This window comes from Roseomonas chloroacetimidivorans (assembly GCF_049629625.1).
GTDB classification, from domain to species: Bacteria; Pseudomonadota; Alphaproteobacteria; order Acetobacterales; family Acetobacteraceae; genus Roseomonas; species Roseomonas chloroacetimidivorans.
Map to the genome: position 1 here is coordinate 1 of NZ_JBNBZS010000051.1, position 42,354 is coordinate 42,354.

Annotated in this window: 42 protein-coding genes and 1 pseudogene; 14 read left to right on the forward strand and 29 right to left on the reverse strand. The window is 67.7% G+C overall.

Going from position 1 to position 42,354, the window contains the following annotated elements; translation table 11 throughout:
* Window positions 1-445 (reverse strand): IS4/Tn5 family transposase DNA-binding protein (locus ACO1BU_RS26040; protein WP_424138887.1); only part of this gene is annotated, 445 nt, incomplete at its 3' end.
* A 152-nt stretch (window positions 446-597) separates the two neighbouring features.
* Between ACO1BU_RS26040 and ACO1BU_RS26045 the strand changes: the two are divergent.
* Window positions 598-960 (forward strand): annotated as a pseudogene (locus ACO1BU_RS26045) (transposase); the annotation flags it as partial.
* Between the two features lie 236 nt (window positions 961-1,196).
* Here the strand turns inward: ACO1BU_RS26045 and ACO1BU_RS26050 are convergent.
* From ACO1BU_RS26050 to ACO1BU_RS26155, 22 genes are all read right to left on the reverse strand, one after another.
* Complete coding sequence (locus tag ACO1BU_RS26050; protein ID WP_424138888.1) at window positions 1,197-1,937, reverse strand: GntR family transcriptional regulator; 741 nt, start codon at window positions 1,935-1,937, stop codon at window positions 1,197-1,199.
* Window positions 1,938-2,001: 64 nt separating this feature from the next.
* Window positions 2,002-2,466 carry a hypothetical protein gene (locus ACO1BU_RS26055; protein ID WP_424138889.1) on the reverse strand — a complete coding sequence of 155 codons (465 nt, stop codon included), beginning with the start codon at window positions 2,464-2,466 and terminating at the stop codon, window positions 2,002-2,004.
* Between the two features lie 14 nt (window positions 2,467-2,480).
* Window positions 2,481-4,784, reverse strand: coding sequence for a type IV secretory system conjugative DNA transfer family protein (locus ACO1BU_RS26060; RefSeq protein ID WP_424138890.1), 2,304 nt, complete (start codon window positions 4,782-4,784; stop codon window positions 2,481-2,483).
* A gap of 3 nt (window positions 4,785-4,787) precedes the next feature.
* Window positions 4,788-5,279 carry a hypothetical protein gene (locus tag ACO1BU_RS26065; protein ID WP_424138891.1) on the reverse strand — a complete coding sequence of 164 codons (492 nt, stop codon included), beginning with the start codon at window positions 5,277-5,279 and terminating at the stop codon, window positions 4,788-4,790.
* Window positions 5,280-5,349: 70 nt separating this feature from the next.
* On the reverse strand, window positions 5,350-6,534 hold the full coding sequence (locus ACO1BU_RS26070; RefSeq protein WP_424138892.1) for a secretion/conjugation apparatus DotM-related subunit: 1,185 nt from the start codon (window positions 6,532-6,534) through the stop codon (window positions 5,350-5,352).
* 2 nt (window positions 6,535-6,536) lie between these two features.
* Window positions 6,537-7,073 (reverse strand): lytic transglycosylase domain-containing protein, encoded by a 537-nt coding sequence (locus ACO1BU_RS26075; RefSeq protein ID WP_424138893.1) that lies wholly within the window; start codon window positions 7,071-7,073, stop codon window positions 6,537-6,539.
* Window positions 7,070-7,507 carry a hypothetical protein gene (locus tag ACO1BU_RS26080; RefSeq protein WP_424138894.1) on the reverse strand — a complete coding sequence of 146 codons (438 nt, stop codon included), beginning with the start codon at window positions 7,505-7,507 and terminating at the stop codon, window positions 7,070-7,072. Before ACO1BU_RS26080 ends, ACO1BU_RS26075 begins: the two co-directional genes overlap by 4 nt.
* Window positions 7,504-7,752 carry an IcmT/TraK family protein gene (gene icmT / locus ACO1BU_RS26085; protein WP_424138895.1) on the reverse strand — a complete coding sequence of 83 codons (249 nt, stop codon included), beginning with the start codon at window positions 7,750-7,752 and terminating at the stop codon, window positions 7,504-7,506. The genes ACO1BU_RS26080 and icmT overlap by 4 nt, the downstream gene beginning before the upstream one ends.
* Window positions 7,752-8,846, reverse strand: a complete 1,095-nt coding sequence (locus ACO1BU_RS26090; protein WP_424138896.1) for a type IV pilus twitching motility protein PilT — start codon at window positions 8,844-8,846, stop codon at window positions 7,752-7,754. Before ACO1BU_RS26090 ends, icmT begins: the two co-directional genes overlap by 1 nt.
* Before the next feature lie 79 nt (window positions 8,847-8,925).
* The gene (locus ACO1BU_RS26095; protein WP_424138897.1) at window positions 8,926-9,879 is read right to left on the reverse strand and encodes a type IV secretory system conjugative DNA transfer family protein; all 954 of its coding nucleotides are present in this window, start codon (window positions 9,877-9,879) and stop codon (window positions 8,926-8,928) included.
* On the reverse strand, window positions 9,872-10,528 hold the full coding sequence (locus ACO1BU_RS26100) for a DotD/TraH family lipoprotein (RefSeq protein ID WP_424138898.1): 657 nt from the start codon (window positions 10,526-10,528) through the stop codon (window positions 9,872-9,874). Before ACO1BU_RS26100 ends, ACO1BU_RS26095 begins: the two co-directional genes overlap by 8 nt.
* Window positions 10,529-10,621: 93 nt before the next feature.
* Window positions 10,622-11,260, reverse strand: coding sequence for a GDSL-type esterase/lipase family protein (locus ACO1BU_RS26105; RefSeq protein ID WP_424138899.1), 639 nt, complete (start codon window positions 11,258-11,260; stop codon window positions 10,622-10,624).
* 20 nt (window positions 11,261-11,280) lie between these two features.
* On the reverse strand, window positions 11,281-14,358 hold the full coding sequence (locus ACO1BU_RS26110; RefSeq protein WP_424138900.1) for an ATP-binding protein: 3,078 nt from the start codon (window positions 14,356-14,358) through the stop codon (window positions 11,281-11,283).
* Window positions 14,359-14,369: 11 nt separating this feature from the next.
* On the reverse strand, window positions 14,370-14,996 hold the full coding sequence (locus ACO1BU_RS26115) for a hypothetical protein (RefSeq protein ID WP_424138901.1): 627 nt from the start codon (window positions 14,994-14,996) through the stop codon (window positions 14,370-14,372).
* A gap of 6 nt (window positions 14,997-15,002) precedes the next feature.
* Window positions 15,003-15,446 (reverse strand): hypothetical protein, encoded by a 444-nt coding sequence (locus ACO1BU_RS26120; RefSeq protein ID WP_424138902.1) that lies wholly within the window; start codon window positions 15,444-15,446, stop codon window positions 15,003-15,005.
* A 154-nt stretch (window positions 15,447-15,600) separates the two neighbouring features.
* Entirely contained in the window at window positions 15,601-16,134 is a 534-nt protein-coding gene (locus ACO1BU_RS26125; RefSeq protein ID WP_424138903.1) for a hypothetical protein, read from the reverse strand.
* Window positions 16,135-16,143: 9 nt separating this feature from the next.
* Complete coding sequence (locus ACO1BU_RS26130; protein ID WP_424138904.1) at window positions 16,144-17,448, reverse strand: hypothetical protein; 1,305 nt, start codon at window positions 17,446-17,448, stop codon at window positions 16,144-16,146.
* Between the two features lie 68 nt (window positions 17,449-17,516).
* Entirely contained in the window at window positions 17,517-18,806 is a 1,290-nt protein-coding gene (locus tag ACO1BU_RS26135) for a DotG/IcmE/VirB10 family type IV secretion system protein (protein WP_424138905.1), read from the reverse strand.
* Complete coding sequence (locus ACO1BU_RS26140) at window positions 18,806-19,795, reverse strand: DotH/IcmK family type IV secretion protein (protein ID WP_424138906.1); 990 nt, start codon at window positions 19,793-19,795, stop codon at window positions 18,806-18,808. The genes ACO1BU_RS26135 and ACO1BU_RS26140 overlap by 1 nt, the downstream gene beginning before the upstream one ends.
* Window positions 19,796-19,809: 14 nt before the next feature.
* Window positions 19,810-20,439, reverse strand: coding sequence for a DotI/IcmL/TraM family protein (locus ACO1BU_RS26145; protein WP_424138907.1), 630 nt, complete (start codon window positions 20,437-20,439; stop codon window positions 19,810-19,812).
* 57 nt (window positions 20,440-20,496) lie between these two features.
* The gene (locus ACO1BU_RS26150; protein ID WP_424138908.1) at window positions 20,497-21,378 is read right to left on the reverse strand and encodes a hypothetical protein; all 882 of its coding nucleotides are present in this window, start codon (window positions 21,376-21,378) and stop codon (window positions 20,497-20,499) included.
* Window positions 21,379-21,520: 142 nt separating this feature from the next.
* The gene (locus tag ACO1BU_RS26155; protein ID WP_424138909.1) at window positions 21,521-22,096 is read right to left on the reverse strand and encodes a helix-turn-helix domain-containing protein; all 576 of its coding nucleotides are present in this window, start codon (window positions 22,094-22,096) and stop codon (window positions 21,521-21,523) included.
* Window positions 22,097-22,740: 644 nt separating this feature from the next.
* Here ACO1BU_RS26155 and ACO1BU_RS26160 point away from each other — a divergent pair.
* From ACO1BU_RS26160 to ACO1BU_RS26190, 7 genes are all read left to right on the forward strand, one after another.
* Window positions 22,741-23,208: a type IVB secretion system protein IcmW gene (locus tag ACO1BU_RS26160; protein ID WP_424138910.1), complete on the forward strand. Its 468-nt coding sequence runs from the start codon at window positions 22,741-22,743 to the stop codon at window positions 23,206-23,208.
* Window positions 23,208-23,750: a hypothetical protein gene (locus ACO1BU_RS26165; protein WP_424138911.1), complete on the forward strand. Its 543-nt coding sequence runs from the start codon at window positions 23,208-23,210 to the stop codon at window positions 23,748-23,750. The genes ACO1BU_RS26160 and ACO1BU_RS26165 overlap by 1 nt, the downstream gene beginning before the upstream one ends.
* Window position 23,751: 1 nt before the next feature.
* On the forward strand, window positions 23,752-24,921 hold the full coding sequence (locus tag ACO1BU_RS26170) for a hypothetical protein (RefSeq protein WP_424138912.1): 1,170 nt from the start codon (window positions 23,752-23,754) through the stop codon (window positions 24,919-24,921).
* A 25-nt stretch (window positions 24,922-24,946) separates the two neighbouring features.
* Complete coding sequence (locus ACO1BU_RS26175; protein WP_424138913.1) at window positions 24,947-26,362, forward strand: hypothetical protein; 1,416 nt, start codon at window positions 24,947-24,949, stop codon at window positions 26,360-26,362.
* Window positions 26,363-26,515: 153 nt separating this feature from the next.
* Window positions 26,516-28,771, forward strand: a complete 2,256-nt coding sequence (locus tag ACO1BU_RS26180) for a DotA/TraY family protein (protein WP_424138914.1) — start codon at window positions 26,516-26,518, stop codon at window positions 28,769-28,771.
* Window positions 28,772-29,071, forward strand: coding sequence for a hypothetical protein (locus ACO1BU_RS26185; RefSeq protein ID WP_424138915.1), 300 nt, complete (start codon window positions 28,772-28,774; stop codon window positions 29,069-29,071). It abuts the gene before it with no gap.
* Window positions 29,072-29,133: 62 nt separating this feature from the next.
* On the forward strand, window positions 29,134-29,445 hold the full coding sequence (locus tag ACO1BU_RS26190; protein WP_424138916.1) for a hypothetical protein: 312 nt from the start codon (window positions 29,134-29,136) through the stop codon (window positions 29,443-29,445).
* Window positions 29,446-29,448: 3 nt separating this feature from the next.
* On the opposite strand, the gene ACO1BU_RS26195 is transcribed toward ACO1BU_RS26190, so the two are convergent.
* The 4 genes from ACO1BU_RS26195 to ACO1BU_RS26210 form a co-directional block, all read right to left on the reverse strand.
* Window positions 29,449-30,012: a hypothetical protein gene (locus ACO1BU_RS26195; RefSeq protein WP_424138917.1), complete on the reverse strand. Its 564-nt coding sequence runs from the start codon at window positions 30,010-30,012 to the stop codon at window positions 29,449-29,451.
* 3 nt (window positions 30,013-30,015) lie between these two features.
* Complete coding sequence (locus ACO1BU_RS26200) at window positions 30,016-31,164, reverse strand: hypothetical protein (RefSeq protein ID WP_424138918.1); 1,149 nt, start codon at window positions 31,162-31,164, stop codon at window positions 30,016-30,018.
* Between the two features lie 60 nt (window positions 31,165-31,224).
* Window positions 31,225-31,953, reverse strand: coding sequence for a hypothetical protein (locus ACO1BU_RS26205; protein WP_424138919.1), 729 nt, complete (start codon window positions 31,951-31,953; stop codon window positions 31,225-31,227).
* A 171-nt stretch (window positions 31,954-32,124) separates the two neighbouring features.
* On the reverse strand, window positions 32,125-32,463 hold the full coding sequence (locus ACO1BU_RS26210; protein ID WP_424138920.1) for a hypothetical protein: 339 nt from the start codon (window positions 32,461-32,463) through the stop codon (window positions 32,125-32,127).
* Between the two features lie 674 nt (window positions 32,464-33,137).
* Here ACO1BU_RS26210 and ACO1BU_RS26215 point away from each other — a divergent pair.
* The 6 genes from ACO1BU_RS26215 (at window position 33,138) to ACO1BU_RS26240 (ending at window position 39,418) form a co-directional block, all read left to right on the forward strand.
* Window positions 33,138-33,542, forward strand: a complete 405-nt coding sequence (locus tag ACO1BU_RS26215; protein WP_424138921.1) for a hypothetical protein — start codon at window positions 33,138-33,140, stop codon at window positions 33,540-33,542.
* 169 nt (window positions 33,543-33,711) lie between these two features.
* Complete coding sequence (locus ACO1BU_RS26220) at window positions 33,712-34,203, forward strand: hypothetical protein (RefSeq protein ID WP_424138922.1); 492 nt, start codon at window positions 33,712-33,714, stop codon at window positions 34,201-34,203.
* A gap of 319 nt (window positions 34,204-34,522) precedes the next feature.
* Window positions 34,523-36,004 (forward strand): replication initiation protein RepC, encoded by a 1,482-nt coding sequence (gene repC / locus ACO1BU_RS26225; RefSeq protein WP_424138923.1) that lies wholly within the window; start codon window positions 34,523-34,525, stop codon window positions 36,002-36,004.
* Between the two features lie 129 nt (window positions 36,005-36,133).
* On the forward strand, window positions 36,134-36,505 hold the full coding sequence (locus tag ACO1BU_RS26230; RefSeq protein ID WP_424138924.1) for a hypothetical protein: 372 nt from the start codon (window positions 36,134-36,136) through the stop codon (window positions 36,503-36,505).
* An 84-nt stretch (window positions 36,506-36,589) separates the two neighbouring features.
* Window positions 36,590-36,775, forward strand: coding sequence for a hypothetical protein (locus ACO1BU_RS26235; RefSeq protein WP_424138925.1), 186 nt, complete (start codon window positions 36,590-36,592; stop codon window positions 36,773-36,775).
* A 342-nt stretch (window positions 36,776-37,117) separates the two neighbouring features.
* The gene (locus ACO1BU_RS26240; protein WP_424138926.1) at window positions 37,118-39,418 is read left to right on the forward strand and encodes a putative bifunctional diguanylate cyclase/phosphodiesterase; all 2,301 of its coding nucleotides are present in this window, start codon (window positions 37,118-37,120) and stop codon (window positions 39,416-39,418) included.
* A 97-nt stretch (window positions 39,419-39,515) separates the two neighbouring features.
* Here ACO1BU_RS26240 and recD2 read toward each other — a convergent pair whose 3' ends face one another.
* Entirely contained in the window at window positions 39,516-41,690 is a 2,175-nt protein-coding gene (recD2, locus tag ACO1BU_RS26245) for an SF1B family DNA helicase RecD2 (RefSeq protein ID WP_424138927.1), read from the reverse strand.
* Between the two features lie 374 nt (window positions 41,691-42,064).
* A partial coding sequence (locus tag ACO1BU_RS26250; protein WP_424138928.1) for a DUF308 domain-containing protein occupies window positions 42,065-42,354 on the reverse strand: 290 nt, incomplete at its 5' end.

Consider the following 42,354-nt stretch of genomic DNA (forward strand, 5'->3'; position numbering starts at 1 on the left):
CGGGCGTGACGACGAGGCTGGAGTGCATCAGCAGGCCGCACTGGGTATGCATCCGCAGCTTGCCGTTCCGGTCGCGGCCCGTGGGGGCGCGGCCGATCGCGCCGAACGTGTCCGGCTTGGCCCATTTGTAGCTGAACTCGGTCGTGTCCTGGACGACGAGAAGCGGCCCCTTGGCCGCCGCACAGCGGGCGGCTGTGGCCGCGAAATGGCCCGAGAGGATCGCATCCTCGCCGAAGCGCTCGTTCGAGAAGAAGCGGTAGGCCGCCTTCGTGCCCGCCCAGTCCTGGCAGGCAAGCGGCAGAGGCTGGCCGATGGCGCCGCCGAGCTGCTGCAGGAGCCGCCTCAATCGGTCCACAAGGCGCCGGTCGCCCATGCCATCACGCGGGAGCTCGTGCTCGATCCAGGATGAGCCCTCAGGTCCGGCCGAGCCCGAAACACGTGACATGACCCAAACCTCGCCACGACAGACGCGCTGCACGACAAGGAATCATGACCGCTCCTCTCAACGCAAGACACACCAAGAGATGTGGGTAATTGAAAGTGAGGGCTGACGCTTACGGTTGTCGAGACCTACAACCCGAACCTCGGACCGCCACGATGACCGATGACAAGATTGCCCTTCGCGAGCTGCTGGAGAAAGGCTCGGACGCGACCTTCCTGCGCGAAATGATTGGCTTTGCCGCCCAGCGGCTGATGGAGCTGGAGGTGGGCGAGGTAACAGGAGCCGCCCACGGGGAGCGCTCCCCGGACCGGCTGGTGCAGCGGAACGGGTATCGCGAGCGGGACTGGCAGACCCGGGCGGGCACCGTCGAGCTCCGGATCCCCAAGCTCCGGCGGGGGAGCTACTTCCCGGCCTTCCTCGAACCCCGGCGGACGGCGGAGAAGGCGCTGACGGCGGTGATCCAGGAGGCCTACGTCCACGGCATTTCCACGCGCTCGGTCGATGACCTGGTCCGGGCTCGCTTGAGAGCCCTTCGGCAACCAACGCCCAGAACCGGCGCCGATGCTCTTGCCGCGCCACAGGAGGCCTGCCCGGCGACCTCAGCTTGTCCCGCAAAGCCCGATCCGAACGCCGACGACCTGCCATCGCAACACCCCCCCGCCACGGTGTTGCGACGACCACGTGAATCCGCCGTGCCAACGTTTTCACACAGCCTCCACCCTGTGCGGCTATCGACCGGGGCGGTCGGTATTAGCTACGACCGCCACTTGGCCCGCAGTGATGCGAGCCTTCGCGCCTCCCGAGCGCCGTCGAGCGCGGCCTTGAAGTCCTGCTGGGCAAGCCAACCGATATGCGCGGTCAGGCGTCGCTCCGCTTCGTCCAGATCGTCGGCCTCGATCGCCGCGAGGATGCTCTCGTGATCGCCCTGACCCGCATCAAAGTCGGTCTGTTCGCGCACGGCAGTACACATCACCAGCTGACGTTGCGAGAGCTGGATCAGGTTGCTCAGCAGGAGATTATGGTCAGCCTCCCGCCACAAGGCCTCGTGGAACAGCAGATCCGCGACGATCGTCCGAGTGGCGTCCCTGGCGGCCGAAGCGGCCCCGCCTTCCTTCACCGCGGCACGCAGAGCGCTCCAGCGATCGGGACCGCCCTTCCGAGCCATGGCGTGTCGGAGAGCAGCGATCTCCATCATGCGCCGCAGCTCGACCAGTTCCTCCACATCGCGCTGCGTCGGCACGATCAGCCGCAAGCCCTTGTCCGGAGAATGCAGGAGCCCGCGATGTTCCAGCCCCCGCAGGGCCTCCCGCACCGGGACACGGCTGAAGCCAAGGTCGTCGGCGATGTGGGCCTCCACCATCCGGTCGCCCGGCAGGAAGACGCCACGCGCGATGGCGTGGAGGATAGCTTCACAGGCCTGGTGAACAAGGCTCTGGCCTTCACCGCCCCGGAGCCGCTGGACCGGTGCAGTCACCCCCTCCTTGTAACTGGGCACGACTTATCGGTCCTTCTGCCAGGCTGAACCCGCCCAGCCAGGGCGGCGAGAATAGGCCGGCTCATCAGTCAGCCGCAACGAACCTGCGGCTGTGGCCCTGCCCAGCGCCCTGGTCCACCCGCGCGAAGACATGCGGTGCGATGCAACGCACCAGGCCGCCCTCGATCATGGCCCTGAGCTGGGGTGTGACCTTGCCCTGGCAACGGTCGAGGTGGGCGGCGATGTCGCGGACGTGTCGCGGCTCCGTCAGGAAGCGGAAGATCTCATCCCGGATCGGGTGGGGGCGGACCAGCGCCTCGGCTGGCGCCGGGCCGCGCAGGGTGCCCGCCTTGGCGTAGACACCATAGGCGATCCGCTCCACCAGCCCGAGGCGGAGCATCGCCCGCATGTGGCCGGTGATGGTGGCGGTCCGCCGGCTGGTATGGGCCGCGATCTCATAGGCGTGGCGGGGCTCGGTCAGGTAGGCCAGGATCTGGTCACGGACCGGCTGGGCGCGGGTCGGAGTTACGGTCTTGGTGGCGCTGTCCATGTTCGTCTCCATGGTCAGGCCGCGATCCGCTCGATGATCTGGTCGATGCGGACGCGCAGCTCGGCTGCGGTCATGGCTGGGTGGGGGCCGGGCGGGACGGCGCTTTGCGCCTCCTGCCCGGCGCCGATCGCGACGAGGCTGTTGCGGCGTGCGGCGGCGCCGGTTGCGCCGCCATGGCGCTCGATCTCGGTCAGCAGGGGAATCGCCTCCGGATCCACGTCTCCTCCCGGAAGCCCCTGTCCCGTGTCGCCGTCGCCCGGTCCTTCGGCGGCCTCGCCCAGCATCTGGCGGAAGTCGCCCTCCGGCGGCTCGGCACGGGTGCCGTCCGGCCGGGGATCGGGCGGAACGGCCTCCACGGCCGCGATCGCCGCTGCGACCCGGCCCGGAACGTCGGGGGCGTCCGAGGCCTTGAAGCCGTCGACCACCGCCCGGAGGACCGGCGGCAGTTCGGCCGACCTGCCGCGGGCCAGTTCGCCGGTCTCGATCAGCTCGGAGAGCGCGGCGATGCCATCCCGGCGGCTCCGCACCGTCTCAACCGCCGGGGCCGCGAGCATCAGGGGCACGTTGAGGCGGATCGGCCCGTTGCTGTCCACCTTGGCGTGGAACAACTTGGCGTAGATGCGCCGTCCTCCGAACAGGACGATCGCCTCGCCCTCAAGCAGGCGCTGCAGGTCGTTCCACTCGACGCGGCCGACCTGGCGCATCTCGGCGTGCTGCGCCTCGCGGTACACGCCGTCGCTGCCCCCCTGGAAGGAGGTGGCCTGCGTCACGTAGGTCTGGCCGGCGGTTTTCTCGATCCACTCGCGGGTGCGCTGCGCGTCCTGCTGGCGCATGGCGATGGTCAGGTTGGCGTTGCCGAGCAGCGAGGCCGTCTTCTCGCCTAGCCGTGCCCAGATGCCGGACAGCTCCTGGAAGCCGAGCCAGAACATGATGTTCAGCCCGCGCCCCATGGCCAGCATGCGATCCATGCCGTTGGTCGCGTAGTAGGCCAGCTCGTCGAAAGCGACGTGGAACGGCCCTTCGCCCATGCCGGGCCTGAGAGAGAAGATCTCACTCGAATCGCCCGAGAGCTTGGCGCCGAGCAGCTGCGCCAGCATGCCGCGCAGCGAGGCCACGACGATCTTGCCGAGAGCGGCCAGGGTGTCGTCGGAGTTCTCCAGCGCCGGCAGGTTCACGACCAGGATGCGGCGGTTGAGCACCACGTCGCGCATGTCGATGTCACCGCTCAGCACCTTGAAGATGTGCCCGAGCGACACCGCGAGCTGGGTAAAGGTCGCGGTGAAGTAGAACAGCGCGAAGCCGTGCTGCTTGCTCGGCTCGTCGCCCTTCTGCTCGTTATAGGGAACGGAGGTGTCGTAGCCCGGCAGTTCGCCGAGATAGGCGCTCGCCGGGTAGATGATGTCCTCCGGCAAGTCGGGCGCGGGGATCTCGATCACCTCGCCTGTCTCGGCGTTGCGCGAGCAGAAGATGCGCTGCGTCGCCAACATCCAGATACCGCGCAGCTCCAGCGCGAAGCGGATGGTCTCGATGTTGATCGGCACGCCCTTGTGGTCGCGCATCCAGACAAGGACCGGGGCCATGGTGCCAATCAGCGCAATGGCACGGGCGCGGAACACCCCGTTGCTGTCATTGGCCTGCTGCTCGCCGAGCTGGCTCGCCAGCAGCTCGCGGATCGCGTCGGCGTTGCCGGTCGCGAACGGGTTAAAGGTGTTGCTCTCCTTGATCCCGCTCGCGGTCAGAAAGTTGAGCGCGAGCACGTCGTCCTCGCGGCCGAAGGAGCGGGCCAGGGCGTAGATCTCGCCGTAGAGCTTGTTGTCGGCCTTGCCGTCCACCAGCACGAAGCCGCTGCCGTGGGTGAGTGAATTGCTGAGCAGGCTGAGGATGGCCGTGGTCTTGCCCGCACCCGTGGTGCCGGGGATGGTGCCGTGCTGGCGGCCGTCCTCGTTGGCGATCCAGAGTTCCTGGCCGGTGCCTTGGTCCCAGCCGAGGAAGATGGAGCCGGCGGCCATCCGGGCGCGGCGGGTGCCGGGGTCCGGGGAGTTGTAGTCGAGGACGCCGGCGCTGCGGGGCAGCCGAATCGGCAGGGTGGCGCGCCGGGTCAGCACCCAGGCCGCGTAGAGCAGCGAGGCCGGCAGGGTCAGATCGAGGCAGGCCGGGTAGAAGAACGTCGCTCCCGCCATGCCGGCCAGTACCAGGGCCGAGGCCGAGCTGCGCAGCCCCTCCGCGAGGCGGGTCGTGAAGGGCCGGACATCGCGCAGCCCCTGGGTGCCGGATCGTTCGAACCGCTCCTGCGGCCCGAGGATCTCACGCTGGATCATGGTTCAGTTCTCGAGCCCGAAGGCGTTGCGGCTCGGGGTGGCAGCGGCAGCGGGAGTGCTGGGCGCGCTCGGAGCGGCGGCCGGCGGAGCGACCGCCGGCTGGGGTGCGGCGCCCTGCGGCGGGATGATCCGGGGCGGCAGGGCCAACTCGCGCTGGATCGCCGGCAGCCCGCCAGCAGTGCTCGGCATCACCGCCTCGACCGGCGGCGTGAACCCGGCCAGGGCCGGCGGGCGCAGGTTGGACACGTCATCCCGCGCCGGGCGATGGCCGAGCTGGTAGCCGCCACCGAAAGCCGCGACCAGGGCCATGCCCGCGAGGAGGCCGGTCCAGCGACTGAGGGGCTGGCCCTTCTCCCCGGAAGCCCTCGCTTCACTGCCGACATGAAGGTGAAGGTGCAGCGTGCCCGCTCCGGGCAGCGGCGTCGTGGTATCGGGCTGGTCGGGAGCCGGGGCGGCGCTGCCGCCGACGACCAGGCTGAGATGGGACGGGTTCATGGTGCCTCCTGCGTGTGCCCCTTCAGGGTGAAGCGGCACCGTGCGAACGGGCGCAGGCGTTTTCGCCAGATCAAAGGCTGAGCGCGTCGGCTCGCTGCGCCTCTTCATGCTGCCGGTGCGCCGTGCGAACGGCAGCAAGAGCCTGATCCAGCATCGGCATGGCGACCGGCTGGCGGGCGGCGCGCTCCGCCGCCCAATGGTCGCGCGCACCAAGGGCCTCGATGCGCGGGTTCGGGTGCGTGTTCTGGCCCGGTCCGTCGCCCGGGAAGCCGAGCGAATGCAGCGCGTACCAGAGCGGCCGGTCCACCAGCTTGAGGCCGTTGAAGGAGGCGGGCGGGAGGACGCCCGAGCGCCGCCGGGCCTCGTTCAGCACCGACATGAGCGCCGTCGTGGTGTAGGCGTGCCCGTCGGCGATCCGGAGCGCCGGCTTGCGCACCGTGGCGTCCCGCAACACCCGATCGGCCTCGCCGACGAGGGCAGCCGGAAGGGTGAGCGGCTTGGCGGGCCCGGCTGCCCCATCCTTCGGGTCGCGCGGCAGCACCTCGGCCATGTCGCCCAGCAGATCGAAGGCTTCTTCCCGGTGCTGGACGAGGTGCAGGGCAAAGGCGGCGAACAGCACCCGGACATGCGGGGCGGCCTTGTCCAGCCCTTGCCATGCCGGGCCGAGCTGGCGCGTCAGCGCCCGCCTGGCTTTCAGTTCGTCCAGTGTGCCATCCCGACGCGCCGCGTAGCGGGCGATCCACTCATCGGCCCGGAGCGCCGGATCGGCCGGCAGCGGGTCGCCTTTGCCGATTCTGGTCAGGTGCAACATGCGCCCGAGCATCGCCCCGGCCGACCGGAAGAACCTTGCCTGCTCCTGCCGCAGGCCGGCGAGGTCGAACTGCCGACAATAGCGCGAGGGCGCGGCCCGGAGGTAGCAGAGCACGGCCAGCGCCAGCATCAGCAAGGCCGCCGGGACGCGGAAGAACCGCCCGACATAGGCCAGGAGCTGCAGCAGCTGCCAGATATCCACCCGCTCGGGGTGGGCGGCCAGCATGCGCGCGTCCTGCTCGGCGTACTCGCCCGTGAAGTGCGCGATGAACTGCATCTTCCAGTGCTGCAGCTGGAACACGCCCCAGGTGATCTCGGCGTGGTAGTTGGTCCAGAGTTCGTAGGCGCCGAAGCCGAGCCCGATCAGGATGATCGCGAGGCTGATGGCCAGATAGTCATCATTCGACGCCCAGGCAGCGCGTTGCTGGCCGGAGGAGTGGACCACCGTCAGCCTCCTTCTGCGATGAACTGCCGCGGCGCAGTGCTTCGCGCCGCCGCACCCTGCAGGCGTAGAGCTTGCCTGAGCACAAGGCGCAGGTAGGTCGTTTTGTGTTGGGTGGAGTGCGAGTGGTACAGGCCGACGCCCTCCCAGAAGTCGCCATGCGCCTCGTCGATCGCGGTGCGCAGGATCCAGGCGCCTGCCTCGACATTGGCGCAGAAGTTGTTGAGCAGCGCGTCTCGTGTCGCGGCCTGGCTCGCCCGCCAGTGCCGGGCGACGGCCGGAATCCAGATCTGGTTGATCTGCATCGGGCCGATATCCACAGTGTCGTTGGTGTTCTGGCTGACCCGGCCCAGGCGCCCGCCCTCGACGTTGAGCAGGACGACCAGCACCCCCGGTGGCAGGCGGTGGGCCGCCGCGGCGGCACTGAGGCAGCTCGTGACCATGCTGACGCTGGCATCGGACGGCGGGCTTGGATTTTGGTCACGCGCGAGGGCGGGGCTCGCGGACAGGGCGAGGGTCAGCAGGCTGGCGGCGAGTCTCACGGCGCGGCTCCCGCCGAAGGGCGGCTCCCGGCCGCAGCAGTGCGACGAAAGCGTTGGCTCGCAGCCTGCCACACCGCATCGAGATCATTGACCAGCAGCATGTCGGGCCGGGCGACCTGGGCGGTCGCTTCCATCACCGAGAGCATCACCGCCGAGAACGGGCCGTTGCCGATGCCGCGCACCCGGTAGCCGAGCAGCGCCTTGGGGTCCTGCGCGACGTCCAGCGCGAACCCTTTCCCGGTCGCCTCCCGCCACACCGCCTCACCAGCAGCGAGGAACACCGGCAGCAGCCCGTCCGGGCTACCGCCCGTCTCGGGCGAGAGGGTGAGGGCCTGCCCTGTGGCGCGGTCCTGCAGCACCACGAGCTTGCCGTCCTGCCGGATCAGGTTCTCCATCGTGCGGCTGACCACCGCGAGGTCGACGGGGCCGGTCATGCCAGCCTCCGGCGCTGCCAGGCCGGCACGGCCGGCCGAACCTTGCCGACCAGCCAGCGGCGCACCACCCGGAACACGGCGGGCAGGGTCAGGCCGAACCAGCTGATGACCGTGAAGAACAGTGTGCCGGCGATCGCGATGTAGGCCGTGGTCCAGGACCAGTAGACCACGTAGACCAGCATCGGAATGCAGGCGCGGGCATCGAGGATCGCGACCCGCACGGGGAGGGAGGTGTAGCGCCACATCAGCCCTTGGTCCTCTTCATCTCGCGCGCCGCGGTCGCCTCGGTGATCCGGCCCTCGGCCAAGGCCTTCCTGATCGCGACCTCGTAGGACTGACCCCGCTCCTGCACCGCGCGCTTGGTCAGGTCCGGCCAGTCCGTCGCGTCGGTCCGCATCAGCTGCGCGCGCAGCTCCTCGTCGCAGACGAGGATCTCACGCAGCGCGGTGCGCTTGCCATCGGTCGAGAAGGCCAGGCGCTGATTGACGATGAGCCGGAGCGACTGCGCCGCCGAGCTCAGCAGGTTCTCCCGCTCCTCGTTTCCGCAGAGCGCCGCGATGCGCTGGATGGTGAGCGGCACCGTGTCGGCGTGGATGGTGGTGGTCAGCGTCGCGCCGAGCATGGCGGCATTCAGCGCGGCGCTCATGGTCGCGGTGTCGCGGCACTCACCGACGATGATGTCGGTCGGCTCGCGCCGGGTCGTGCCGCGGATGAACGCCTCGAAGCTCGGCAGATCGCGCGGGATCTCGCACTGGTCGATGGTCGAGGACGGTCCCTTGAGCCGGTCGAGCAGGAACTCGACCGGGGCCGCCGCCTCGAGGATGTTGTAGTTGCCTTCCGGGTCCATCAGCTTGGCGACGGTGATGCCGCCGATCAGCGTGGACTTGCCCGAGCCGGTCGCGCCGCTGACGATCACCATGCCGCTGGCCGGACGGCAGCTGTCGAGGATCATCCGCTCGACCAGCTGGTCCTCGAGCGGCGGCGGCAGGTCGGGGATGGGGCGCAGCACGATGTTGGCGCCCGATCCCCGACTGACCTGTGTCGAGGTCGCGTTCAGCCGGTAGCGCAGGCGCTGCGAGCGGCTGATGTGGATCTCGTAGGCAACATCGAAGTCCTGCCCGCCCTGCAGCCGGGCGGTGCCGTCCGCCCCATAGAGGTGATTGGTGATGGCCGCGATCTCGGCATGATCGAGCGCGTGCTGGGTCGCGGCATAGTTGCGGCCGTGGATGCGCAGCCAGACCGGCTTGCCGGTGTGGAAGCTGATCCGCGATGCCCCCTCCCTGCTCGCCCATGCGAGAAGAGAATCCAGCCCCGGCGCGTGCCGGCGCGGCTCGGTCACCCAGCGGAGGCCCTCGTCGGGCCAGGGCCGGCCGGTCAGCGGCGATATGGCGTTCATGCGACGTCCTCCCCGCTGCGGCTCAGTGGCAGCCGGCGCCGGGCTTCCAGCGGCGGCGGTTCGCCTGCAGGCCGGGCTGATCGGTGATGCGGATCGTGCGGTCGCCGATGTTCAGGCGGGCGCGGCCACCCTCGGTCGCGGCACTGGCAAAGGAGATGTGTGGCTCCTCGACCAGCCCGGCCCGGAGCAGGACGCGGTAGCGGGCCATGCCGATGATGTCGCGCTGCAGGCGGCCGAGGTCGGACAGAAAGATCTCAACGGCCTGCTTCTCGCCCTGGGCCCAGCCCTCGGCGACGTTGCGATTCCAGTATTCCACCTCCTTGCGGGTGCGCGGCAGGCCGGCATCGGCGGGCCGGCGCGGCTTGCCCCAGGAGCGCACGAGGTAGGTGCGCCAGTCCGGCGGGGCGGAGGTCAGCTGCGCCTCGCGGGTGATCTCGAAGATGCAGGAGGTCTCGCGCGCGACCTGGCCGTTCTCGCCCAGGGCGAAGGCCATCTGCGCCTCGGAGACGATGGGCGGCCGCATCAGCGTCTGGCCGTTGCCCACCGGCAGCACCAGGGCGCGGAAGTCGTAGGTGGTGGTCAGCTCGGCCTCGTAGCGCCGCAGCATCTCGTTGATGGCGAAGGAGCGGGCGGCGAGCCCGCCCTGAGCCCCGTAGGTCAGGCCCGACTGGCGCAGCACCTCGGCCCGGCCCTGCTCCAGCCCGTCTCCCGGCTCGTCACCGGGGCGGGTGGCCTGCAGCGCCTCCAGCGAGGGCGGCGCGTCACCCCCAACAATGCCCGGCGCTTCCCTGGCGCCCGTGATCGGCTGGTTCAGCGGGTTGGCCAGCGCCGGGATGGCCGCGTCGAACTGCTCCACGCTCGGCATGGGCGGCGTGGCGCCATCCACGAGATAGCCCGGATCGGCGGCCTGGGCCCGGGCAAGCCCCAGCCCGCCCAGCACCGTGGCCGCGCAGAGCACGCGCTGCAGCTTAGACATGGTGGATCACCTCGACCCGGCGGTTGATGGTATCCACGCGGACCGTGGCGGCGGTGCCCGCCTGGTCACCCAGCGTCTTGAAGGCGCCGATCAGCGTGGTGGCGGTATTGGGCAAGGCGACGGCCAGCGGCTGCATGTTGGTCGGGCCGAACACATCCACCCGGTAGCCCAGCTCGGCCGCGACCTTGCGCACGCCGTCGTCGAGCGGGCCGTTCCAGGCGAAGCCGATGGGACGCTGCAGCTCCTCCGGCACGACCGCGCCGGACCGGACAGGCGGGGGGAAGGCCTGGATCGGCGGCGAGCCGGCTGGCGCGATCCCCGGCGGGGTGGCGACCACGGGCGAGACCGTGACCGCGCTGGCCGAGGCCACGGGCGCCGGCGGTACCTCAACGACGGCCTGCCCCGGCCGGACGGCGACGGGCGCGACCGAGGCCGGCAGAGCGGCCATGGCGGGTGTCGGCTGTACGGCGCGCAGGCCGCCGAGGGCCGCCATCTGGCTGTTCACCAGATCCATCGAGCGCCGCAACGCGACCTCCGGGTTGGCCATGCCCGTGGTCTCGATATCGGTGGTGACGTGTTGTCCGGCGCAGCCGGCCAGCAGGGCGAGGCCGGTGAGTGTGCCCGCGAGGCGCAGGCGCTGGGATCGCATCGGGGTGCCTCCTTTGGATCTTCGATCCAAGACTGCGGAGGTTCGGTGCGAACGGGACGCGGTATTTGACAGCCCGCAGAGAAAATCCTTCGATCAGTTCGCGGCGTCATTCCCCGCCCAGCCTATGGCGCCCCGACAGAGATGATCGCGACAGGACGTCCACTCGCGCCAGAACTGCCAGTCACGGATGGCCTGATAGATCACGCCATAACCGGCGCGATTCGGGTGGAGCCCGTTACCCTGCGCGAGGTCGTGTTGGTACAGGCGGCTCCGAGACGTGCGCTCAAACAGCGGGAGAAATGGAAGCTCCTGACCCTCACAGAAAGCCTGGAACTTTTCGGAGAGGCTCTGGATGCGCAGGTTCAGCGCGGCGTCCCCTGTGCAGGGCGGACCGATCATCAGCATCGGCCATTGGCTTCCGGCCCTGCCCACGATCTCGTCGATGTTGAGCAGAGCTTCCTCCTCGCAGACATTGGGCTCTCCGCGCTCGAGACGGCAGTCGTTCATGCCGAAGGAGAGGATCAGGAAGCCACCGAGTTCCAGCCGATCGACGACCTCCTTCTCCCAGCGCTGTGCGATATCGCGGGACGTATTCCCGCAGACCCCCAGGTTGTAGGGCCGCAAATCGTTCCCGCGACGCTTCGCCTCGCTGCAGGCCCGGCTCACCCAGCCCCGGCAATCGTCGTCACCTTCACCACACACGTAGTCGTCGCCGACGAAGCAGACCCTCATCGGGGGAAGCATCGTCTCCATCACTCCGCCGCCATCAGATGCGGCGAACCCTCAGCCGATGCGTCGTTGGCCGCCTCGCGCCGGACGTCGACGTCGCGCAGGATGATGCCGAGCCCGGTGCCGTTGGTCAGTTCGGTGGCCAGTTCGTCCAGCACCCCGAGCACGGCGCCGTCCTCCTTCTCGCCGCGCTTGAGCCGGTCATCCTTGCGCTGCGCGATCTCCTTCTCAGCCGAGCCGTAGGGGAACACCTTGGACAAGCGCCGCAGCGCCTCGCTGAAGCCGAGCCGGGCGTAGAGCCGGTTGCGCAGCGCGCTGTCTCCCGGGGTGGTGCTCAGCGCCCACAACTCCACCGGCCCGAGGCTGTTGACGAGCATCTGTTCCCAGCGGTCCGCATCCACGGCGAACTGCGCCACGAACGGCGCACCGCCCGGACCGGGGCCGCTGAGGGTGTGCCGGACGTTGTGGGCACTGGCCTCGCCGAGATCGAAGCGCTTGATGATCTCCTCGGCTTCTTTGGCGTCACCCGCCTTCAGGATGAAGCGTCCAGTGGACTGGCTGATGATCGCCTGCCCCATGTCGCTCAGCCGCTGGCTCGCGAAGCCGAGCTGGACGTTATGCTTCGGCCCCTCGCGCATGTCGCGCTCGGCCTGTGCCTGGACCTGTGGGCTGTTCTGGGTGCGGTGCCACTCGTCGAAGTCGAGGCGCTTGATGGTCTCCATCGCCTCCTGGAACCGGACGCGATGATAGGGCCGCATCGGCTCCGGGACGTGCGCCAGGTGATCGACGTGGAGGAAGAAGTTCCGGCCCAGGATGTGCCGCGCCATCATGTACATCATCTCGGTCTGCCGGTCCGCCGCGGCAGAGCCGGTCGGCGCCACGGCCGCCAGGTCGATGACAATGACCCGCGCCGGCCCGAAGTCGAGCCTGGTTGGCTCACTCAGCGTCGGGTAGTTCCGGATGAAGGCGTAGATGTAGCGCTCGAAGGTTCGGCCCAGCTCCTCGTGCGTGGCCGCGATCTTGAGCCCGTTGAAGCTGTCGCGGACCTGCTCGGTCCGCACCGCGCTGATGAGATCCTGGATGGTCGGCACGGCGTGGCGCTGCGCCACCTCGGCCCAACGATACTCACCCACCTCGATCAGCGCGTTGACCACGTCCCGCCACCAGGGATCCTCGTGCTGCAGCTCGATCCGGTGCCGGCGCAGGGCCTCGTCCACCGCCGGTTCGACACCCGCGCGATAGCGCTTGGGCGAGCCTCCCTGCACGCCGGTGCAGAGGCGGTAGGCTTCCTCGATCACGAGGTGGACCAGATGGCCCATGCCCTCGAACGGCTTGGTCTCGTTCGGCGGCAGGGTGGCTAGCTCAAGGAAATTCTGCAGGAAGGCGCGTTCCAGCGGCAGCGGGTACTCGCAGCCCAGCTGCAGGTCGAAGACGTTGAACTCGAAGCCCGGCGCGAACTGCATGGTCACGAAGATCGCCTCCTGCCGGCGGGCCGGGCCGAGCGCCTCCTGCAGCAGCCGAACGAAGCCCTCGGCCGAGTTGCCGATGTCGGCCTTGCCGATCAGCGGCAGCTTGGCGCCATTCGTCCCCATCACCGCCGTGCTGAGGCAGAGGCCGAGATTGATGGTGTTGGCCAGCACCGACTTGCCCGAACGCGGCGGGGCCACGAAGATATCGAGCACCTGCGGCCGGATCGCGCCCCCGGTCGGGTCGTAGGGCGCCATGGCACCGTCGGGCTTGCGGAACAGGACGGCGCCGCGCTGCCACGGCACAGCCGTCTTGGCCCAGGGCAGCATGGCGAAGGCGTCGCCCAGCAGGGCCGCATGCGGAACCCCCGTAGAGGCCAGGGCGAGGCCCGGCACGCTGCTCAGCGCCCCCTCGAGCGGATCCCCGGCCACCGAGGTCGCCTTGCAGTTGCCCCAGCCCTCGAGGCGCTGCGAGAGGGTTGAGGCGCGACGGCGGAGCTTGCGGGTCTCGTCGATCGGCGCCCAGGTCGCGAAGGAGGCGCGCAGGCGGACGCTGATGTGGTTGTCCGCGCGGGCCTGCTCCAGCGCCTCGAAGGCGCGGCGCAGGTCTGCATTCTGCGGGAACATGCCGAAGAACTTGGCGCCGATCTCCTTGAACATCATGGAGACCTTGCCGCCGCCCTCGATCACGAAGGCGCCGCGCCAGGGGATGCGGTCGCGGCCGAGCGGGGCGGCCAGCTCCAGGAAGGGGCGCGGGTCCTCGGGACCGACCTTGAGATCGACATGGGCATACTCGTACTCGCCGATGCGGACCTGCTGCCCGCCCTGGGTCTCGGCATCGGCGTGGAAGATCTGGCTGCGGATCGAGGGCCAGAGCAGTCCCTCGGGCTTCACCTTGCTGACGTGCTGCTCGGGAAGGCGCCCCATCACCCGGTCGCCCTGCAGCGTCGCCTTCCAGGGCGAGCCGGCCGTCTCGCGATAGATGGTCTCGCGCATGACCTTCAGGGCCTCGTGCGCGGTCAGCTCCGTGGTGGCGATATCGTGGCCCCGCAGCGAGGCCTCGACGCGGGCGAGGAAGGCCGCGTGGCGGGCCGCCATGATCTCGCTGCGGAGATAGTAGCGCTGGCTCTCGCCGACGAGCGGGCACTCGCGGGCGAGCGCGTCCTCCTCCTCCTTCATCTGCTTGCGCTCCTCCTTGGTCAGCACGCCGCGGCGGGTCCAGAGCACGTAGTAGGCGGCTTCCCAGCGCATCAGCCTGGGCCAGCGGGCCGAGCGCTCGGCGAGGATGTCCGTCAGGTCGAGGCCGAGCTCGCGGGCCACGCCGCGGCAGCTCTCCATGTGAACGCGCTCGATCTCGACGGCGGCGAGGTCAGGATCGGAGATGTAGAAGCCGACGATCGCGTGGCCCTTTTCCTCCAGCGTGCCCGAGAGGTCGATGCGCTGCGCGGTCGCGATGCGCTCGATCTCGGCCCGCGTCGGCTGGCGGCGCAGGCCGTCGATGCGCAGGAAGGTCACGTAGTCCGACTGCTTGGTGACGAGCGCATTGCCGTGCGTCGTCTCCACCTCGCAGAAGGACGGCAGGGGCTGGCGCAGCAGCAGGGAGGCGCTGGCCAACAGCTTGTCGATGCCGAACATGGCGGGCCCTTTCAGGTGCTGGATTGCGGGGAGGCCCAGGCGGTCAGCATCTCGGGATAGACGTCCCGCCCCTCCCGGAGGAGCTGCCCGAGCGGCAGGAGCCTCAGCCCCGCGAGGAACTCCGCGCGCCTGGCATAAGTGGCTGGACGCAGGTTCAGCAGGGCCGCACCGAGATCGGCGAAGGACGTGGTGCCGAGGCGGTCCAGCGCCGGGCTGGACCGCTCGCGCAGGGCGCGGAAGGTGCGGAAAGCCGCGATCAGGTCCGGCGCGGCACCCCGGGGGGTGCGGGGCGCCGTGGCGGGTTCGCCGTGCCGGTGCAGGACGAAGTGGATGCCGCGCACCAGACAGTTCAGGCCGGGCTGCGACATCTCTGGCAGCCAGATCAGGATCGCCTCGGCGTCGATCTGCGGGCGGTCGGGATGCTGGCTCAGGTGGCAGAGGGGGCAGGCGGCGACGATGTTGTCGGGGGACTGGTCGGTGTGGTCGCCGTTGCAATGAAACGGCTCCTGCCGGCCTGCGGCATCGAAGCCGCAGAACCGGCAGCAGCCCGTGACCAGAGGGTCCTGCCGCTCCTCCAGGCCGGCGTCAGCGGTCCAGGCTGAGGGGTGGGCCGAGAGGAGAAGCGGCAGGAGACGCATGGCGGACTACTGGAAGTTCACCACGCCGGCGGTGCTGGTCACCGTGGCGGCGGTGCCGGTGGTGGTCTGCGCCGCCTTGTTGATCCAGGCGCCACCCGTGACGAACAGGCCGCACAGCACGAGGCCGGCGAGGCCCATGGCAACGCGTCCGCTCTCGCGGTTCTGCGGCTGGCGGGACTGCCAGAGCGCCCAGACGCCGGCGATGAAGCAGACCAGGGCGGCGCAATACATCAGCGCCGAGGCGACGAAGCCGCCGGTGGTGGAGGCTTCCGTCGCCATGGTCTGCATCTGGCCGCCGATGCCGTTGCCGGCCGCCTGGGCGAAGGCGCTGGCGGACAGGACCGCCGAGCCGAGCAGGCCGGTGCCGGCAATGGCGAGAGCACGGCCACGGCGCAGCTGACGCCGGGCAATCACCGCCGGCACGGTCGCATTCATCTCCGAAAGATTCACGGTGATCTCCTTTGACCGAGAGAGTGCATCCCTCTCAAGTCCAAGGATCGTCAGGTGCCGTGCGAACGGGCCCTGGAAAATTCGAGGCCCCGAAAGGAAATCAGCCCGGCCGCTCCCAGCCGGGCTGCTGGTTGCGCGCGGTGGCGACCGCGGGTCAGGTGAAGAAGCTGACCACCCATTGCGAGATGGTCAGCACGTTGATCAGCATGACCGAGAACACGAACTGCACGAAGCACCCACCCGGTGTGCGCCGGCTGGTCCCACGCATCACTGCCCAGAGCGCGTACATGGCCGCGAAGGCCATCATCGCGCCGAAGGCCTGGAAGAACAGCTGGAAGATCTGCACCACGTTGATAACGGTATCGGCCGGCGTACTGCCGAGCATGTTGTCGGTGCCCGGTGCCGAGTAGCTGCTCAACCCGGCCACCAGATTGACCGTGACGTTCGATCCGCCGCTGCGATTGGCCAGCGTCAGGAACCGGTCGAAACTGGCGAAGACGCCGCAGAACAGCAGCGACACCATCGGGATCCACGGTTTGCCGCGGAACGGGTTGTCGGGTTGGGATTGCCGCCAGAAGCCCCAGCCCGCGAAGAGGAACAGCGAGAGCGCGGCGATGTAGCAGAAGGTCGGCAGCAGGATCTGGAAGACCTGACCGACCGCGGCGGCGAAGTTCGCGAGGCCCTGCATGGCGGCGCCCTACCGGATCGTGCCACGTTCGGCGGTGAGCACCCAGGCCGTGCCCTGCTGCGCGATGGACTTCACACGACCATAGCCCGGCACATCGTCCCCCACGCTGACCTGCAGCAGGTTGCCCGCATCCCCCGTGCGATCCACCTCGGCCAGCATGGCGAGGCCGGGCGAGGCAGCCTGGACGCGGTAGCGCTTTGGCGCCGCATCCTGCGGGGCGGGGGCAGGCGCAGCGCCGGTGACCGGACGGGTGCCCCGAGCGGCCGGGGTGCCCGCGTGGGGCGCGGGAGCCGTCACCGTCACCGAGACCGGCGTGACGGGGGATGTGGCAGGTGTGGGCGCCGGCGCCGCGGGCGGGGAGGCGCCAGCGCCCATGGCCGCATTGATCGCACCACGCGCTTCGGCGAGGGCAAGGCGCCGGTCATAGTCGCCAAGCTGGGTGTCGAGGCGCTCGCGCATCTGCTGGACATCGGCTCGCAGCTGGGCGTTCTCCGCGCGCTGGTTGCGCACGAGCACGCCGAGTTCGGTTACCAGGCTCAGAACCTCTACCTGCTGCGGCGTGCTCATCGGGGACGCCTGGAGGGCCACCACCCGCTGCACCGGATCACGCGGAGCGGCGGCGGGTGTCGGTGGCGCCGCCTGAGCAGGCGGCGGCGCAGCAAGGCTCGCCTGCACCGGGGTGGCGGGCGCTGCCGGCGAGGGCGGCGGCGCAGATGCTGGCTCAGCTGCAGGGGGCGAGACCGGCGTCGGCGGATGGGCCTCTTCCGCCGGCGCCGGCCTTGGCCCATCGCCCGAGCGGAGGCCGACGATCTCCTGCAGGGCCTCGGGCTTGGGCTGCGGCTCGGGCTGCGTTCGGGGCGCGTTGGCAACCGGCTGCGGCGACGGCGCCCGCGCGAGGGATGCGGCCGGCGCAACCGGCGCCGGGAGGGTGATGGTCTGCCCGCTTGCGAGAGGCCCCGAAGGGCCAGCCTGTCCACCCAGCCAGGCGAGGTGGTCGTAGGGCGAGATCACGAACATCCCGCCAGCCGCCACGAGCACCACGGCGATCGCCGCACCGGTCATCAAGGCGTTGCGCCGTTTGCTCATCCGCTTGGCGGGCTGAGCCGTCTCAGCGGCGACACTCTCCGTCTCGGGCGGGGTGTCACCCGCCTCTGTAGCCTCTCCGCCATTGGCGGGCTTCTCCTCCGCCCCGGAACCGAGCCGGTCGGCCGGCTCGGCGCGCAGGGTGGGCGGCACATCCTCTTCCTCACCCGGCAAGGTCATTTCCGGCCGGACGAACGGACGAGGCAGGGTTTGCTCGATGTGGGTGTCCATGACGATCCTGCGGGTGATGGTGTCTCACAGGATCGTCGGACGCCGTGCGAACGGAGACGGTGTTTTCGCTAGCGCTGCGGCAGGGCCACGTTGCTGAGGAACATGACCCCGACGCCCGCATTGGCGGCGAGATGGATGGTCGGGCCGCGGGGCGCCGCCTGGTTGAGCGCGGCACCGACCCTCGCGCCAGCCACGCCGGCGGCCACGCCGACCTGCTGGTCCAGGTTCAGGCGCGTCGAGTAAGCAGCGCCGCCGAACGGGCTGACGACCGACTGCGTGTTCGAGGTGGTGGCAATGGCCTGCCCGAGCCCCTGCACGAAGGCGGCGGCGGCGGGCAGGATGAAGCGGCTGAGGTAGTGCTGATCGACGCTCGTCGCGACCGCCGTCTCCATCGTGTCGGGCGCGATGACGATGCCATCCACTGGGATGGCCTGCCCGTTGTGGACGAGACTTTGGACGCGCACGACCAGTAGGTCCCCGTCTCCGGCCTTGCCGAAGCTGCCGATGATCCGGTCGCCCGCGATCGGTCCGCTGTCGGCCTGCAGCACGATGGGGCCACCGGAATCCGAGTTCACGGCGACGACGGTATGGGCATAGACGCCCCGCCCCGCCGGGACCAGGACCTGCTGCGGCAGGGTGCGGGCCATGGTCGAGGCCGGCGCGATGGCCGTGCTCCGTGCCTCGGCACCGCCGTTCGCCCCGAGCCTGCCGCCTCCGGTTGCCCCCTCCCCACCCGCATTCCCGCCCTCCTGCCGGGCGCGGGGCGGCGGGATGACGACGTCCGTGCGGCTCGGGCGAGCGCCCCAGCCGCTGAGGACGTCGGCCACAGCCGCGCGGAACATCTGATCCTCGCGCGAGGGCTGCTGGTTGGTCTGCGCCACCTGCTGGATCGGCCGGGGCGCAGGAGGCACAGGGCGCGGCGCCGGAGGTTCAGCGATCCTGATGCTCGGCGGCGGCGTAGCCGGGGCCGCTGGAGCGGCCGCCGGAAGCGCAACAGGTGCAGGCGCGGGCGCCTGGAGGCTGATCGGCCGGCTCGCCGTCAACGGCGGGGTATAGGATTGGCCCTGCTGAGCGGCCTTGTCCGCCTCCTGCTGGTTATGCTGCAGGGCTAAACGGTCCTGGTTCGGGTTGCTGTGAGGGCCGCCCGGGAGCGGGTTGACGTTCGGCATGCGGGCTGTCTGTGACTGCGGCGGCTCACTGCGCTTCATAAACGACACGCCGACCACGGTGCCGAGCACGACGACGGCGGTGCCGGAGATCAGCGCCAGGCGCAGCGGACCGGCTGAGCCGGCCCGGTTGAACACGCGCATCCTGCCCAGCACGCTGCCGAACTGGAGCCTTCCCAACGCGCCAGACATCAGCGCTCCTCCCTCAGCTCGGCCGAGACCGTGCGGTTGTTGACGGACAGCAGCACCACCGGGGTGACCGGCAGCGCGTAGATGGTCACGTTGCCCTCGCCGTTCTGCGAGCCATCCCAGGGCGGGGACATCAGCGTGTAGCTGGTGCGCAGGTAGATGTGGTCGCCAAGCCGCCACGCCCGTGCCTCGTCGGGCGAGACGCCACTCACCGAGAGCGGTACCGCGTCGGCTGGGGCAACCCCGGACAGCATCGCCGTCAGGAACGGTGCGCCGGTGAAGGGGGCATTCGGGCGGGTGTCGATCTGCACCCGCGCGTTCGGGCCGCGCGAAGCGACATGGACGCTGATCTCGGCGTCGTAGCGGTCACGGCCAGCCATCAGCATGAAGGCGATCGGCTTGGGCGCGCCCTGCAGGTTCACCAGCAGGCCACCACGCGGGCTGATCGACATCGGCGTGATCTGGATCGTGTTGCTGCCCCGCACGGGCACGCAGACCTGGAAACCCGTGATCTCAGCACGGCCATTGGGTCCGGCCGCACTTGGGGCCGTGTTGCAGCTCTCGCCGTTGCCGTTACCGCCCGTGGAAACGCTGGCCGCGTTGCTGTTGCTGTCCCAGGCGATGGGCCAGGGCTGCCCCGTGCTGTCGAAGAATGACACGGCGGTCGGGTAGCCACGCACCGTCTGGATGATGGCGGTCGCCTGTCCCGGCGCAAAGGTCACGTTGAGCGGACGGCTGATGGGCGAGGCGACCTGCAGGCCCCCTTCCTCGCGGGCCCGTTGCGTTTCGCCGTAGCGTCGCGCGAGTTCGCGGATCATGTCGGGTGTCAGCGGGATTGCGTCATCGAGGATGCGCTGACGGCTGGCACTCTGGTCGTCGGGCGTTGCGGCCGCTGGCGCTCCGGCCGGAGCTTGCCCCGGCGCTTGTGCGAAGCAGACAGCCGGAAGGCAGATGCCCGCAACGGCAGCCGCCTTGGAAAGACGTGCGAGCAAGACTGCAGCTCCTTCTAGCGAGGGGATGCGACGAGTTCTTCGATCACGAGGCCGTCCGGATGACGCTGATCGTCGGTTCGCATGACGGTGGCCGTCATGATCAGGGTCTGTGTGGTGAATTGCTGTGTGTTCTCGCAGGTCTGTAGCATCGGGAACTGGACCTGATAGGCGAGCCGCCCGTTGACGATCGCGGTTTTCGGAATCGTCGCGGCGCGCTGCGCCTGCGCGTAGCAGAGCAGGCGGGCTTTCTTCATCTGGTCGAAGTTGCCGGAACTGATGTAGCTCCTGGCAAAGGACGCCCATCCCTGCTGCGAGAAGCTCATCCCGGCCGTATTCAGCTGCGATGGATAGTTGTGATAATCGACGCTGTAGGTCGCGAGGATGGCGTGAACCGTCCACTGCAGCAGCTGCACGTCATCGACGATGGGGCTGTCGAGCGCGACGGCCGGACGTGGCGGATGACGGCCATCCACGAAGAAGTATTTGGGTGCTGGAGGATTGAGCCACACATAGGCGTCGTGGGCGAGCGACGCCAGCAGCAATCCGGCCATCGTGGCAGTCAGCCCGAGGCACCACTTGACCAGCGAGGCCTGGAAATCGGGATCCGAGATTCTGCGCTGGACGGCGGCCGTTGAGTTCTGCATGCGCGCGATCTCCGAGGAGGAACTACGGTCCACTCTCAGAGGGACCCGTGCGAACGGCTACAGCCCAAGCGAGCCGAGGTCGTAGCTGACGCTGTAGTCTTCGCAGAACCCCGAGCTCAGGCGCTGCTGGACCTTCCTGCCGAGCTTGCTGATGGTCTGGCCGCGCTGGCACCAGAAGAACCAACCCGGCTTCGACTTGCACGCGCGGTAGATGAAGTTGCCTTCGGAGATGTTCCGAGCCGCGACAGCCGGGTCGTAGTGCGTCACCAGCTTGGAGCGGTCCCGCGGCGGCAGCTCGAGGCGGCTCGCCCGTGAGCTGATCGCGCCGGGGGAAACGCCCCATTCCTTTGCGATGGCGCGGTGGTGTTGAAGTGCGAAATACCGCTTGCCGAGTGCGATGTCCAGATCGCGTATCCAGCGAAGCTGACCGGTTCCCGGCTTTCGCTGGAGAGGAATGCGGTTGCCTTCCTCGTCCGTGACGAACTGGCCGACCTCTTCGATGACCTCGCGGCCGGGCGTGGCGTCCACGGTCGAGCGAAAGACGCTGCGCCTGTCGCGTTTCGGCAGCCCGAGCCATCGCGCCTTTGCCCAGATAGCGCCTGCAGAGCGGCCAAACTTCTCGCCGATGCTCGCGGCGTGGAGACCAGAAAGCCAGTGCTGGATCAGGGAAAGATAGTCACTGGCCTTCCAGGCCTTCGGCCCGGAGCTCTGCCGCAGCGGCCGATCATGCGGCGTCGGCAGATCGAGCCTGACAACCGCATCGAGGATCTCGTCACGGCTCTGTTGCAGGTAAACCGAGATCGCCCCGAGGCCGTGTCCTCGGGCCACCATCCCGCGCAGCACCGCCTCGTTCCGGACTACCGCGTGCTCTGGCGGACTTCCATCCGCCCGAGCCGGATTCAAGCGGACGAGTTCCGGAACAGCGATGGACGCGAGCATGAGATCACTCCGGCAACCTGCCCAAGTGATCTAGCGTATACGGCTCCGCCCTGTCGAACTCGAAATCAGGGTAAGACGAATAAAATCTCGCTCAGGCCCGTTCGCACCACTTTGCTCTAGCCATTCGCACGGGTTCGAGCACCTAGCGGTTCGTCCGGTCCTTCATGTCTATGGGGGCCTGTAGGTCCGAGACCAGCCTGTTGACCTGCTGGATCAGGACCGCCACGCGGCCCATCTCGGTCAGTGTGGTTTGCAGGGCGCCTTCGACCAGCTTGAGCATGGCTGGGTTCGTCTCGGGCGCAGCCGGATCGGGCACAGCAGCGGGAGCCGGCGCGGGCACCGCGGGCGCGGCCGAGCCCGGTTTGGGTGTGTCGCTCCCCGGCATCAGGTCACGTATTTCGACCTGGAGTGCATCGGCGAGCTTCTGCAGCGTGCCAAGCGAGACATTATGGACCCCTGTCTCAGTCTCGAACACAGTCGAGACCGGACACTGCGCCTCACGAGCCAGTTGTGCCTGGGTCCATCCAAGGGTCTTGCGGAGTTCGAGGACCTTCCGGCCAACGGTCAGGAAGAGCTCGCCGCTCTTGGGTGACATTCTCCTCCGGGGTGCCACGGGCGACGGAACTTCCGCCGAAGTGCCTTCTTTGCCGGATGCCGGCGGCGTGTCCCACCCTCTCGGCTTTTTGCTCATGAGGGCTTCCCAGTCGAGTGTGGCCATCCCAAACCCCTGTATCCGTTAAGGTCAGGATGGATGGCGCCCAAAGCGAATGAGCACTGAATAGAGTCCAGAGATTGACCCTCTGGGCGGAGGCCCGGTGAGATCGCGCCCGTCACTGGCATTTCCTTGTCTCCGTTCGTACCGATATGGCGAAAGCTTCCTCCAGAGACGGAGGACACAATGCTCGCCCTAGCCTCATCACTCGCTGCGATCCACTTGCTGACATCCCCACTGCATACGATCGACTTCCAACTCATGCAGGGCGCCCAGTTGCAGTCTCCTGCCCTGGTTGCCCCCTCGACGTCAGGATTGGCCGGAGGCACCGCCTCGGACGAACCCGCGCCGCCCCCTCGCCGCCCCCGCTACAGCATCGCTCACGGTTTCGGCAACGACGTACCGCTGTCCTTTGCGGCAAAACAGATTGTGCCGACTTCGATCCGAGTGGTCTATCGGACGGGTGTCGATCCGGACACACGGGTAACCTGGAGGGGCGGAAAACCCTGGAATCAAACGCTTGGGGCCGCAATCAGGCCGCACGGGCTCCACATGATTCTGCTCGGACGGACGCTGACCATCGGAAACTAGCCTGGTCCCGTTCGCACGCAGGCCTCTCAGACTGCTCCTGAACGGAAGGAGCATTCGTTATGCCGGACCTCAGCAAGGCAACCGTGACGTCCTGGCTCCGGGATCGGGAGCCGCTGGTCGTGACCCGCTGGAAAGGCGCCGTCCGTCCGGTCGAGGAGGAGCCCGAGGTCCGGGCCTCCCTGGCCGAACTGGGCGATACTCTCGACCGATCCTTCAACCGAGACGCGGATAGGCTCTCCACCGCCCTGCGAGAGGAGCCCGTGCAGGAGAACCTGCGCCGGGTGCTCGCGCAACTCGGCCCGGCTCGTCTCCTCCGCCTGCTTCATTGGCTCTCCTTCTCCGGACTACCGGGGGGCGGACAGGTCCTCAGCAGCCTGCTGCGGGACGATCCGAGCGGGGCCGGCCAGGCGGTCCGGGCCTTTATCGAGGAACTACACCGGCAGGAGTTGCTGGCCCGGATCTTCAGCCGAGGCCGGCTGCAGGCGCTGCTGGCGGCGTGCCAGGGCCAGCAGGGGCAAGCCGCGTGATGCTCCGCCACACCGCCGCGGTCGCCCTCCTGGCGACCCTCCCCGGCTTCGCCATGGCCCAATCCGCCGGAACCGGCTCGACCACAACCGGCAGCCAGGGATGCGCCGTCATCACTCAGGCCGCAATTGACGGGGCGGCTGCCCGGATCCAGGCGGACGACGCCAGCATCAAGCCGCCGCAAAGCGTCACCTCCCTGAGCTGCCTGGACAACTTCTTCAACGGGAGCGGGCTGAACGTCATCACCAGCCTGCTCGACCCGACCGCCCTGCTGAACTCCATCAAGGGCCAGCTCTGCAACATGGTGCAGTCGGCGTGGCAGTCGAGCATCGGCTCGGCGCAGTGTGGGCTGACCGTGAGCGGCTTCAACATGGGCTTCGGGGGCTTCGGCGGCGGGATGATGTGCCCGCGCCTTTCCTTCGGAGGTGGCGGACCGACGATCGGCAGCATCACCACCGGCCAATTCGCCGGCGGCCAGGGCCTCTACGTCAATGGGCAGGCGACGGCACCGACCGGCTACGTCCTGCCGAATGGGGTGCCGTGACATGTGGAAGAAGCAACTCCTCTCCACCACGGCCGGCATCATGATCGGCGCCGTGGTGTTCGGCGCCGTTCCGGCCTGGGCCGACATGCCCGTGGTGGATATCGGCGTGATGGGCATCCTGCAGGCCGCGCAGCAGGCCCTGACCAACGCCATCAGCAACATCGGAACGCAGATCACCAACTCGGTGACCCACATGGAGACGTCGGTCAGCGACATGCTGCGCGACGGCTTCACGCAAGAAGCCAACTACCAGAAGGCACAGGTCGCGGCGCAGCAGCAGATCGCGGATGCTTCCAACACGGCGAACGCGCGCGTGCTGCGCGACGCTCGTAACTCCCAGATCCGCGACGAGCAGACGCCCAACCCGCAGGCCTGTGCCGCGCTCGACAACGGCCAGTCCCTTCAGGCGGCGGCCGGCCAAGCCTCCCGCCTGGCCGCAGGCATTAGCAATGTCATGGACCCGCGCAGCGAGGGAGCGCCCGGCACGCCGGCCTATTATGGGGCGGCGCAGTCGGCAGCAGCCTCGACACAGATGCACCTCTCCCGCTACTGCGACCAGCGGGAATCCGAGGCCGGCCTCTGCACCCTGTCCCAGCTGCCGAATGGGGATCAGCGTGCCGCCAGCCTCTACGGCTCGGACACGTTGAACGGCGAGACGGGCGTCAACGCGGCCAACGACTTCGCCACCAATCTCGTGCAGCCCGTCGTCCCGGCCGCCCTGCGGGGTGACCAGCTGACCTCCGTCGCGGGGCAGGATGCGGCGGCCCGGCGGCGCTCCTACACGGCCCGCATGTCGCTCGCCCGCGACGTGCTGAACTACAGCATCGCCGTCCAGGCGCCCTCGGTGACGCTGACCGCGGCGCAGCAGCAGCAGATGCAGGACCAGGGTCAGACACCCGTGGCCACCGCGTCTTGGCTGCAGGCGATGGATCTCGAGGTGAACCGCCGCGTGAGCAATGTCGGCTGGGCCGCCTCGCTGCAGGCCATGCCGCCGGCCTCGGTCGAGCGGGAGATCGCGCTGGAGCTGGCGATGAACAACTACCTCGCGATGCAGAACTTCCGGGTGCAGCTCTACACCTCGTCCCTGCAGGCATCCCTCCTTGCTGCGACGGCGGAGCGCAATGGCGCGCCGCCCGTGCAGATGCCCTCCCCCTCCATCGCGTCCAACTGACCACCAACCAGGGAACACCCAAGTCATGTCCGACACCACAGTGGCTGCCGAGCGGCCGAAAGGGCCAGCCGAGAACCCTGCGCGCGACTCAATGCGCGACGTGCTGGAGCGGATGAACCGCGCGCGCGAGCACGTCGCAGCCATCGACCCACACCTCAGCGACACCATCCGGCTCCTCGCGGAGCGCGCCGAGCAGCCGGGCCGGATCGAATCCACCAACTTCCGCACCCGCGTCGCCTATGCCCTGCAGGATCTGGAGAAGCTCGCCGGTCCCGTCGCCAACATGGGCGAGCCGATGCGGCAGGAGATGGCACGCCTCGCCACCACCATGCCCGGCTTGCAGAACGAGCGCCTGCAGGAGCTGATGCGGCGGACGCCGGAGATCCAGGACGTCGGCTTGGTCCGGGATATCCGGGTCATCGCAGCGGATGCCGCGACACGACCGGCCCAGGACACGGCGCCGATTCGGGACCGGGTTGAGGTTCTGGAGAGCCGGGCGCGGCTGAGTGGCGTTTCCAGTTTGCCCTTGGCTTCCACTGCTAACGGGGCAGCAGAGAACACCCGGCGCACGCCAGAAGCGGTGAACGATCCAGCAAATACTGGCACCTCCCGCATTCATACAGGAAGTGCAGAGCGAGGCATGGACGCTCGATCCGCCACTCAGCAGGAGGCGGCCAGTCCCGAGCCAATGCGGACCGCCAGTCCTGATTGGCGTTCGCCGCCTCAACAAGCCACTCGCCAGCCAGAGCCGGATCAAGACCAGTCCCGTGTTCATGCCCAGCTGCGCGCTCCTGGGTTGGTGGCGTCAATCATGGCCGCGATGCACAAGCCGGATCAGCATCGCGGAGCGACGCTCGATCCGACCCCGACACCCATGGCGGAGCGGGTCAGCCGCTTCGAGCAGCGCATGCAGGACGGCCGGGAGGAGAACAGCTTCCGCGGCGCCGAGCAGTCCGGCCGGGCGGCACTGGAGGCACTGCAGGGCTTCGCCAACGGACCAGGGGCCAGTGTCATGAACCGCATCCGGGAAGCCGCCAAGGCGGACCCCGGCGGCATGGCCGGGGTCATGTCCGAGATGCGGACCGGCGGCGTCTACGCTGACCTGCGCCAGCAATTCGACGGTGCCATGGCCAAGGAGAAAGGCTTCGCCGCCGCCTACGAGCGCGCGGCGGCCGCAACCGGGCAGTACGCGAAGGACCGGACGGCGGTGGAAGCCATCATCAGCCAGCGGCCGGACGCGGAGGCCCTCACCGGGCGCTTCCAGAAGCTCGATGCGCAGATCGGCGAAGCCACGTCCAGCACACCCGGCCGCAAGGAGGGCAAGAACGCCCTCGAGGAATTCGCCGAGAAGGCGGCCGAGATCATCTCCCGGGCGCTCGACCGGGTGAGGGCGGCCTTCTCCTCCGCCCGCGCGAGCAGCAGCCCGTCGCCCAGCCCGTAGCGATCCCGTTCGCACGCCAGCGGCGCATCCTCTCAGGAACTCTTATCCTGTGAGGATGCAATGCGCCGCCCCTGGCCCCTACTCCTAAGCTTCGCCCTGGTGTGCCTGGCCTTGCCGGCCATGGCACAGACCGCGCCCAGCTCGGGTATGAACATGAGCTGGAGCGCCCTCGATCCCGGCGACGATTGGGCCGCCCAGGTCCTGAAATCGCTGTTCCCCGTTATCGGCACGTCCAGCGGTCCCAGCATCGGCAGCGCCACCTCGGTGATCGGGCTCATCATCAGCCAGCTTACCGGGTTCGTCGCCGCGATCGCCATGACCTGGCTCTGCTACGCCACGATCATGCAGATCCATCGTGGCGCCGAGACGGCCCGGCTGCTCTCGAGCAACATGACGTCCATGTTCGTGGTCCGGCTCGGCTTCGCCGCCATCATGATGTACCCGCTGTCGAGTGGCTTCGGTGCCGGACAGGCGGCCGTAGTGCAGGCCTCCCTGTGGGGCATCGGCATGGCGCGTTCAGTCTACACCAACGCCATCAAGGCGGTCGGACCCGATGCCATGGTGATCGACCCGCCGATGATCCCCGGCACCCGCTCCGTCGTCTCCGGCCTGATCCAGATGGAGCTGTGCCGCAGTCTCGTGAACACGATCGCCAACAACAGCAATCTCGTCCCGGCGCCGAATCCCGCGACCGTCAACCAGCTCGACGGCAGCCAGATCCAGACCTGGTCCTACTCCATGTCGGCCGGCAATGAGACCGGCACGCCGGTTTGCGGCAGCATCACGCTGCGCAACACCAACGCCTCGGCGCCGTCGATCGCCGGCGTCACCGTGGACAAGGCGGCGCTGCTGAGCAACGCACTGACCAGCGTGCTGACCAGCGACATTCGACCGCAGGTGGAGCAAGTCGCGCAGAACTATTTCACCACTCGGAAGTCTTCAGCACTCGAGCCGCTCATGGGCGTGCTGACCAGCGCCACCTCCGACTACACGCAGAAGCTGACCCAGGTGGCGACCGATGCCGCCTCGGCCCTGCGCAGCGCCATGCAGAATGCGGCCGACGCTCGCAACGGCAATGTCGGCCTCAGTACCGGGCAGACGCAGCTCTCGGCGCTCGGCTGGAGTTCGGCCGGCGCCTACTACCTCGAGTTTGCCCGGCTGAACGGCGTCACCCTGTCGCTGGTCAACTCGACGCCTGAGATCAACCTGCCGAGCTACCAGGGGCTCGGGCAGTCCCTCTCGCTCGATCTCGCGCCCTTTGTCCAGTCGAGCCAGAGCTTCCTGACCCGGCTGCAGTCCTACGTGACCACCACGGACGGGTTGAACCCGCCGGGCGGCAATGCCGAGCTGTTCTCCGGCGCCGTGCCGGGCGAGGACGGCAATGACGTGCTGGAGCGCCTTTACAGCAAGCTCGGCATCAGCAGCTGGATGCTGCAGAAGATCACCAGCTACATGCTCCCGAGCGCCACCATGTGGACCGACCCCTTCGGCAGCCTCATGGCGCTGGGCAACTTCCTCATCAACGTCGCCCTGATCACTCTGGGTGGCGCGACACTGCTGGCGTCCGGCGCTGGCAGCACCGCCCTGACCGCCTGGCAGGTTCTGACCTTCCAGTGGGGCGGTGCGGCATTGACGGTGGTGGGCCACTCGGTCGTCAACTTCCTGGCCACCCCGATCTTTCTCGGGGCGGCGAGCATGCTCATCCCCGGCCTGACCATCGCCTTCGTCCTGCCGATGATCCCCTTCGCGATCTGGTTCGCGGGCGTCATGGGCTGGCTCATCCTGGTCTGCGAGGCCGTGGTCGCCGTGCCGCTCTGGATGCTGGCCCACATGACCTTCCAGGGTGAGGGCCTGCACGGGCGGGGAATCGAGGGCTACAGTCTGCTGTTCAACGTTCTGTTCCGGCCGGTGCTGATGCTGCTGGGGCTGTTCTTCGGCTACTTCATCTTCAGCAGCGGGTCCTGGCTCATCCGCCAGGGCTTCGGGATCGCCGCCGGCTTCGCGCTCCACAATGGCGGGATCCTGACCAACTGGCTCGGGCTGGTGGTCATGGTCTCGATCTTCGTCATGATGCACGTTGCCCTGGCCATCATGTCCTTCCGGATAATCTCCATCCTGCCCCATCATCTCCCCAAGCTGATTGGCTTCGGGGCGGCGAACCGGGTAGATATGGACCAGTACAGCAGGGATGCGGCCCTGGTTGGAGTTGGAGGCACCCTCACGTCCTTGCGGCGCGGGCTTGTCTCGGCCGCTGGGAAGGGCACCGAGGCTGGCCATGCCCTGCCGGGACCTCGCCCTGCGCTGGCCGGACCTGGTCGTGGAGCGGCGGCCGACCGCGAAGGCGGGGGCTCTGTCGATACAACTGTTCGGGCGGCGTCCGATACGTCACCGCCGCGAGAGGAGGCCTAGATGGATGACGATCTACCCTCTCAGGGCATGAGTGGATGGGCCGGCTATGCTCTTGGCCGAATGTCGGCCGAGAGTGACCAAGTCATGGACGAATTTGCCCGGACGCTGAACCGGCGCTTTCGCCCACAGGCACCGACCGTCGACGTCAATGCACTGCTCGCTGAGAACCAAGCCCTGCGGCAGCAGCTGAAGGCTACGCAGTCGGCTCTGACGGACTACGAATTCAACTATGCGGAATTGAAGAAGTGGGCTCGAGAAGCCGAAGCTAAGCTCCGCGAAGCTGGGCTTTTGCTGGACTAACACGCGGCGCCGTTCGCACCGTGAGGGCGCATGGTGGTCTCCTCAGCAGGAGTTCCTCCGCCATGCGCCCTTCTCGTATCCTGGCTTTGCTGTCCGTGGCCGTCGCATTGTCAGCCTGCGGTGGCGGCAACGTCAAAACGGCCAGCGACTACTCGGCCCCGGCCGCACCGCCCGTGCGGCACCCGACCTACAGCCCATATTCGACCTACGGGACAGCCAACGCGACCTGGGTTCCGCCCGTCGCTGATCGGCGCGGGACCATCGTGCGGCCGACCGATCCCCACGTCCTTTCCGGACGCCCTGACTATGAGCATGCCCCCTGGGCGACGGGGGCGGCCGGAGGCGAACAGTTCGCGCCTCCCGGCACCTTCTGAGCCTCAGCTCGGCCAGAAGCGCTCGGCCGTGGTCAGATACTCCACGGCCGAGCCCAGCCGCCCCGTCCGGAGCTGCCAGTTCATCCAGGCATTCTTGAAGGCCAGCAGGAAGAACAGCGCGCAGAAGGGGATGAACTCGATCCCGAGCAGCATCCGGCCGGGGCTCCACGGGGTGGTCAGCGCCTGCCATAGCCACCAGCCCAGCGCCAGCCAGCCGCCCGTGAAGGTCAGATAGGCAACCCGCGCCGTCTGCCGCCGCCGCCTGGCCACTCGCTCCTCAAGACCGGACACGCTCAGGCCATGGCTCAGGGCCGTGGCTTCCAGGTCGAGCCGGCGATCGGCATCGACGTAGATCCGGCGTGGGGCTCCGGGCCCCTCCTGGACGGCCGCCGCGAGATCCTGGATGATCCGGCCATTGCGCAGGATCTCCTCACTCCCGCTCGCCTCCTTCGAGCGGGACCAGAACCAACGGGGTCCCGCTGTCAGCACCCGGAAGACACGCCCCGACCGAGTGGCGGGGGCGGTGGGTGCGCCGAGGTCGATCTTCGGCCTCTGCTCGGCTTGCATGCCTCAGCTCCCGATCGAGGTCAGCACGGCGTTCAGGTCGCCGGGCACGCCGTCGGCGCGGCCCTCCGCCCCGTCTGCCTTGCGCCAGACGAAGGTCGGCGTGCCCTGCAGGCGGATGGCGTGCGCGGCCGCCATGTTGGCCTGCAGGCGGGCCGCCGCTTCCGGAGCAGGTACTCCGTTGAGGTCGCCCCGGCTCCAGGCCGTGACCATCTGGTCGGCCGGCTTGCTCAGCATGGCCAGCGCACTGGTCGTGCTCCGGCCCTGGTCCTCGTAGTCGAGCACGGAGAGCGGGATGACGGCCAGCTGCACCCGACCGCTCGCGACATAGGGCTGCAGGCGCTGCATCGCCTGCACCGAGAAGGAGCACTGCGGGTCGATGAACATCCAGAGCCGCGGCGCCGAGGCGTTGCCGATCGTGCCGAAGGTGGTCGCCTGCACGAGGTGCAGCGCCGAGGCGAGCTGTGGCGCCGTGGCCGCGGCGGGGGTGGCTCCCTGCGCCGGCGTGCCGGTGTCGCCGATGGTGACGGTCGGGACGGCCCCCGGCACCGCCGAAATCTGGTCGCGCGTCAGGTTCTTGCCCGAGGCGTCCCACATCACGCCGGGGATGATCCGCTCGCCATCCGGCGTCGCGTAGAACACTTGGAACTGCGTCCCGCTCTTGACCAGCATGCCGCGCAGGCCGTGCTGTATCCCGAGTTCCGTCAGGTTGCCGCCCGCGAGCCGCGCCAGCTCGGCCGCGGACAGGTCAGACATCAGCCCGGCGACGATGGCCTGCCCGTCCGGCGTGGTGGAGACCACCATCAACTCGTCGCCCGTGCGGGCCACCACCCGGTGCATCCCATGATACTGGCCCAGGTCGGTCAGCGTCGCCCCCGAGGCCACGATGCGTTGCAGGGCCGGCACCTGCTGCAGCGCCTCAGCGGACGCTTGCGTCCCAGAGCCGCGCAGTGCCGGCGACGGCGACGGAGCCACAGCGGGCGCTTGGACCTGGGCCGGGCTGGCGGGAGCGCCGACCTGGATCATCGAGGGGAGCTGCGGGCTGGCTTGCGCCGATGCCTGCCCCGGCAAGGGAGGCGGCAGGCTGCAATGCGGCTCAGCCAGGGCAAGCCCGGGCACGAGGAACAGGCACGAAGACAGAAGATAGGATCGCATAACGCCTCCACTGCGCAGATGAGTGGAGGTTAGGAGGCCGCCGTGCGAACGGTGTGCGGGTTATCGCCGCGGCACTCTGCGCCGCAAGATCCGGCTCGTAAGGCTGTTCCACCAGTGGCCAGTGGGGCCGGCCAAGGCGCAATCACGATCGGCTTCCGCCAGGAGCCAAGCCACATCACCGATGTAGGACCGGGCCAGGTCGACGCGGAGGTCGTAGGTGTCGCCGTCGTCCATCTTCAGCGCCTGCTCCAGGACACTGGCTTTGGCTTGAGCCGTATGAAGTGACAACGCCCGCATTCTGCAGAGCGAGGTAATGGCCTCATGCGCCTTCTGCCACGTCGGGAACAACGTCGCCGACAGGACCTCGAGCTGCTCCGGAGGCAGGGTCAGGTCTTCCAGCCGCGCGTATCCTTCCGCCACCTGCGCGAGCAGCGCCAGGCATGCCTGGCTGGCGGCGAGAAGCGCGCCGTCCCCATCGACAGGTCCCGAGACGCTGCAACTCCGGCCTGTCAGCGCCGCATCACAGATGCGCTCAATGTCAGCTATGAACGAGAGCAGCAGGGCATCCCGCGCGGGCGTCGGATCGTCGTGCCGACGCGACAGCAATCGCCCGAGGACGGCCAACTTGCCCTTCAGGCCATGCTCGCTCGATGCGGGAATGTCGGCGATCCGATAGGCGACATCGACCCGATCGGCGTCCGTCTCAGCCATGGCTCGCATCAGTTCGTCGTGCTCGCTCGACGTCATCAGGGAGCCACGTTCGACCTGTGCGAAGAGTGCAGCGTCCATCTCGGAAAGGGAGCTGCAAAGAGCAAGGAGGTGTTCGTCGGCCGTACCAGGTGATGCCTCGCATGCGCCGGACGCTGCTTTTGCGTCCGCAAGCACGTCATCACAAAGAGCGCTCAGCATCATCGCACGGCCTCCTGCGACCCGCCGGCCTTGTGGCAGAGCGTCGCTCCCCTAGGACTCCACAGGCTCGCTTGTCCGACCGTCTCGCCGGACGCGGAGCCGTGCGCTCTTCTGCGCGACCTGCTCTCCTGCCAGCCTGACGCTGACGGCTCCGCGGAAATGGAACTCGAACCGGAGCATCTCCATGAGCCGGTCGAGGTCCTTGAACAAACGCGGCCGGGAGGGCCATGCGATATGAAAAACGTGGTAGCCCTGCTGCCACGAAGTGAGGACGTAGAGCGCATAGCGCGTCGCCCGACTGTCCGGCTCCTGCGCTTCCACCATGACCCCTCGGATGTAGCCGCCTGCAGCAATGCCCTCGAGGACATCGGCATGCGTGATGGAGGGCATGTCTGCAGGAACGAAGGACGCGGGCCCTGATCGGCTCGCTTCGGGCACAGTCCCGGCTGGCAAGTCGTCGAACACCCCCACAGATCGGCCACTCCCTTGCGGCTGCCAGGATCCCAGAAGGCAGCTCCAGAGCTGCCTCGCGCAGACGCTTTGTATCCTGGATGACGCACGGCTTGTGACCCCCCTCTCACCTGCCTATTGGCAATGGTCACTCATTGAGTGCCATCGGTCGGTGGCTGCCGTTGCCATGCTAACTGCGGAGCAGACAGACGGTTATGCTTGTATTCTCGCAGGTTATTCCGAAGGTACTGCGGCAGCAGTTCGGACAGTGACAGTTGTTATCCTTAAGGACTCGCCCTGCCATGTTTAAGACTCGCTGCGGTATTGTTCCATGGCGACGGGAGTGGTGCAGCGAGATTGACATCAATTTCTCGATCCATCTTCCTGTTGTATACGTAAAACCCAGTGAGCATCTGGAACAAGCTTCGCGAGCATGCAGGACGTAATAGGTTTACTCAAATAAGCGTGAGGCGCCGTCTGCGCCGGATTGCTGCGTCGCAAAGTAGAAATTTGCAAAAATCTAGACTTCGGTTGCGAGGATTGGTTGCCCTGTCGACGTGGGCCAGCGCAGCAGGCGAGACTGTCAGGACCACCACAGGGAGGCGGTTATCCTCATGTTCAGCACAATCTATGCCATGGCTCTGGCGGCGGCCATCCACTCGCCACTCCAAGAATCCCCAGTCATCCCGATTCAGATCTTGAACTTCCGGCATCCACCGCTGCGCGGCCGGGACACGCCGGGTCTCAGCTGTCGCGCGCTGATCAACGGCGATTGGGTCTACGCCTCCCGGAGCGCTGACCCTGGAAGCCGCATCGCGTTCCAACGCGGCGCAGTCGCGGTGACGGGTCCCGAGGTCGATGGCTTCATTCCGGTGCTGCTGACCACCGGGCAGCGTGGATGGATGCTGGCCAAGGTCATGCAGTGGCACCAGCCGACCAATTACGTCCCGCATGTTGGCCATTGCCACGCCACCCTCCTCCGCAACGGCGCCGCGCACATCACCTGGACTGACGGGTGAGTGCCTGCACGACCTCGGGAACGACCAGCCAGTGTTCCTTATTCGTTCTAGTCTGCGGACGCTTGGAATGGCAACATCCGCGTAGCGCCGCCACGGGCTCTTATTGAGGCCGCACTCGTTCGCACCGGGCGGCTCTACAGTGAGGAGCAGCAGAGGAGGGAGGCTCGAAATGACCCCGGTTGAGCAAGCCGTTTCTGGTATGGTCGGGCGCGATGCGGCATGCTTCGTTGCTCGCACCTTGTTGCCGGCATCGACGTTAGACGTAGAGGAGCCCTGGAGCGCTGAAATGGTCCGCCCCCTGACCGAACGCTCTGCGAACATCGCCAAGTTGACCGTTCCGCTGCCTCCCCGCTTCCGCGAAGCCTTTCGCAGCATGATCGAAGCTCGGAGTCGCATCGGCGGGAAGCGCGTGTTTGCGCGGGATCTGCACGAGGAAGCGATCGGTTCTCTGGTGAACCGCGCGGAACGGGGTGAGAAAGTGCTGTTCATGGCAACGCCGGTTGGAGTCGGCCGGATCACGCTGTGGATGGACGAGAGTCTCAAGGCCAAAATCGACAGTTTGGCGCTGACGCATGGCGTCGCCCGAGCTTCCGTCGTGGTGACGGCTTTCCACCACTTCCTCGACGAGGCAGAGCAAAGCAGGACGGCGGACGCCGCCTGACCTCCCCACCCTGGGGAGGATTATGGCTGGACAACCACGCCCGGGTAGCTGCACCCTGTCATCGTCTAGACTCGGAACAAGCGCGTCTGGGCGTTTCTTCAACCGCCTTCTGAAGGCAACAACGATGGCGCGCTGAAATGAAAAAGGTCGGTGCCTGCAAGCACCGACCTTTTCCGAACTGAAAGACACCCTGTCTTGGGCAACCAAACACCGATAGCTCCAAGATAGGTTCGAGCCGTCCCTTCGTCAAGCGAGCTTTCGCATGGCAACGGGAGAGCTATGTCCGCCGGTTCGGCTGCGCGCTCGCCAGGAGCGAGACATGAGGACCGAGCTACCCGAAGCCTTAGAGCCCCGGCCAACCGGGCGGCGTCGCACGACCGCGGCCCAGCTGCAGGCCACCGCCCATCTGAGCGGGGCACTGCCTGCTCTGGACAAGGGGCGGGTTCTGGCGGCGTTCAAACAGGCTGCCTCCGCGAAGGGCTTCAGCCCCTCGGTCGTTCACATGGTGGACGTCCTGTTCGGCTACTCTTGGAGCTCCGACTGGCAGCAAGGGTTTCCGCGCCTAGTCTGGCCGTCCCAAGAGGTCCTGGTGTCAGAGACAGGCCTGACACTGAGCGGCATCAAGAAGCGCCTTCGCCGCCTCATCGACCTTGGTCTGATCCGCGCCCACGACATCGGGACGGGTCGCCGATGGGGCCGCCGGGACAAGAAGACCGGCCGCATCCTGCAGGCGTGTGGCTTTGACCTCAGCCCGATCGGCGAGCGCATGCCCGAGTTCCTGGCAGCAGCCGCCGAACACGAGGCACGGCGGCAGGAGGCCAGGGCGCTCCGGGGGGCCTGCAGCGCCACGTCACGCGCCGCTCTCTCCCTGACGGACCACGCCGTGGAGGACGGCCTTGCCGGCGCTGACTGGCAAGCGCTCGCCGAGGCGGTGCGGCACCTCGCGGCCACGGCCCGCCTGCAGAAGGATCCGATGCAGCTGGCACCTCTCGCTGGTCGGCTTCGCCTGCTCTCTGACCAGATCGAGCGGCAGGTCCAGGCAGCTCGTACTGCTGTGGATTGCGTAAATAGTAACCCCCAGGGGTCACCTAACAGGCTGCGGAAATTCGATTTTGGCGAGGCTTCTACGAAATTTTATTACGCTGCGTACGATTCGGGCACAGAAGTGTTGTGCACATCACGGTCTGTCCAATTCGGATTGTTCGTGTGGCTGGGCTGGAGCAGCGAATTTCCGCAGCCTGCTAAGGGAACCCCCATTACAACTACTAACGAACTTCCAATCGCTAAAGCGACTGCACCGGCAGGCAGAAGCCTTGCTCAGGAGGCAGATGGAGCGAGCGGCGAGTCGGGGCCTGACCGGCTCGGCAGGCTGCGGCGTGAGAGCGCCGCAGAGGCGGATCTGTTTCGCGGCTTCCCGATGAGCCCCAACGTGCTGCTGCATCTCGTCCCGGCCTACCGGGACTGGGTGAACACCAGCGCCCCGACCTGGGCTCAGATCGCGGATGCCTGCGATCTGCTGCGACAGCACATGGGGATGTCCACCCACCTCTACGGCCAGGCGAAGCTGGTGCTTGGCGGGATCGGGGCGTCGGTCGCGATCGGCACCATCGCGGCCAAGCATGAGGCGCGACTGGTCAAGAACCCGGGGGGCTATCTCCGGCGGATGCTGGAAAAGCATCACACGGGTGATCTGCGGCTCGACAAGACCTTGCATGGACTAGCCGACGCGGCCGGGCGTCCCGGCAAGGGCAGACGGAAGGCGGATGTGCCGTCGGGCGCCTTTGGCCGGCTCCTCGCATAGCACAGACGGTTGGCGCAGGGCGACGCGACTCGGGACTCGATCGGCCTGTGCCGGAATACGTTCGCCGTTCGCACGGTGGCCGGCTTCGATGGTCTGAACGATGGCATCGTTCAGCCAGGAAGTTCAGCCATGCTTTGCACCATCGCTGGCGACAGCCTTGCGGTCGGCGTGGCTGCTTCCGCGCCGCGATGCGAAGCCCTGGCACGAGTCGGGATCGGCACCGGCGAGTATCTCCGCACCTTCGCCCGCCCCATCGGCGGCGACAGAGTGGTGATCTCGCTCGGGGTCAACGATGGACCTGGCGCGGCGACGCTGGAGAACCTTGCTGGCCTCAGGGGCTGCATCACGGCGCGCGACGTCTTCGGGCTGCTGCCGGGACAGTCGGATCGGGCGCGACGCGCCATCCAGCGTGTAGCAGCTGCCTTCCGCCACAGCGTCATCGACACGAGGCCTGTGCACGCAGGCACGCCAGGCGGGTGGCATGGCCGGCGTCAGTGCTAACATCCAGTCCTGCTACCAGACAGCAACACCTTCCCCGCAAGTGCGGGATTGTCTGGCGCTCGAAGCTGTTGCGCGGGTGTGGACATGAAAACCGCTCGCATTCTCCCGGGAGGCGAACTGTCATATTTCAGCGAACAGGCGGTCACCCGACGCTGGGCGCATTACAACCGTGCAGCCAACTTCGCGAACCTGCAGCAGCAGATCACCTATATGGCAGATGTTTCGGATGCTGTGATTCTTGAGATGGCTCGACGACAACACGCCGGATGAGCGGGACCCAGGCGTGTGTTCACGGTGAACACACGGCAGACGCGAGGTGCCGCTGGTCGTTGTGCTCAAGCTCGGTGGTTATCCCCTGGGGCTTTCCGGGCGCCCATCCTGGGGAGAATCGTCCTCTGTCTGGCTCAGGCTGGAATGGGCCGGATTGCGCCTCTTCGGACGCCCGGACCATACTTCGGCGCTACCGCCGGGTCTGCATCCCGTATTGGGCGCTTTCGCGAAGCTGCGCCCGATCCTGAAAGTGCAATCGTCGGTTGCACCTCCTGTATACACCGGCCATGAGTCTCTTTTCGTTAACGTCCTTTCTCGGCCATACGGGAGTTGCGCGGCGCCATGATCCAGGACCTCGGAGATCTGGAGAGCTTCCGCCGTGAATTCCGCAGGCACGTCGTCCTTCCACTGGCTGCGGTGCTCCTGGTCACCGTGGCTCTCGGCGGGTTTGGCCTCTACTGGGCCACCAGGACCAGCGACACGGTCTCGATGGAAAGGGAGGCACGGGTCACGAACCGAGCCGTCGCGGCAAGCGTCCAGGAACTCACCCATCAGCAGCAGGGTGCTGCGCTTTGGGACCCCCTGATCACGCGATTGCGAGCGCCGGTCCTGGATCTGGACCCGCTGGAGGAGAATATCGGCCCCTGGCTGTTCCGGATGTTCGGCCATGAGCAGGTCTACATCCTGACCCCCCGGGGCGAGCCGGTCTACGCGGCAGTTCACGGGCAGCGGGTAGCGCCGGACCGGTTCACGGCCGTGCAGGCCGATCTCAAGCACCTGATTGCCGAGATGACCACGCCGGCCGCGGTGCCTTCCCCCTACTCGTCCCAGGTCCCGGTTGGTGACTCCGACACGCTCGTGGCCAATCACGCGATCTATGCTTCCGACGTTGTACAGACGCTTGGCCGGCCTGCTGCTGTGAGCGCCATGCAAATTCGGCCGGCGGGCATCCCCCCCGAGCAAGACCCCGGTCCGGATTTTGTCATGGTCAATCTCCGCTTCCTGGACGGCCCCTTCCTTCAGGAGGTGGCGGACAGCAATCTGATCGACGGCCTCCGCTACTCACCCGTCCAGGACGCGACGGCGGGAGAGCAATCCATCCCTCTCGCCGACAAGCGCGGCGCCAGGGTCGGCTATCTTCTCTGGGAGCCGACGCTTCCCGGAACCAAGGTCCTCGGCATTCTGGCGCCGGTGACGATGGCTGGAACATTGATCATGGTGGCCATGATCCTGATGCTCGCGCGGAGGCTATGGAGGTCCGGATCGCAGCTGTCGCGTACGGTCCTCGAACTGCGAGCCAGCGAGGCGCACGCGCAGCATCTGGCGTTCCACGATGTGCTGACAGGGCTGGCCAACCGGGCTCTCCTGGACGACCGGCTGGAGCAGGCACTCGCCCGCGTCCGGCGTGGCGACAAACTGGCGCTGATGGCAGTCGACCTGGACCGCTTCAAGCATGTCAACGACACGCTGGGCCATGATGCAGGGGATAGCCTCATCAAGCAGTTTGCGGCGCGTCTCGCCGGCCTGACGCGAGTCACTGACACGGTGGCGCGGATCGGGGGCGACGAGTTCGAGGTGCTCCAGGTCGGAATCAACGGTGAAGAGGATGTGGAGGTCCTCTGCGAGCGCGTTCTCGAGGCGGTCCGTAGTCCATTCAACCTGATGGGCCACGAGGTCTTTGTCGGCGCCAGCATCGGCGTGGTCACCGCGCCCGAAGCTGGCGTGGACCGTGCAGACCTGATGCGAAAGGCCGATATCGCACTCTACCGTGCCAAGGCCGAAGGCCGCAACTGCTGGCGCCTGTTTACCCCCGCGATGGACGAGACTGTCCAGATTCGCGGAGAGATCGAGGCCGATCTCAGGCAGGCGCTCTCGAACGGAAAGGAACTCGAGGTCTATTATCAGCCCGAGGTCGACGCCTCAGGACAGACCATTGTCGGGCTGGAGGCGCTGGTGCGCTGGAATCACCCCAGGAAGGGCATGCTTCCGCCGGGTCATTTCATTCCGATTGCCGAAGAGACGGGCCTGATCGGCCAGCTCGGGGACTGGGTTCTGACCGAAGCCTGCCGTGCGGCACAGAAGTGGCCGACCCTGTTCATGGCCGTGAATGTGTCTCCGGTGCAGTTCCAGTCGCCCGGCTTCGCGGAGCATGTGATCGAGCTCGTGCGCCAATGCGGCTGTGAGCCCGCCAGGATCGAGCTGGAGGTGACCGAGACCGTTTTGCTGCAGGATGACGAGGCCTGCCGTCATGCTCTTGAAAGGTTACGTGCCGCGGGGTTCCGGATTGCGCTTGACGACTTCGGGACCGGCTACTCGAGCCTGAGTCATCTCCGGCGCTTCCAGGTAGACAAGATCAAGGTCGACCAGTCCTTCACGCAGAACATCAGCAACGACGCGGACTCGATCGCGATCGTCGAGGCGGTGGTGACCCTGGGGCACGCCATGGGACTGACGGTCACGGCCGAAGGCGTCGAGACAGCCGCACAGATGAACTTTCTCGCCGCCGCAGGCTGCAACGAGCTGCAGGGTTATCTTTTCTCGCAAGCCCTGTCCGAGGAGGAGATCTCGGTCCTTCTGCAGCCGGGCGGCGGCCCGTCGCCAGAGGAGGGCATTGCCCTCCACCAGAATGTGCGATCTGGCTGACGTTGATCATACCAGCCCCGGCTTCTGAGACACCGATCTGGAACCTGCACCGAAAGAGCGGCCACCGTTCTGGAACCGGTCCTGTGCGCTGCGCGGCCTAGGCCGACAGCCACTCGCCGAGCTTGGACCAGCGGCGGCGGGAATTGGCATTCTTGACGGCGATGGCCAACGCCCGGCGCTGTCCGACCAGCACGACCAGCCGCTTGCCCCGGGTCACGCCGGTGTAGAGCAGGTTGCGCGCCAGCATGGCGTAGTGTTGCGTCACGAGCGGGATCACCACGGCCGGGTACTCCGAGCCCTGGCTCTTGTGGATAGTGGTGGCATAGGCCAGGACGAGCTCATCCAGTTCCCCGAAGCCGTAGACCACCTCCCTGCCTTCGAAGGTGACGGTCAGCTCGCCCTCCTCGGGGTCGATCGCCGACACCACGCCGAGATCGCCGTTGAAGACGTCGCGCTCGTAATCGTTGGTGACCTGCATCACCTTGTCGCCGACACCATAGGTCCAGCCGAAGCGCTCCACCCGGATCTCGCCGGGCGGGTTCAGCACCTTTTGTAGTTCGATGTTGAGGGAGCGCGCACCGAGCCCGCCCCGGTTCATCGGGCAGAGCACCTGGACGTCGCGCACCGGGTCCAGCCGGAACCGGGCCGGGATGCGGCTGCCCACCACGGCGAGCAGCTTGCGGACGCCCTCCTCCGGATCGGCGGCATCCACGAAAAAGAAGTCGCTCCCCTCCCCCGCCCTGAGTTCGGGCATCTGGCCACGGTTGATCCGGTGGGCGTTGACGATGACCTGGCTCTGGGCCGCCTGCCGGAACACCTCGGTGAGCCGCACCACCGGCACGGCCCCCGAGCCGATGATGTCGGCCAGAACCTGCCCGGGACCGACGGAGGGCAGCTGGTCTACGTCGCCCACCAGCAGCAGGGCGGCCTCGTCCGGCAGGGCCTTCAGCAGGGCCCGCATGAGGGGGACATCCACCATGGAGGTCTCGTCCACCACCAGCAGATCGCAGGCGAGCGGGTTCGTCTCGTCGCGCTTGAAGCCGCCGGTCTTGGGATCGGTCTCCAGCAGGCGATGGATGGTCCGGGCTTCCAGTTTCGTGCTGTCGGAGAGGCGCTTGGCAGCTCGACCCGTGGGCGCGCAGAGGGCCACCTCCACCCCCTTGGCCCGCAGCACCTGCAGGACGGAGTTCACCAGCGTGGTCTTGCCCACACCCGGTCCGCCCGTGATGACCAGCACCTTGGAGGCGAGGGCGAGCCGGACCGCGTCGCGCTGGCTGGGGGCGAGCGCCAGCCCGGTGCGACCCTCCACCCAGGGGATCGCCTTCTCGGCGTCAATGGCCGGCCAGGGTGGGGCGCCCTGGGCGAGGGTACGAAGCCGCTCGGCGATGGCCTGCTCGGCCCGGTACAGCCCGGCCAGGAAGACGCAGGGCTGCCCCTCCAGCGTGTCGGCCACCACCTCCCCAGCTTCGAGCTCCAGCTCCAGCGCCGTCTGGACCAGGCCGGGCTCGACCTGCAGCAGTTCGCCCGTGAGCGCGGCGAGCTCACCCACCGGCAGCCCGCAATGCCCCTCCCCGGTCGCCTCGGCCAGGGCGAAGGAGATGCCGGCGCGCACCCGGATCATCGCTGTGGGCTCGATGCCGAGCTTCTGGGCCACGAGGTCGGCTGTCCGGAAGCCGATGCCCCGGATGTCGCGGGCAAGGCGGTAAGGGTTCTCGGTGATGACCTGGACGGCGTTCGCGCCATAGGTCTTGTAGATCCGCACAGCCCGGGAGGTACCGACCCCATGGGCGTGCAGGAACAGCATGATCTCGCGGATCACTTTCTGCTCGGCCCAGCCCGCGACAATGCGGGCCGCGCGCTTGGGGCCGATCCCCGTCACCTCCCGCAGCCGGTCGGGTTCGGCCTCGATCAGGTCGAAGACCGCCGCCCCGAAGGCCCGGACGAGCTTCTTGGCGTAGACCGGGCCGATGCCGCGGATCATGCCGGAGCCGAGATACTTCTCGATGCCCTCGATCGTGGTGGGCTGGGTTGCCTTGAGGAAGCCCGCTCGGAACTGCAGGCCATGGGTGCGGTCGTTCACCCAGGTGCCGCTGAGCTGGACCCACTCCCCCGCCGAGATCGAGGCGGCATGGCCGACCACCGTGACCAGGTCGCGGTGGCCCCGCGCCTTGACGCGAAGGACGCAGAAGCCGTTCTCGGCATTGTGGTAGGTAACGCGCTCGACGAGGCCGGCCAGCGCCTCCGTCGGGGCGGTGAGCGCGGCCTCAGCCATCGTTTCGGGTGGTGGTCCGTTCCATGATGTCCAAGATAGGACGTCGCCCGACGAAGTCGCGGGGGAAGTAACCTGGCCTGCTGACAGCGAGGCCGGCGGCGGCCCGTCTGCGCGACCTTTGCCGGGCGCTTCGTCATCTAGCGGTGGCCGCCGGCTACGCACAGTTGGAGGACGGAAGGTCCGTGTTGCCAGAGAGAGCTGCCACGTCGCGGTTTTCAGGCACGCGGCTGAGTAAGGGGAAGCTGGCGTGATCTCTTGGAGAATTCACGCCGCTGACGGAGGCGGGGCCACACCGGATCGAATGCGCGGGCAATCGCTGGGCGAAAAGGCGGACGGGAGACGGCGCCGTTCTGCCGTCTCCCACCGCGCCGTTCTCAGCGCCAGGACATCCGGCGATACCTGTAGACGAAGCGCCAGCCGGCCACCGGGCGGTTAGCCGCGGCAGGCGCTTGTGGCCACACCGGAGGTACAGCGAGCCCTTGGGGTTGCCCCTCGGACGTGGCATTCGCCTGCCGCCTGAGCTGGAAGGCCAGCGCGAGCAACGCAGCGCCAAAGAGCAGAGCGTAGGCCCCGAGCCAGGCTGTCATGACGAGAGCCCCTGTCGCCGGAGCGCAGGCCAGCAGCACGCCCCAAAGGAGCGAAACAAGACCAGCAAGCCCCAGAA

Bases quoted from the DNA above. Each gene is read 5' to 3' on its own strand.
- ACO1BU_RS26055 (WP_424138889.1), bottom strand. From the start codon at position 2,466: ATGGACAGCGCCACCAAGACCGTAACTCCGACCCGCGCCCAGCCGGTC.
- ACO1BU_RS26060 (WP_424138890.1), bottom strand. From the start codon at position 4,784: ATGATCCAGCGTGAGATCCTCGGGCCGCAGGAGCGGTTCGAACGATCC.
- ACO1BU_RS26065 (WP_424138891.1), bottom strand. From the start codon at position 5,279: ATGAACCCGTCCCATCTCAGCCTGGTCGTCGGCGGCAGCGCCGCCCCG.
- ACO1BU_RS26080 (WP_424138894.1), bottom strand. From the start codon at position 7,507: ATGACCGGCCCCGTCGACCTCGCGGTGGTCAGCCGCACGATGGAGAAC.
- icmT (WP_424138895.1), bottom strand. From the start codon at position 7,752: ATGTGGCGCTACACCTCCCTCCCCGTGCGGGTCGCGATCCTCGATGCC.
- ACO1BU_RS26095 (WP_424138897.1), bottom strand. From the start codon at position 9,879: ATGTCTAAGCTGCAGCGCGTGCTCTGCGCGGCCACGGTGCTGGGCGGG.
- ACO1BU_RS26100 (WP_424138898.1), bottom strand. From the start codon at position 10,528: ATGCGATCCCAGCGCCTGCGCCTCGCGGGCACACTCACCGGCCTCGCC.
- ACO1BU_RS26105 (WP_424138899.1), bottom strand. From the start codon at position 11,260: ATGAGGGTCTGCTTCGTCGGCGACGACTACGTGTGTGGTGAAGGTGAC.
- ACO1BU_RS26110 (WP_424138900.1), bottom strand. From the start codon at position 14,358: ATGTTCGGCATCGACAAGCTGTTGGCCAGCGCCTCCCTGCTGCTGCGC.
- ACO1BU_RS26115 (WP_424138901.1), bottom strand. From the start codon at position 14,996: ATGCGTCTCCTGCCGCTTCTCCTCTCGGCCCACCCCTCAGCCTGGACC.
- ACO1BU_RS26125 (WP_424138903.1), bottom strand. From the start codon at position 16,134: ATGCAGGGCCTCGCGAACTTCGCCGCCGCGGTCGGTCAGGTCTTCCAG.
- ACO1BU_RS26130 (WP_424138904.1), bottom strand. From the start codon at position 17,448: ATGGACACCCACATCGAGCAAACCCTGCCTCGTCCGTTCGTCCGGCCG.
- ACO1BU_RS26135 (WP_424138905.1), bottom strand. From the start codon at position 18,806: ATGTCTGGCGCGTTGGGAAGGCTCCAGTTCGGCAGCGTGCTGGGCAGG.
- ACO1BU_RS26145 (WP_424138907.1), bottom strand. From the start codon at position 20,439: ATGCAGAACTCAACGGCCGCCGTCCAGCGCAGAATCTCGGATCCCGAT.
- ACO1BU_RS26150 (WP_424138908.1), bottom strand. From the start codon at position 21,378: ATGCTCGCGTCCATCGCTGTTCCGGAACTCGTCCGCTTGAATCCGGCT.
- ACO1BU_RS26155 (WP_424138909.1), bottom strand. From the start codon at position 22,096: ATGGCCACACTCGACTGGGAAGCCCTCATGAGCAAAAAGCCGAGAGGG.
- ACO1BU_RS26160 (WP_424138910.1), top strand. From the start codon at position 22,741: ATGCCGGACCTCAGCAAGGCAACCGTGACGTCCTGGCTCCGGGATCGG.
- ACO1BU_RS26165 (WP_424138911.1), top strand. From the start codon at position 23,208: ATGCTCCGCCACACCGCCGCGGTCGCCCTCCTGGCGACCCTCCCCGGC.
- ACO1BU_RS26170 (WP_424138912.1), top strand. From the start codon at position 23,752: ATGTGGAAGAAGCAACTCCTCTCCACCACGGCCGGCATCATGATCGGC.
- ACO1BU_RS26175 (WP_424138913.1), top strand. From the start codon at position 24,947: ATGTCCGACACCACAGTGGCTGCCGAGCGGCCGAAAGGGCCAGCCGAG.
- ACO1BU_RS26180 (WP_424138914.1), top strand. From the start codon at position 26,516: ATGAGCTGGAGCGCCCTCGATCCCGGCGACGATTGGGCCGCCCAGGTC.
- ACO1BU_RS26185 (WP_424138915.1), top strand. From the start codon at position 28,772: ATGGATGACGATCTACCCTCTCAGGGCATGAGTGGATGGGCCGGCTAT.
- ACO1BU_RS26190 (WP_424138916.1), top strand. From the start codon at position 29,134: ATGCGCCCTTCTCGTATCCTGGCTTTGCTGTCCGTGGCCGTCGCATTG.
- ACO1BU_RS26195 (WP_424138917.1), bottom strand. From the start codon at position 30,012: ATGCAAGCCGAGCAGAGGCCGAAGATCGACCTCGGCGCACCCACCGCC.
- ACO1BU_RS26200 (WP_424138918.1), bottom strand. From the start codon at position 31,164: ATGCGATCCTATCTTCTGTCTTCGTGCCTGTTCCTCGTGCCCGGGCTT.
- ACO1BU_RS26205 (WP_424138919.1), bottom strand. From the start codon at position 31,953: ATGGACGCTGCACTCTTCGCACAGGTCGAACGTGGCTCCCTGATGACG.
- ACO1BU_RS26210 (WP_424138920.1), bottom strand. From the start codon at position 32,463: ATGCCCTCCATCACGCATGCCGATGTCCTCGAGGGCATTGCTGCAGGC.
- ACO1BU_RS26215 (WP_424138921.1), top strand. From the start codon at position 33,138: ATGTTCAGCACAATCTATGCCATGGCTCTGGCGGCGGCCATCCACTCG.
- ACO1BU_RS26220 (WP_424138922.1), top strand. From the start codon at position 33,712: ATGACCCCGGTTGAGCAAGCCGTTTCTGGTATGGTCGGGCGCGATGCG.
- repC (WP_424138923.1), top strand. From the start codon at position 34,523: ATGAGGACCGAGCTACCCGAAGCCTTAGAGCCCCGGCCAACCGGGCGG.
- ACO1BU_RS26230 (WP_424138924.1), top strand. From the start codon at position 36,134: ATGCTTTGCACCATCGCTGGCGACAGCCTTGCGGTCGGCGTGGCTGCT.
- ACO1BU_RS26235 (WP_424138925.1), top strand. From the start codon at position 36,590: ATGAAAACCGCTCGCATTCTCCCGGGAGGCGAACTGTCATATTTCAGC.
- ACO1BU_RS26240 (WP_424138926.1), top strand. From the start codon at position 37,118: ATGATCCAGGACCTCGGAGATCTGGAGAGCTTCCGCCGTGAATTCCGC.
- recD2 (WP_424138927.1), bottom strand. From the start codon at position 41,690: ATGGCTGAGGCCGCGCTCACCGCCCCGACGGAGGCGCTGGCCGGCCTC.